Consider the following 56,955-nt stretch of genomic DNA (forward strand, 5'->3'; position numbering starts at 1 on the left):
GAACGCTTCGAACAACCCCGCCGTGAACGCCTCCAGGTCCTCCCGGACCTCGGCCATCTCCCCAGGTGTCACACACCAACAACGCGCCACCTACTCCCCAGGACACGCCACCACGGCACCGACCTGACCAAGCCCTACTAGAGCACGACGGGCAGCGCCTCCAGCCCGTGGACGAGCCGCGAGTGTCGCCACCGCAGGTGATCGGCCGGCTCGGCGAGGCGCAGGCCGGGGAAGCGGGCCAACAGCACGCGCAGCGCGGTCGCCACCTCGGCCTGCGCGAGGGGCGCGCCGAGGCAGCGGTGGATGCCGTGGCCGAAGGCCAGGTGCGCGCGGGCGTCCGGCCGGTCCAGGTCGAGCCGGTCCGCGTCCGCGAAGCGGGCCGGGTCGCGGTTGGCGGCGCCCGGACTGACGAACACCGGGCTGCCCGCCGGGACTTCGGTGCCCCCGATCCGGACCGGCTCGGGGGCCCAGCGCCAGGTGGCGACGGTGACCGCCGAGTCGTAGCGCAGGAGTTCGTCGACGGCGCCCTCGATCCGGCCCGGGTCCGCGCGCAGCAGCTCCAGCTGGTCGGGGTGCCTGAGCAGGGCCAGGACGGCGTTGCCGATCGCGGCGGTGGTCGTCTCGTGCCCGGCGACCAGGAGCAGCACCGCCAGCGAGACCAACTCCTGTTCGGTCAGCCGGTCGCCGTCACCATCGCCGTCCTCGCCACGGTCGCCGTCACGGGCGGCGACCAGCGCGGAGAGCAGGGCGTCGTCCGGGGAGCGGCGCTTGGCCGCGACGAGCCCGGTCATGTAGTCGGCGAGCGCGTGGGACGCGGCGTCGGTGCGCTCGTGGTCGCCGGCGGCGAACAGGTCCGTCGACCACGCGTGGACGGCGTCCCGGTCGTCGGCCGGGACACCGAGGAGCTGGCAGATCACCGTGACGGGCAACGGGATCGCGAGGCCCGCGACGAGGTCCACCGTCTCCCCGGGCCGCCACGGGTCGAGCAGGGCGTCGGCGACGCCGCGGACGTACGGGCGCAGCCGGGCGACGGCGCCGGGGGTGAACGCCTTCGTGACCAGCCGCCGCAAGCGGGTGTGGTCCGGTGGGTCCGTGGCCAGCATGTTCCGCGAGACGGCGGGGTGGACGTCGCGCCCGGTCGCCTTGCCGGCGAAGAAGCGCGCGGTGTCCTTCGACAGCCCGGGATCGGCCAGTGCCTGCCGCGCCTCGGCGTACCCCGTCACCACGTAACCGCCTCTGGGCCCGGCGCCCGGGAGCTTCTGTACGGCCGCTCCGCCGCGCAGCGCCGCGTACGTCGCGTACGGGTCCCGGAAGAACGAGGGGTCCTGGAGGGGTGTGCTCATGGTCGTCCGTTCGCGGTCTCGGGAACCAAGGGACGCTGTCGGGCCGGGTCGGGACGTCGCAGCGTGGGACCGAGCGTAGCCACCCGGGCCTCCGGTCGCTCACCGCGCCCGCGGGCCACGGCGCTTGACCCCGTGTGGACGCCGGGCGGGCGGACACCCCCCCCAGGCGGCGCCGGCGCGCGGACCGGCAGCGGACGGGGTTGTCGCAGCACTGCCGCATCATGTGGACGCGCTGCCCCGGGCCGGGCCGGCGGGACAGCCCTCCGGCCGCCGAACCCGCCGTCGGGACGGCGGCGATGAAGACGATCACCCCGGCGAGCAGCCCGATCAGCGCCGAATCGCGGACGGAGGCCGGGATGATCCGGGGGTGTCCTTGCCCGTGCGCCGGTACGTCGTCGTTCCGGGGCCGGTTTGCGGCGCGTGCGGACGCTCCTTCCGTTGCATCTCCCGACCGGGTCATGCCGAGCGTATCGACCGGCACGCGGAGGGACCGCGGGGAGGGCCCGAGCGTTCGCCTCGGTGCGGTCGGCGTCGCCAGGACCTTCAGGGGGAACTCACCGGGGGGAGCCGACAGCCGTACCGGCGACGAACCGGACGATGCCGCATCCTGACCGAACCCGGCCACGCCCGGCCGCACCACCGAGTCGAGAGGGAGACGCCGTTGCGCATCACCGATGCCCGCACGGGCCGCCACAGCGAGATCCGCCCCCGCCGGACCGGACTCCTGCGCGTGACCGTCGACGTGGGGGAGCCGGGCCGGCCGTTCCGCCTCGGCGACCTCCGCGCCCTGTTGGCCGGTGACGTCCTGGCGCGCACCTGCGAGACGCACGGCCTCCAGGTGCTCACCGAACTGGCCGTCCCGGACGCTCCCGATGCCCCCGACGGCCCGGACGAGCAACTGCGGGCGCTCCGCACCGCGGCCGACCGACTCGGCATCCACCCGCCCGCGCACCTGCACACGCACGCGGACACGCAGGACCGCCCGGTGGCCGACCTGACCGTCACCAGCCGCCCCGACGCCCACCCCGAACCGTCGGCCCCCGTGCTCCTGCGCACCGGCCCGGTGGCCGACGACCTTCCCGCCCCGGCCCTCGCCCCCGAGGACGACCCCCTCGCGCTGCGCCTCGCCCTCCTCGAACACGCCGTCACCGCCCCGGTCCGACTCACCACCGGCACCCTCGCGGACGCCGCCGAGAAGCTGACCCGCTGGCGCGCGCTCGTCGCCGACCTCGCCTCCATGCCGTCCGGCGCGCCGGAGGCCGACCTGGTCCAGGCGAGCTTCGACGGCCTCGACGAGGACCTCGACGCCCGGGTCGCGCTGCGCGCGCTCGACGCCCTGGAGGCCCGCACCGACCTGTCGCCCGGCACGCGCTTCGAGACGTTCGTGCGCCTGGACCAGATCCTCGCCCTCGAACTCGGCCGCGACATCGGCCGGGGGCCGCGCTGAGTCGGCCGTCCGGACTGAGTTTGTCGGGTCATAGGAGGGTCTGGCTCAACTTCTGTGGAGCCGTCACCGAGTGTTGCAAACCGGTGGGGTGAACGCCGTGTGGCTCAGGCCGGCTGGGGGAAGCCCGTGCCCGCCGTCCGGTGCTGATCGTCAGCTCTGCAGAAGGCTCGCGGCTGGGCGAGATCAGCGCCGAGGATTGGGGCACGGGCCCGTGTTGGGAGGATGGGGGCCATGGACGTGTTCGATGACCTGGACGACGCTGCACTCGCTGACCAGTGCGCTGCCATGACGCCTGTCCAACGCCGCCACGCCGCCACGCTGGCGCTCTGGCGGCTTCATGCTCCGCTGCTGATGCTCGCGATCGACCCCGATTGGGGGCTTCACCGCACGGTACTGGAGCGGGTGTTCCGCGCGATGGTCCCTGCCCCGGGTGAAGAGGAGCCCTACCACGCATACCCGGAAGCCGTTGCCGAGATGCTCAGCGCCCCGTTCTTCGCCGATCCGCAGGAAGGGGAGCCGGACGGCGGCGTCGCCACGGTCCAGGTTCACCTCCTGGTGGAGCTGATGGAGTGGAAGCCTTGGGAGGAGTTGGACGCGGAAAAGACGGAACGAATCATCCACCTCCCCCGCGAGGTATCCAGTTGGCTGGACAGCGGCACACAGTCAATGCTGTGGGACCATCCGGCTCGCCGCGCCCACGAGGCGTTCCTGGCGGCGTGGCCTGATCAGGGGCGTGGACCCGAACTCGGTTACCACAGCGTCCGCAACCTCACCGTCGAGGGAGCCTGCCACGAGATCGTGCTGGCACTGCCCCCGTCGGCGGACCTCTGGGACACTGCGGCTGGCCGCGAGGCGCTCGCGCTGTGCGAGGCCTTCAGCGTCGAGCTGGTCTCGACCCTTGCCTGGCAGCACAACTTGGGCCATTAGCTGGGTGATTTTGTCGGGTCATATGAGGGTCTGGCCCCGATTACGGGGATTCACGGAGCGTCAGGCCAAAAGAACTCGCTTGCGTAGGAGCGGGAAGCTGGCGCGTCCGAACATTTGTCGTTTCAGCATCTTGATCCTGTTCACGGCGCCCTCGACGTGGCCGGAGTTCCAGTGCGTGGTCAGTCCGGCGTGGACGGCGGCGTAGTCGCTGTTCAGGCCGTTCGCGAAGGTGCTGATCCCGGGCAGGCCCGCTGCTTTGGCTTCGGTGATCCACTCGGGCAGGCGGTCCCCGTCGAGGAGGGTGAGCATCTCGGCGAACGTGGTGACCAGGTGGGCGGTGGTGTCCAGTTCGGGGCAGTGGGCCAGGAGGGCCTTGCGCCGGAGGGCATCGTCGGCGGTGAGGCCGTCGGGATGGCGGGTGAGCCAGTCGGTGGCCTCGCGGACCGTGGGCGGGCGCGGTGGCGGCGGGCCGTCCGGGAGCAATTCGCGCTGCTTCCACTCGGCGAGCTGGGTGTATCCGCCGCGGTAACCCCGGGCGGTGATCTCGCCGAGCAGCGCCATGCCGCTGATTCTGCCGCTGGTTTCCTCCCAGCGCCGCAGCATGTAGGGCTTGTAGGGGTCGAGCTTGACGGTGCGCGGGGCCTGCGGGCCCTTCATCATGTCCTGCCACCGCACGGCCTGCGCGTAGCGGCGCACGGTGTTGCGGCTCCAGCCCAGGTGCTTCGCGACGGCGCGTTGACTCATGCCGCCCGCCAGGAGCCCATGGGCGAGGGCGTAGTTGGCACGCCGACGTTCGGCGACGCGTCCGGCCGGGTCCGCTGCACCCGCGTCGGCGCTCCCGGCCTCCGCCGGCAGCGGGGTCTCCCACTGGGGTTCGGGCTCCGGTTCGGACTCGGGAACGCGCAGGCAGGCGCGGTGATCGGTGACGACGCGCTCCACGGCACGGACCAGATTCGCCCACAGGTGATAGCGGTCTGCCACTTGCCGGGCCTGCGGCGCCGCACGGTCGGCCGCCTCCGCGTAGGCGCTGGCGCGGTCCCGGGCGATCACCTCGATCTGCGGGTGCCCGGCGAGCCACGGGGCGAGCGTGGCCGCGTCCCGCTCTGGTAGCAGGTCCAGAACCTCGTGGGTGACCGCATTCGTAATCACCGTCCCGTACGTGTGGCCCTTGCGCAGGGCGAAGTCGTCGACCCCGACCGCCACCGGGGCCCCGACGGCCGGATCGGGCAGCTCCATCACCCGCCGCAGCAGCGTGCTCCGGCTGGCCCGGATACCCAGCAGAGCAGCCATCCGCGCACCGGCCCGCCCGGCCAGCGCCAGACCCAGCCCGGCGACCGACGAACGCTGCCGCTCGGTGACCTGCCCGTGGCGACGCGTCAGCCCGTCGACCTGTTCGACGAACGTTCGCCGCCGGCACACCGGGTCCGGGCAGGCGAAGCGGCGTACACGCAGGGCAACGGTCACGGGCTGCCCGCAGCTGGGCAGATCCGACGGATAGCGCAGGTAGGAGCCGTGGGCCCGCTCCGACCACGCCCCGCAGTCGGGGCAGGACGCCCCCGGAGCAGCCACGCGGGCGGCGATCCGCACCACCGCACCGGACGCTTCGACACCGGCGACCTCCACCTGGGGCAGCGACGGGAACAGCAACTCACCGAACCACGACCACGATTGCGACACAGCCGCCGACTGTCAGCCGCCAGGGTGACCAGACCGGCCAGTTCCGGACGATCTCCAGACCCCACCAACACCCAGGATCCGTCACCCAGCGTCACCAGTCACAGAACCTGAGCCAGACCCGTTGATGAGAGCCACTGTTCCGGGGTGAACCGGAGCCACGTCTAGGCCGTTCGTGGTGGCGACGTACTCGACCGGGGTGGGTGTTCGTCGGCGAGTTCGGGAGCCACTGATCATGTGAGCCGGTGAGCGTGGGTGGAGTGTCCGTAGGGGTCGGGGGCGGGGCGTCGGTAGCTTGTGATCGCGGGCCCGGGTCGCCTCCCTGACAAGCCGCGGCAAGAGCTGGTGGCGGATCGGTACGGGCGCCGGCCGCGTGCTGGTGGGCCCGGACGATGGTGGAGTCGACGGAGACGTCCCAGTCGATGTCCCCGGCCGCGTCCGCCTCCGCCTGGACCCGCTGGAGCAGACGCTCCCAGGTCCCGTCGGCCGACCACAGCCGATGGCGCTCATAGACCGTCTTCCATGGGCCGAACCGCTCGGGCAGGTCACGCCAGTGAACACCGGTCCGCACTCGGTGCAGAATCCCGTCGACCACCTGCCGGTGGTGCCGCCATCGGCCACAACGCCTGTTGCTGACCGGCAGGAACGGCCTCAGCCGTTCCCACTCGGCATACGTGAGATCACCCCGCCCCATGCCCGAAACAACGACCCGGCAGCCCGATAGTCACATGATCGGGCGGGCGGGTCCTTAAGAACTCGCCTCAGCTGGTGGGGTGTTGTGAGCCATGATGAGCTGAGCCATCAGGTGCAACCGATGCCACACATGCGGGCTGTCATCCTCAGTGAGCTCGGGAAGGATCGTCTCAAGCTGGCCGAGGATGAGTCCCACGGTCGCCATTCCCCGCTCGTGGAGGGAACCGCCGTTGGCGACCCACGTGTAGGTACAGCCGCCCAACCTGGTGTCGAGCGACACCAGATCGACGCCCGCCACCTCAAGGTCGTTCCACCCGCGGTCCCACGGCTCGTTCTGATGCTCCTCCCACAGGCGCGCCACCACGGCTACAGGGCCTTCAACACCATCCATGTCCTGCATCATCGCGGGGCCGCCTCGGATGCGAAAGACTGAGGCCGCCGCCCGAATCCGCACCCGCGGCAGAATCCCGCTGATCACCTGCCGAGGCGCTCACGTGATCGGCCGGACCTCCTCGGCGTGATCGCGATGCATGCCCTGAGTCACAGGAGACGGTCCGACAGGCCCAGCGCGGGTCGGTTGCGACTGAAGCTCAATGGCCTCTCTGTAACCACCGAAGGGAAATTTCTCCGATCTGAGTACTCTCCGTCAACTATCCTGGAATACTTGAGAGTTCAAGTATTAGACTAGCTTGCGAACCCTACCCAGATGACGGAGGGTGGAAAGAGAAAGACATCTCGAGGTTGCCCTGGCCGAGGTTGCCCTGGCCAAGGGTCAGGCCGGTATGCGCCAGATGGTTGCATGCATTGTGACGGACCAAGGCCTCGACCTCTCGCCGTCGCCCAGCTTGCCAGGCTTCAGATGCCCCTTGGTGGGTGAGTGTGAATGATTATCGATTTAACATACGATTGGCATGGAGCTCGGCTGCGTTCCATTGGTGGCGTGGGGATCACGTATGGTCGTCTGAGCAGTCGGCCGCGCACATTGGGGCGATGGAACCTCGGTTATGACCGGTTCGGCAACAATCTGACAGACATCGGCGGCTTGGGAATTACCTACTACCGGCTGGGGAACCGGCCACGCACGTTTGGACAGTGGACCCTCGAATACGATCATCTGGGCAGCCGACTCCGCCGAATCGGCCCCTATGAACTGGGCTCCGACTGGCATGGCAACCGCCTGCGCACGCTCGGGCCATTGATTCTCCATTACGGCCGGTTCGGCAACCGCCCCAGCCAAGTGGAAATATCCGACGAGTATGGATCGCTGCCGGATGATCTCCTGCTCGCGTTGTTCCTTGTACTGCACATGGAGGCTGTGGAGAAGGAAAGGGCTGGGCGAAGATCGATCGCAGGTGCTTGACGTTGATCGGCATGCGGCGGTTCAAGGCCGTTCGCCCGCCCGCTGAGTGCAGGCTGCTGCAAGGCCGGAGCGCTGCAGCCGACGGTATGTGCAACAGACAGGGGCCGGGGAGGTCTGCGAAGGAGGCGGCAGCGATGGTTTGTGATCAGGTGCAGCTCAGCGAACAACTTGCAGATCTGGAAAAAGCCTTAGCGCAAGCCAAAGCGGAATATCAGGCTTGCCGTGACGAGGAAAGGCCCGCCGACTGCTACAAGAGTCAGTCAGGGAAAATCGTTCGCCTTCAGGGGAGCATCGCTGAGATCGAGACGCGACTCCGCACATGCTCACAGTTTGATGGGGTGTGGTTGATGTCGGTGACTGACATGAGTAGCGGGATGAGGCTGCCAGCGTACTCGGGGTGGCTTATTTTCTCCTCCTGGGATGGCTACGGTCTTGAGGGGGAGCTGGAGCTCGGCGGGCGAGCGGCGCGTTTGTTTCCGAGAGGTACCTTCAATTCCGGCTCTTCGGCGATAGTGTTGGACACTTCTTTCTGGATCGACCCGGACCCCAATAATGACAAAGTTGACCTGGAGTACCGCGGCTCCGCCAATTTGGCAGCTGGCAAAATTAAGGGCGTTGTCTCGGGTGACCCTCGCGGCCTTCCGTCGATTGGTCCGGAGCAATGGGCGGCTGAAAGGATCGACGCTCTGCCGCCGAGGCCGCCTAATCCCACACGAGAAGACCGTTCGGCTAGTTGAGTCTCTACATGCTGGACGACCGCACTGCTAGCCAAGAGTACGGCGCAAATAAGAAGTCATCTCATTTGGGCGACTGGGTAGGCTTTGCGGATGACAATCGTGGAGCGCCTGGTCCCGGATGAGCTGTGGGAGCTGTTCCAGTTGGTGGTGCCGGCCGCGCCGACACGTCCACAGGGCGGCGGTCGACGACGGCACGGGGATCGTGAGGTGTTGGTGGCGATCGTGTTCGTCGCGACCTCGGGCTGGACGTGGGCCCAGTTGCCACCGTGCTTCGGGCCGTCCGGACCGACGGCTCACCGGCGCTTCACCAAGTGGAGCAAGGCGCGGGTGTGGGCCAAGCTCCACCGGGTCCTCCTGGACGAACTCGGCAGCCGCGGTGAGCTGGACTTGTCCCGCTGTGCGGTCGACGCGACCGATTCAGCTCATCCGTCGGTATGCGCCGGGGGCCAGCCCGTGCGTGCGCTTGAACGCGTTGGCGAAGGCGAACTCGGAGGTGTAACCCACCTGGGCAGCGATGGATCTCAAGGGAGCTTCCGTCGCCTTCAGTAGGCGGGCTGCCGTGGTCATCCGCCACCAGGTCAGGTAGCCGAGGGGCGGTTGACCGATCATCGAGGTGAAGCGCCTCGCGAACGTTGCCCTGGAGAGGCCGCTTCTGCGGCGAGCTTCGCCACGGTCCACGGGGCTGCCGGGTCTCGGTGGACGGCGTGGAGGGCTGGGGTGACCGCCGGGTCGTTGAGTGCTGCGGCCCAGCCGGTGGTGCTGCCGTGGGTGGGCTGTTCGGCAAGCCAGATGCGCAGGATGTACATCAGGAGTGTGTCCAGGAGTGCGGGGACGGTCGCGGTGGTGCCTGGGCTTGATCTGCTTTGACGGACACCTGAGATCAGGGGCTTTGGCCCCGGAAGGATGATGTCCATCATGGAGAGCATGGGGAAGAAGAAGCCACGCCCTCGCCGCTCGTTTACGCCGGAGTTCAAGGCCGAGATCGTCGAGCTGTGCCGGCGCGGGGATCGCTCGGTCGGTCAGGTGGCCAAGGACTTCGACCTGACCGAGACCGCGGTGCGCGACTGGATCAAGCAGGCTGAGGTTGACGCCGGGGAGCGGGACGGCCTGACCAGCGGCGAGCGCGAGGAGCTGGCCCGGCTGCGGCGGGAGAACCGCCGCCTGCGGGAGGACGTAGACATCCTCAAGCGTGCTACGGCTTTCTTCGCGACGGAGACCCGGTGACGGTGCATCCGTTCATCGAGGCGGAGAAGCAGGGCGGCCACAACGTCAAACGGGCGTGTGAGCTGCTGAAGGTCTCCCGTGCCGCCTTCTACGCCCGCCGCACCGCCACTCCCGGTCCCCGCGCGGTGCGCGACGCGGAGCTGACCGAGAAGATCACCGAGGTCCACGAGTCCTCGCGCGGCAGCTACGGATCCCCGCGCGTCCATGCCGTGATCCAGCGCGACGGCGAGCGGTGCGGGCGCCGCCGCATCGCGCGGCTGATGCGCCGATCCGGCCTGCAGGGCCGCCATCGCAGACGAGGCCAGCGCACCCCGATCCGCAGGCCGGCACCCGGCCGGACCTGGTCCTGCGGGACTTCCAGCCCGACCAGGCGGCCGTCGACACGCGCTGGTGCGGCGACATCACCTACATACCTACGGACCAGGGCTGGCTCTACCTGGCCACCGTCATCGACATCGCCTCCCGCCGCGTGGTCGGCTGGGCCACCGCCGACCACCTGCGGACCGAACTGGTCGCCGACGCCCTGCGGGCGGCCTGCCACACCCGCCGCCCATCCGGCCCGGTGGTGTTCCACTCGGATCGCGGCTGCCAGTACACGAGTCGCGAATTCGCTCTCCTGGCAAGGGAGTTCGATGTCCGACTGTCGGTCGGCCGCACCGGTCAGTGCTGGGACAACGCGCTCGCTGAGTCGTTCTTCGCCACGCTGAAGCGGGAGTTGCTCGGCAGCAGCCCATGGCCGAGCCGGGCTGCGGCCCGCACCGCGATCTTCGAGTGGATCGAAGCCTGGTACAACATACGAAGGCTGCACAGCAGCCTCGGCTACCGCAGTCCCGCCGAGTACGAGACCGTCCTCGCGGCCTGACCACCACACCGATGGTGTCCGTCAAAGCGGAGCAAGCTCAAAGAAGTCATCTCATTTGGAGAGTCGGCGGTAGCAGATGACGGCTGCGGCGATGCTCGCGAATGCCGCGAAGTGGTCGGCTTTTGGCTCGTAGCGGCGGTGGAGTCGGCGGAAGCCGTTCAGCCACGCGACGGTCCTCTCGATGGCGACGGGAGCGCCGGAGCGGCAGACCCAGGGCGAGCAGCCGTCCGGTTCGCCCGACTCCAGTTCGGCGTCGGCGATGGCGTCGAAGATGTCGACCTGGCGTCCGGACCACTCGTGGGCGGTGACTCGGTCGATGGGTGCCTCGTCGAGCGGGCGGCGGCTGCGGTGCAGTACGCCTGACCGAGCAGCGGCGTGCCCTCGGCTGTCGCTCGGGCGTTGCCCCTGCGGATGGCACGGGCGAAGGCGACGACGTCGTCCCACTCCTCGGGCGAGTTGTCGCGCAGGGCCCGCCACTGGGCGTTGCCGTGGTACGGGCACCCCAGGCAGCTCGACTTCGGGGTGGACCCCAAGCCGCGCGAGCGCAGCAGCCGCAGACAGTCCGAGCGGGAGAACCCCTCCTCGATCAAGGGGAAACGATCATTCATGTAGGCGACGTCGGCGTCTTTCGCCCGGTGGAACTCGTCGGTGCTGATGCCGATCCACTGCTCGACGACCACCCCGGTCGGCACACGCTGCGGGTGGGGGTGGCCGAGCAGTTCGCCGACCTTCTCCTTGATGGGCCGGATCTTGTACTGACCCGTGCTTCTCTGCACTTCACTCGATGGGGCTATGCGGCGGGCCGGTCCTGCGACGGAGGTTGGCTCAACGGTGATCACCTGGGCTCCGACGCAACTCCGTGTCCGTCAGGTGCACCCGTGATACGCAGGACGGTCTACCGGATCAGAGTCCGTTGCAGGCGGATTCGCAGAGCTGACCACAATCGAACGTGCCGCGCCAAGGGGTCAAGGTGCTGAGATGGCAGGAGGGTTGTACAGGTCGACCATCGTGCGCACGGGGAGCGGCAACCAATCGCCTGTCGACGGGTCGTTTCGGGAAAGCAGTTCGAGTACTTCGGTGGCAGTCGGACGATGACTGGGATCGTGGTCGAGGCAGCGGGTGATGACGCCGGCAAACCGAGAGGGCAACAAGCTGAGGGCGGATTCCAGGGATTCGCCGACCGGGAGCGGCGCGGCTCCGGCGGCATGGCACAGCACCATGCCGAAGGCGTAGAGATCCGCGGCATGTGTGATCGACGCGCCGGTGAGCTGTTCCGGAGCGAGGAACCCCTGTGTGCCGATGACATAGTTGGTACTGGTGAGTCCGGTGCTGTCGAGGGCGCGAGCGATGCCGAAGTCGATGATGCGGGGTCCTGCGCTGGAGATGATCACGTTGCTTGGCTTGAGGTCGCGGTGGACGATGCCGCGGGCGTGGATGCGTTCGAGTGCTTCGGCGACGCCGACGGCGAGGGTGTGCAGAGTCCTCGGCGGCAGGGCGCCCTGCTGGCTGAGGACCTCGTGCAGTGATGGGCCGGGAATGTACTCGGTGGCCAGCCAGGGCGGGTCACCGAGGGGATCGGCGTCGACCACTGACGCGGTGTGGAACCCACCGACGAGGCTTGCGGCTTCGATCTCGCGGGCGAAACGCTTCCGGAAGGTCGAGTCCTCGGCGAGCTCCGACCGGATGACCTTGAGCGCGACCATGCGCTGCCCAGGCGACTGGCCGAGGTAGACCGTGCCCATCCCGCCCTGCCCCAGCACCGCCGTCAGGCGGTAGCGGCCGATACGGCGAGGATCGTCCTGCCGCAGCGGACGGTGCCCGGGGACCATTCCTGACCGCACGAGCGGTTGCGGTGAACCAGTCGCTGCTCCGTTCCCATGTGCCGGGGCGACGGGAACCCTGAAGTGGTCGGCGCGAACCTGCTTCGGCGTCGAATCCTGGATGTAGGTAGGCAACGCGTCTACCTTGCACTCGACTCGGTGGACCCGGATACCCCAGCGGGCGGTGTCCCGATCAAGCGCAGCGCGCAGGTCTGCGGTGATCTGCTCTCGGGAGGTCAGGGCCCGTTCGATGTCCATGCCGTCGATGGTGCGACGCATCGTCGCGATGGTGAGCTGCTCGATTGCCTGGACGTAGCTGGTCACGCCATAGGTGGCGGCCCTTGCATCCGACACCTGGTAGAAGACAGCGATGTCGATGTCGATATGTCGGTTGTCCTGCGTGACCACCTGCTGCTGCGGAACGGCCATGACCTGTTCACGCAGGTCGACCCGGAAGCGAAGGCGGTCGATCAATGGGATGACGAAGTTCAGACCGGGGTTGAGCGTGCGGGTGTAGCGCCCAAAGCGCTCCACGATGGCGGCGTTAGCCTCCCGAATGATGTAAACCGTTTTGAACAACGTCGTCATGACGAGTGGCAGCACCACCACGATCAGAACGATGAGGACCGGCTCCACAGCGGCTCTCCCCCTCCTCCGGCTTCCCTGCCCTGACGCAAGTTCGCGCCGGGCAGCAGTCTTCCAGATCCACCCCGCGATGGGACTGGCTTCACGAAGCTGAACTGGCTAGTGAGTACTGGAGTTTGCGGAAGACTTGGCTATGTCGATGCTCAACCTGTCTTCGGTGTGGACTGGGTGGTTCGTGGTGTGGGAATGCCCAGGTCGATGACGGGTCTGCGGGTGATTCGCTCTGTTTCGTCTCTCTTCGAGCACAGGAGCGCGAGGGTGAGGTCGAGACCTTCGATCTCCCCGAACCAGCCTTCGGCCTCGGCGCGTTCGCGGCGGGCGAGGAGGTCGGTTTCGAGTTCGTTGAGCCTGCTGAGCATCTTGGGGTTGACCTTGAGCATGGGGCAGCGGATGCGGGCTTCTCTGAACTACCGACTTCGGCTCGTCAGGGTGACGTCGGGGTGTCGAGGGTCAGGCCGGTGCCGGCTATGAAGCCGTCGAGGGTTTCGGGACGGTACTGCAGACGCTTGAGCCGGTTGCGGACCAGGGATTCGAGCCGGTCGAGAGCGACCACCGCGAGGTTGGCCAGGCTGCGCTTGACATGTGCCCACACCCATTCGACCGAGTTGAGGTCGGGCGAGTAGGCGGGAAGCAGGAAGACCGTCAGCCAGGTGCGCTGGGCGCTCAACTCGCGCATGGCGTGGGAGACGTGCGTGTTCAGCCGGTCCCAGAGCAGCGCGCGCACAGCCTTGTACGCGACGATCGCGGGTGCCGGCGAACGCGCAGCCCGTGGAGCTGGCCCGGCTCGCGCCTATCCCGTTTCCTCCAAGGTTGTTGCCGTCTCCGGCGAAGAGCCGAAGACGTGGTCGATCAACCAGGAGTTCAGCCACCTCGGTGGTCCCGTGACCGTCCCCAGCACGCAGCGACGCAACGATCTCCTCGGCTCGTGGAACGCGAACCCGTTCTGGTCGCTCACCTACACCTCGCCCGACAACGGCCCGTTGTACGACCAGGGAAACAATCAGATCGTCGGAACGACCGTGACCATGTCGATGAACGTCACGTCGCCCAGCGCACCCGCGAGGGCGTGGCAGGACGCGGACGCCGCGAACTCCGACGTCCGCTTCGACTACGCCGGCCCTGTCGCAGGCAAGTACAAGGGCACCGTCTTCACCGGCGCCAGGGTCGAGCTCGTCATGAAGCTCTCCGACCCTGCAGTCCGGGAGAGCGCGCAACATATATCGGACGCGCAGAACAACCCCGAACGCACCTTCCCCTCCTTCAACGCCAAGAGCATCCCAGGGGCGACGCAGCCCCTGCACCGCCTCATCGACCGAGAAGAACAGAAGAAGAACCGTGCCGTCGCCATCAAGACCTGCGAGGACGTGTGGGGCGACTACACCAAGTCCGGTCTGGAGTGCGACGAATACCCCTTCGCTTCCACCTACGAAGGCGCGAACAGGAAAGACAGCACAGGAAAGGCCGTGAACCGATACTCCGCACGCCTCATCGACGGAACCGACAACGGCAAGGGCGGCAACATGCTCGGGGAGGTCTACTCCGTCAACCGGCTCTTGGACAACGACCCCTTCTACGTAAAGATCATCCCGTAGTCGAACACTGGTCAGAGCAGCAAGGAGAAAATGGTGCCCGTCCTCTTCGAGTTCCGCACCGAAACCTGGCCGGACAACGGCAAGATCGTGGTGTACGACTCCGATGCCACCGTCCCGAACGACGAAGCCCTCGTCGAGAGCCTACGAGACGTGGTCGCCGGGACAGGCACCCAGATCTACATCCACAGTCTCCAGGGCACTGCCCCCGCCGAGATCCTGGTTCGCGTCTGGGACGGCCCGGTACCCGCCGATAACGACTGGGGAGCCGAGGGTGAACGCGAGGTGGAACTCGACACGCCGACGGGATTCGTCGTCATCCGCGCGTTCTCGCCCGAGATCGCGGGTGACTTCCAGCTGCCGCGCCCGGGAGTCTACGAAGGACGCGTTTCTTGGAAGGGACGCCAGGCGGCTGAGGATCAGCAGAGCAACCTGCGCGCCCAACTGGCCACGCCGGAAGGTCAACTCGACTCGGACGCCGTCTTCGCGGCCCACGGCGAGACTCTGGAAACCTATCGGATCGACCTGTGGTGGACCGCCGAGTCCGAGGACGATGAGGACGACGACCAGTGACCTGAGCCGGAAGTTCGCTTCAGAGGTCGGCTGAAGATCTTGCGCGGTTGGGGCTGTCCCGGTCAGGGACAGCCCCAACCGCGTTACGGCGCTCGCGATTGCTCCCATCGCTGCCAGATCGGTGGCCTTGGGGTTCACCTGCTGGCGGCAGTCCGCCCTCGTGCGGGCACCGTTTCCACCCCGAGTACTCGCCCCTGGGCGTCGTCTGGAGCACGATTACCGCCTTCGTGGTGATCGTCCTGGTTGCAGAACCAAGGTTCGCACCGGTGCCGCGTTGGTGGTGGAGTGGCGAATCAGCGGTGGCGCGGGCCGGGGACGGCCGGCGGTGTGGCCGGGGCGGGGTGGCGCTTGTACTCGGCGCGCAGCTGGGCGAGCCGCTCCTCGGCGCCGGGGAACAACGTAGGCCCGCGGGCGCTCGCGGGTGTCGGTGCCCCGGGCGCGGACGGCGGCGGCCGAGCGCGGGCTGGACGGCGACGGTGTACCGGCCGCGCTGGAGACGGGCGGTGGTGTGGGCGACGGCGTCGAGGCCGTTGTCGGGCGCGCGGTAGATGCCGAGGTCCGGCAGGTACTGCCAGCCGGCCTGGGAGAGGAACCCGGACGGGTGGACGGGCAGGTGGTCGGTGACGGCGGCGACGATGCCCAGCTCCGGGTGCTCGCCCACCGCGACGTCCGGCTCGCCGTCGGCGCGCCGAGCCTTGCCCGGTGTGTCGAACTCGCGATCGGTGTCGATCCGGTGGCCCATCGTGCGAAGAGCGAGAACGGCGGCGGTCGTACGGTCGCGGCCGTCGTGCTGGGGGTCGGTGACGCGGAACAAGCCGGGCATGTCCGGGTCGGGCTCGAAGCCGAGCGCCGGCATGACCGCTTGAGCGACCGAGGCGCGCATGCGGCCGGGCGAGGCGTAGACGTCTGGCGCTGGTGGTGGCGGAAGATCGTCACGTCGATGGCGTGGTCGTCGGGCGTGGTGGGAACGGACACGGGGCTTCTCCTAATTGTGGATGGGTGGGGTGGTCAGCGGGCGCGGGCGAAGGCGATGCGAGGGTCGACACCGGTCGGCGCCGGGCTGGTGGGCACGACGGGCGCATGGGCAGCGGTGGGCCAGGGCGCCCTCCTCGACGCGGAACTTGTGCGTGGTGAATGCCCGGCGTACCGGCGCGCGACGGGCGGCGACGTTCTCGTCGAGCTGGGGCCGGACGGCCACGCGCAGGTCGCCCGCCCGGTGCATCGCTGTCGTCGCGGCGGCCAGGCGCTCCGGCGACTCGCCGCGGTCGACGGCGGCGGGAAGGGTGTAGACGTCGAGGACGTGGTTGAACTGCCAGCCGTGGGCTTCGAGGATCTCCCCGCCCCACTCGACCGCGTTGACCGCGTCAGCGGTGGCGGCGACGATGCCGAGCCGGGGATGCTCGGCGAAGGCGACTTCAGTGCGGCCTTGACCGGCTGCTCGAGGTCGGGGACGGGAGAGCCGATCCTCGGTGTGACATGCGCGGCCAGCGCGGGCAGCGGCCTCCTGCGGCCCATACGACGACGTGCCACGCCCCCTGGTTGCGACACCGTGGGCCGCCATGTTGTGCCCGACCGCGAGCACTGCTCAGGTCGAGCCGAACGTCGTCAGCGCGGTCAGCTCCTCAACGCTGGTCACCATGCCGACCACGGGCACGAGGCTGCGGTGTCCGATCCGGTGCATAGGCTGTCGCGACGGGACGGAGATCTTGGAGCTGGAGGCGACATGTCCTTGACACGGCTGGAGGCGGAGGTCGGCCCGTTCATCGTGGTTCCACGCGACGCTGTCTCGCACTGGTCGGGAACGGAGGGCGAGGAAGCTGTCGCTGACATCGTCCTGACCGGGCTTCCATCGCCGACTGGGAGCGCCGTTCTCGATCTCGGCGCTCCTGGCCCGCTTCCGGCGGGCGATGGCAGGGCGTCGTCCCACACCAGCATCCGCCGTGCAGATGTGAAGCCGTCATTCTCGTCCAAGAGACGAGAAGTGTTATCGTCTATCTGACGCTAACGCACGCGGCTGCTTGCCCGAGGAGGATGCCGTGGACGAACAACGGCTCTGCAACACCGTTTTCACGCCGGGCTGCGAGCGGATGCTCCAGGGCCCCGGGTGGTACCACCCGGACGAGTGGATCGAGGACTACGGTCGGCGGACCGGGCCGCACCTGCGGGAGGACCTGCCGGAGGCCCTCCTGCGTACGCTCGCCGACAGCCCGGCCTCCGACGTTCGCGTCGCGGTGCTCGGCCACCCCGACGTGCCGTCCGACCTGGTGGACCGGATGGTCGGCGATCCGCACTGGGACGTGCGGCGCAGCGCCGTCGCCCGGACCGGGGACGAGGCGGCGCTCCGGGCGGCGGCCCGCGACGAGTGGACCGTCCGCGTCGCCGTGGCCTCCAACCCCCGGACCCCCGCCGATCTCCTGGAGGGGCTCGCCCGGGACCGGGACCAGCAGGTGCGCGTCTCCGTCGTCTGCAACCCGTCGGCGCCCCCCGAGCTGGTCACTGCCGCTGCGCGCAGGGGGTTCGACCACGTCGTCCGCCGCTGGGCCCTGTGGGCGACGACCGGTCAGCGGCTGATGCGGGCCGCGGCGACGTCCGCCGACGCGGAGAACCGTCGTTGGCTGGCCGGCAACCGGAACCTCCCGGCCGACGTGCTCGCACTCCTCGCCGAGGACCCGTCACGCGACGTCCGCTACGCGGTGGCCACCAACCCGGCCTGCCCGCCGGACCTCCGGCAGCGGCTCGAGGCCACGCTCGGCACCTGGGCGGGCGGCCACTGAGCCGTCAGCGGGTCGTACCGGCGTTCAGGGAACACAAAGCAGCGTGGGAAGTCGGCCACGCCGACTTCCCACGCTCACTCGAGGCTCCCCGGCCTCAGCCCGTGATCGGCTTCAGGGCGTTGGTCATCGTCGCCGCCATCCCCGAGCCGCCGTTGTAGGAGCCGACGGTGGCGTCGTCCAGGGCGTTGACGATGTCGTCCCCGGCGACCTGGTTGCCGTTGCCGACGATCACGGTGTCCCAGTTGCCGCCCGCGGCCTGGGCGGCGTCCATGGCGCCGCCGCCGACGCCGGAGCCGTTGTGGGAGCCGACGGTGGCGTCGTGGCCGGCGTTGATGATGTCGTAGCCGGCGACCTGGTTGCCGTTGCCGACCACCACCGTTCCGTGGTTGCCGCCGGAGACGACCTCCGCGTCCGCGGCGGTCGGCACGGCGGCGACGCCGGCGGCGGCGAGGAGGGACATGGCCCAGGTGGTGCGACGCTGCATGACGATTCTCCTATCTGTCCGTAAATATCCCTTTTGGGGGTGAGGGTGACAGTAGGCGCAGGCCCTGCCGTGGTGGGCGATGGTCCGCCGGTCGTGGTGTGTCGGATCGGCCGGTCGGGGACGGTCGGTCGATCGCGCGGTGGGCGCCCCCGCGCGAGGGGGCTACGATCGGGCTCCCTTCGACCGGCGATCAGGAGCTCACCGATGCGCGTGGACCGACTTCGCGAGCCGGCCCGGCTGTCCCGGGCATCCGTGGCCGCCGCATCGGTCGTGGCCCTGGCCGTCACCGCGGCCGCCTGCGGGCCGAACGACGACGCCTACGTGGCTCTGCAGAACGTGATGAAGTCCCACATCACCACCCAGGACCACCGGCCGGTCGGCTCGGTCGCCTGCACGCCGCACGTCCACGGCACCATGCGCGGGGAGACGGTTCACCTGCGCTGCGCGGTCGACTTCACCGACGGGACGTCGTACACCGCCGACGCGGCCATTCACGACCAGAACTCCGGCGGCACCCACAACCGGCCCGACACCTACTCCTGGGACAGTCCGCCGCCACCGAAGTGATCCCGGCCGCCGCTCCCGGTCACGCGCGCGCCGCGCGCCACGGCGAGCTACATCGCGGCGCTGGCGATCGTCCCCGAGGCGCCGTGCGCCAGTTGGACGTGCCGTCCGTGACGCCGAGCTGGTCGAGCACGCGCGTGGCGGTTTCGACCGCGGCGGGGAGCGCCGCGGCGGCCGCGAAGCCGAGCGGGCGCGGGACCGGTGCGTAGCAGGAGAGCACCGCGAGCTCGGCCTGGGCCGCAGGACGGGCAGGGCGTTCGCATTGCTCACGCCGGGCAGTCCGGCAGGGCGGCCACCTCCTGATCACGTGAGTTTCCGCCGCGCCGCCGCGGGCTCGACCAGGCGGCCGTCGGTGAGGAGGGTGCCGGCCTGCTTGACGTGCCTCAGGACGGGGGAGACCTCCATGCTCTCCAGGCCGGCGAGGGAGCCGATGCGGTCGGAGGTGAACTCGAACAGCTCGTCCAGGTCGCGGCAGTGGGCGACGGCGTGGAGGTTCCAGGGGCCGGAGACGGCCGCGGCGAAGGCGATCTCGGGCTCCGCGGCGAGTGCGCGGCCCACCGCTTTCACGGCGGACGGGTGGACGCGGATCCAGAGGTTCGCGCGGGCGTGGTAGCCGAGGGCAGGGGCGGCGATCTCGACGTCGACGTGGACGGCGCGGTGCCGGAGGAGGGTGTCGAGGCGGCGCGAGACGCGGCCGGGGGTGAGGCCGGCGGCGGTGGCGAGGTCGACGAGGCCGGCGCGGCCGTCGGCGGCCAGGGCGGCGAGGAGCTTCTCGTCCTCGGGGGTGAGCCGCAGCGGCTCGCGGGCGACGACCGGGGCCTCGGTGAACGGGGACCCCCCGCTCCCGAGAGCGGCTTCCTCGGCGGAGGTCAGCGTGCCCTGGAGGGCGGTCCAGTAGTGGCCGCGGCCCCCGAGGAACTGGCGGAGCATGGCGGAGGCGTTGATGTCGAGCACCGCCGCCGTCCGGGGGAGCCGTCGGCCCAGGAGGTCCTCGTGCTGTTCCCGCGTCCGGGACTGCGTCGCACACGTGACCTCGCAGCCGGCCGCGCCGAGGGCCACCCAGTTGACGTCGTCGCGCCGGGCGAGCGCGTCCGCGATCGCCGGCCCGCTGCCGGGGCGGCAGCGCAGCCGCACCAGCCACCTGCTCTGGCCCAGGGCGCCCGGGTTGACCACGCCGGCCACGCGGATGACGCCCTCGGCGCGCAGGCGGCGGTAGCGGCGGTTGACGGTGGCCTCGGTCAGTCCGAGGGCGGCGGCGATCGAGGCGAAGGAGGCGCGCGGGGCGATCTGCAGGGCGCGGATGATTCGCACGTCTTCGGGGTCCGGATTCGAGGATTCGGACGTGAGGGCGCTGGCCATGATGGCGATCCTACAAAAACGGGCCTGTGGCTCGCGTCCGCCACGGTGCGGGCGGGAGGCTTGCAGCGGACCCCCTGACGACGCTCGAAGTAGAAACGGGGATGACGCCGCACATGTCATCGACTGGCACCGAAGAACGACCCCCCACCGCGCTCCTGATCGGCGCCTCACGAGGACTCGGCCTCGCGATGGCGACGGAGCTCGTGGACCGTGGCTGGCACGTCGTCGGCACCGTCCGCGACACCACCGCCCGGACGCCGCTGCACGAGCTCGCCGACCGCGCCGCCGGGCGGGTGACCGTCGAGCACCTCGACATCAACGAACCCGCCCACCTGCCACCGCTGCGCGAACGGCTCGCCCGCTACCGGTTCGACGTGCTCTTCGTCAACGCCGGTACGACCAACGACGCGCGGACACCGGCCGGTTCGGTGTCGACGGCCGACTTCGTCGACGTCATGGTGACCAACGCGCTGAGTCCCGTGCGCGTCATCGAAGCCCTGGAGGACCTGGTGTCCCCGGAGGGGCTGATCGGCGCGATGTCCTCCGGGCAGGGCAGCATCACGAACAACACGACCGGGGGACGGGAGGTCTACCGGGCGAGCAAGGCGGCGCTGAACATGTTCCTGCGGAGCTTCGCGGCCCGGCAGGGCGGGACGCGGCGCGCCGTCGTGCTCATGGCGCCCGGCTGGATCCGCACCGCCCTGGGCGGCCCGGACGCGCCGTTCACGATCGAGGAGACCGTCCCGCTGGTCGTCGACGTCCTGCTCTCCCGGCTGGGCACGCCCGGCCTGGCGTACCTGGACCGCTTCGGCCGGACCGTCCCCTGGTAGAGGCGCAACGGTGCCCTACTGCGTCGGCTCCACCGCCATGTCGCTGAACACCACCTGGGCGTCCTCCGTATAGGCGCCGACGCTGCCGCTCAGGTACGGGCGTTCCTCGTCCTCGAAGGAGACCAGGGCCTTGCCGCCGACGCTCACCTCCACACGGGCGCCGCGCTGGACCACTTTGACGCCGGACCAGCCGCCGACGGGGAACCCCTCGGCGGCCGTCGCCAGGAAGCGCTGGCCGCCGGGGTAGGCGGGGTCGCGCTTGCCGAGCTCCCAGCCGTTGGGCTTGAGGATGAGGTAGTAGAAGTGGTCCGGGTCGGTGTACCCCCACACCAGCCACGGCACCTCCCAGGGGTTGGGGGTGGGCGTGCGCAGCTGGGCGACGGTGCGCATGCGGGCCCGGAAGGTCATGTCCCGGTACTGCCGGGTGGAGACGATCAGTCCGGCGTGGGTCTCGTCCGGCTGCCGCGCCGGCTTGGGGGAGAGGGCCAGGCCGTCGCTGAAGCCCGTGTTCTCCCCGTGGCCGTCGAAGACCGACCGCCAGGGGCCGTGGACCGAGCCGTCGGTCCACGGCCGCACCGGCTCCCCGTACTCGTCCCCCCAGATGGTGCTCACCGCGAGGGAAAGCCCCGCCACCGCGGCGGCGGAGAGGAGGACGACGGTGAGGAGCCGGTGAACTCGCGTCATGCCGTCGAGTATGACTCCGGGCCCTCGGGTTGGGGGACGGCGAGGGGGGTCGCCGCGGGCACCGGGTCGGCGTCGACGCCGAAGTCCTCGGCGAGTTGGGCCAGGATCCGCGCGGTGGCGTGCCCGTCGCCGAAGGGGTTGCCGGCCTTCGCCATGCGCCGGTAGGCGTCGTCGTCGTCCAGGAGACGCATGGCGGCGTCCAGGATGACGTGCGGTTCCGTGCCCACGAGCCGGGCCGCGCCGGCCTCCACGGCCTCGGGCCGCTCGGTGGTGGTGCGCAGCACGAGGGTGGGCTTGCCGAGGGTGGGGGCCTCCTCCTGGATGCCGCCGGAGTCGGTCAGGACGAGGTCGCAGCCGGCCAGGGTGGCGGAGAAGTCGACGTAGTCGAGCGGTTCGACGATGCGGACGGCGCAGTGGCCGGACAGTTCGGGCAGGAGGGCCTCGCGGACGGCGGGGCTCTTGTGGAGCGGCAGCACGAGCTCGACGTCGCCGCGGTCGGCGAGCCGGCGCAGGGCCTTGCCCATGGCGCGCATCTTGTCGCCCTGGTTCTCGCGGCGGTGCAGGGTGACGAGGACGCGGCGCCGGCCCGTGCTCTCGAAGTGGTCGTGGCCGGCGCCTTGTTCGAGCACCCACAGCAGGTTGTCGATGACGGTGTTGCCGGTGACGAACACCTCCGCGTCCGGGACGCCCTCGGCGGTGAGGTGTCCGGCGGCGCGGGGGGTGGGCGCGAAGTGCCAGCGGGCGACGCGGCCGATGAGGCGGCGGTTGAGCTCCTCGGGGAACGGGTTGTCCAGCACCCCGGTGCGCAGTCCGGCCTCGACGTGGGCGACGGGGACGTGCTCGTAGAAGGCGGCGAGGGCGCCGGTGAGTGCGGAGGTGGTGTCGCCCTGGACGACGACGAGGTCCGGGCGTTCGGCGTGGACGACCTCGCCCAGCCCCTCGACCAGACGGGCCGTCAGCTTGGACAGCTCCTGCCGCTCTCTCATCACGTCGAGCTCGAACTTGGCCTCGACCTGTAGGAGTTCGAGCATCTGCCGGAGCATCTCGCGGTGCTGGCCGGTGGAGACGACCATGGGCTCGAAGTGCGGGGAGGCGGCCATGGCGCGCACGACCGGCGCGAGTTTGATCGCCTCCGGACGGGTGCCGAGGACGAGCATGGCGCGGACGGGTGTGGTGTTCGCGTTCGGGGACATGAGTCTCCAAAGAGGGTGCCTGCCGAGCGGCAGGGAGGGTTTTCCGCACAGGTTCGTTCCGCACGTGCGTGGAGGGTCGTGCGTGCGCACGTGCGTGGACGGTGCCGAAGGGGACGAGCGGGTGCGCGTCAGGTGCGCGCGGTCTTGAGCCAGGTCCGCTTGCCGGTGAGCATGCGCCACAGGCCCCACCATCCGGCGGCGAACCAGATGTAGCCGTAGATGACGAACACGTGGGAGAGCAGGACCGCCCGGACGAGCCCGAGCCCGCGCTCGCGCCGGAAGTAGACCCAGCCGTAGGCGTACGCCGCCGTGAACGACAGGACGTACGGGCCGATGATCCACATCGGCGACACCAGCGGGTGCCCGGCCTCGACGGAACCGAGGAGGACACCGCCGGTGGCGATGACGAAGGAGAGCGGGAGCAGGGAGGTGAGCAGGATCAGCACGGGGCTGGAGAGGTGGTACAGCAGGTCGATCGCGGGCTTCGTGGGCACCTCGCGCAGGATCAGCGGCACCAGCCGGGCCGACTGCAGGTGGCCCTGGAACCAGCGGGAGCGTTGCCGCACCAGCCGCCGCACGTCGAGCACGGCCTGCTGGGAGACGGCGGCGGTGGTGCAGTGGTGGTTGGTCCAGCCGCCCGCGATGAGGCGCACCCCGAGGTCGAGGTCCTCGGTCAGGGAGTCGCTCCAGGGCCCCGAGCCGTCCGCGCCGCAGAGGGTGTCGAGCGCGGAGAGCCGCATGAACTGCCCGTTGCCGCCCATGCCGACGCTGCCGAAGTAGCGGCGGGCGGACTGGAAGATGTCGCCGTAGATGACGAACTCCATGTCCTGGAGGCGGGCGAGCAGGCCCTGCTGACGGTTGTACATGCGCACGCCGATCTGGGTGGCACCGGTGCGCGGGTCGTCGAAGTAGGGATCGACGGCCTGGACGACGTGCGGGTCGAGGCGGCCGTCGGCGTCGACGACGCAGACGATCACCTCGCCCGGGTCGCGGCCGTCCAGGATGCCGGACTCCCGCAGGTGGCGGATGCCGGCGTTGAGGGCGGCGCCCTTGCCCTTGCGGGCGTTCGGCAGGTGCCGCCGCAGCAGCTTGACCCGGTCGGGGTCGGCGGCGCGGGCGATCTCCGCGGTGCGGTCGTCGGACGCGTCGTCGATGACCAGCGCGATGAAGTCGGCCGCCGGCAGCGAGGTGATCCGGGCCAGGCTCTCGGCGAGGACCTTCTCCTCGTTCAGGCAGGCGAGGAGGAAGACGTAGAGACGCTCGGCCCGCGGACCGTGGTCGTCGCGGACCCGGCGCCTGGACAGGACGAAGAGGGTGGCGTTGTAGCAGCCCGCCATGGCGATGATGGCGACGCTCGACCAGAGAAGGACCTCCGTGATCACGGGCGATCACCGGAGTTTCGGAGCGCGAACCAGAATTTGGCGAGAAGGAGAATGGTGGCAATCGAACAGTAGAGCAGGAACCCGGCACCGGCCGCTTCCTGTAGTCCCCTGGCGAAGGGTATGCCCGGCAGAACTTCTGGGGCCGCCATCAGGCCTGCCAAGGGCAGGACTATCCCCAGAACGGGTTTTCCGTACATGAGATCCCCCCGGATTTCAGCCCGCCGGTCGGTCCGCGGCGTGCGGTCGGAGGCTATCAGATGACAAGCAGGCTTAAACACTTGATCACGAAAGGCCGCGAATCGGAATATTAAATTCCGTGGAACGGCGGTGAACCGTCCCGATCGGGCGTTCGGTAGGCCGGTGATCGTTTGATTGCCGCAGGCCGAGGGTCGATGATTGGCCGAATGTGGTGCCATCGGAGCGTGTGCGTTCCGCGTCGTACTCGCCGGGCTCCTCCGTGCGAAGTCGACCATCGAAAAGTGCACGGCCCGTGCCCCTAAATGCTGTTGACACCCCTGGGGCCCGGCGTGAGAATCGGCGAAATGCCGGGGCTTCACCGCCGTGCCTTGCCATGTCTTCACCAGATTCACCGGGGGGTGCCTGGGGTGAGGGGCCGGCGAAACCCATGAATCAGGGGGGACAGCAATGAGCAATGCGAGAGGGAGAATTCCGGTTGCCCGGGTCCCGCTCATTCTGACCGTGATCACCGCCCTGCTGGGCGGCGTCGGGCTTTCCACCGGTGCCGAGGCGGCGGGCGGTGCCGGGAATCCGAGCGTTCCGTCCGGCGGGCTCCTGGGCACCGTCGCCGCGTCCGGCCCGGCCACCGGGGCCGGCTCCGTGGACCTGACGGCCTGGAGCGCCGTGCAGAAGGCCAACGACACCAGGCGCCGGGCGCACCGCCTCACCGTCGTCCCGGCGGCGGCCCCCGCGGCCGCGGCCGAGCGCCCGTCCGTCCAGGCCACGACCGCGCCGGCCGGTGCCTCCGCTCTCGTCCTCTACGACACCACCGGCCCGTACGGCTACCTCGGCGAGCTCTACGCCATGGCGACGGCCAACCTCGCCGGCCACTTCGGCACCGTCACCGCCAAGCCGGTCTCGGCGTACGCCCCCGGCATGGTGGAGCAGTATTCCGCCACCTTCTACATCGGCTCGACGTACTACGGCGGTGCCATTCCGGACGCCGTCCCGGCGGCGTTCTACCAGGACGTGATGACGACGGCCAAGCCGGTGGACTGGATCGGCGACAACGTCTGGAACATGGCCAACGCCGTCGGCATCGAGAACTTCAAGAAGAAGTACGGCTGGGACCCGACCAACTCCTACTTCTCGACCAACGGCGGCGTCGGGAACATCAACCAGGTCACGTACAAGGGACAGACGCTGACCCGGAAGATCCCCGCGGGCGCGGACGGCGGCGTGCTGCACCCCGCCCTCTCCGGCGCCGGGTACCCGCAGGTCACCCAGCTCGCGCTCGCCACCGACGCCACCACCGGGGCCGTCACCCCGTGGGCGGTCCGCTCCTCCAACCTCACCTACGTCGGCGAGATCCCCTTCGCCTACGTGTCCGAGTCGGACCGCGTGGTCGCCTTCGAGGACCTCCTCTTCGACGCCCTCGCCCCGGCGACCACCGAGCGCCACCGCGCGTTCGTGCGCCTGGAGGACATCAGCCCGGGGTCGGACCCGACCGAACTGCGCACCATGGCCGACTACCTGGCCTCGCAGAAGATCCCCTACGGGATCAACGTCATCCCCGTCTACACCGACCCCCGGGGCGTGTACGACAACGGGACGCCCCAGACCATCACCCTGGCCCAGGCCCCGGACGTCGTCGCCGCGCTCCAGTACATGCTCGCGCACGGAGCCGTCCTCATGAACCACGGCTACACGCACCAGTACGGCAACGTCAACAACCCGTACACGGGCGTCACGGCCGACGACTTCGAGTTCTTCCGCTCGCACGTCGACGCCGCCGACAACGTCATCTACGACGGGCCGCCCGCCGAGGACTCCACCGCCTGGGCCCAGTCCCGGGTGACCGCGGCCCTCGCCGGCTTCGCCGCGGCCGGACTGCCCAGGCCCGCGATCTGGACCACCCCGCACTACGCCGCCTCGGCCGGCGACTACCGCATCTTCGGCCAGAACTACACCGCCCGGCTGGAGCGTCCGCTGTACTTCGCCGGAACGCTGAGCGGCGCGCCCGTGAACCCGGGCCGCTACATCGGGCAGTTCTTCCCCTACGCCGTCAGGGACGTCTACGGTACGACCGTGCTCCCCGAGGACATCGGCAACTACGAGCCGGTGCCGGTCAACAACCATCCGGCGCGGCTCCCGGCCGACCTGATCAACTCGGCCAGGGCCAACCTGGCCGTCCGCGACGGTGTGGCCAGCTTCTTCTACCACCCGTACTACCCCGTGGCGCCGCTCCAGCAGACGATCGACGGCATCAGGGCCCTCGGCTACACCTTCGTGGGCCCGATGGACCTCGCCGACTGAGCGACCCGAACAGGTGAGGAGCTCTCAGCAGTGAACCCGGTGAGGAGGACGGCCGCCGCACTGGCGGCGCTGGCCGTCCTCTTCGTCGCCGCCGGATGCTCCGCGGAGTCCGGCGACGACGAGGACAAGCCCAAGCCCACTCCCTCCTCGGCCGGCGCACCACCGACCGGCCGACCCGACGACGGGAAGACGAGCGAGATGCGCGGCATGACGCTCCCCTCGTGGAACACCGACGACTACGACAGCCCGCAGGCCGCGACCTACATCCAGCAGATCGCCGCCACCGGCACCCGGTGGGTGACCTTCACCCCGACCTGGTACCAGGACCGCGTCACCGACTCGGCCATGCGCACCACCGACGAGACCGCGGGCGACGACAGCCTGCGCACCATCATCCGCCTCGCCCACGACGCGGGTCTCAAGACGATGATCAAGCCCCACGTGGACCTGACCAAGGGCGGCGACCGCGCGGAGATCAGGCCGTCCGACCCGGACGCCTGGTTCACCGCCTACCAGGGCCTCATCACCCACTACGCCCAACTCGCCACCGACAACGGCGTCGACCAGCTCGCCGTCGGCACCGAACTCGCCGGCACCTCCCAGGACGGCGCGCACTGGAGCAGGGTCATCGCCGCCGTCCGCGACCGCTTCAAGGGCCCGCTGACGTACGCCGCCAACTACGACGAGTACAAGAAGATCCCCTTCTGGAAGGACCTCGACGTCATCGGCATCGACGCCTACTGGCCGCTGACCGACAAGGCGACGACCGACACGGCCCAGCTGCGCCAGGCCTGGCAGCCCATCGCCGACGAGCTCGCCGCCTACTCGCAGAGCCAGCAGCGGAAGATCCTCTTCACCGAAGCCGGTTACGTCAGCCAGCGCGGCACCACCACCGCCCCCTACTCCTGGACGGTCAGCAAGCGCGACGGCGACGCCGAACAGGCCGCCGCCTACGAGGCGTTGCTCGCCACCTTCGACGGAAAGCCCTGGTGGGCCGGCGTCTGCTGGTGGATGTGGGACGACTGGCCGGACAGCGGCGAGACGAAGAAGAAGCTCGCGTACACGCCCCACGGGAAGCCGGCGGAGGACGTCCTGAAGAAGTGGTGGGCCGGCGGCACCTGACGGTGCCCCGCGGGCGAGGTGCTCGGCCGCGGCCGGAGCGCCGCCGGGGCGGGTGCGGCGCCGGGCGGCAGAGTGGTCGCATGCGGGAGCGGGATGACGGCCAGGAGTCGTCGCAGGAGCAGCGGGCCGGCTGGTTCGAGCTGTTCTTCGACCTGGTGTTCGTGGTCGTGGTCAGCGTGCTCGCCCAGGGCCTGCGCGGCGATCCCGGGGCGAAGGAGTTCGGCACGTTCCTCGTGCTGTTCTTCCCGGCCTGGTGGGCCTGGGCGAACCTCACGGTGACGATCAACGTGGTCGGCTCGGACCGGCCCCGCGGCCAGGCGCTGCTCCTCGGGACGATGCCCGCGCTCGGGCTGATGGCCGCGGCGGCGCCGGACGGGCTCGGCTCGCGGGCCTGGGCGTACGCGCTGGGCGCGGCCTGGGTCCGGCTGGGGTTCTTCGCGATCTGGCTCGACCGGGCGCGGCGGCCCGGGAGCCCGCTGCCCGTCTGGCGGCCCGTCCTCTACTGCCTCCTGCCCGCCGCGCTCTGGGCCGTGTCCGCCGCCGTGCCGGGGCCGGGGAGGTTCGTCCTCTGGGGCGCGGCGACGGTCCTGGAGGTGGTGCTGCTCTCGGTGCGCGCCGGGATCAGCGCCGAGTTCTACGCCCGCCTGTCGGTCGAGCACCTCGTCGAGCGGATCGGCCTGTTCGTCGTCATCGTGCTCGGCGAGAGCGTCTACACCATCGGCGTCACCCTGTCCGCCCACTTCACCCGGGCGTCGGGGGCGACGGCGCTGCTCGCGTTCGCCGTGGTCGCCGAACTCGCGCTGGTCTTCTTCGTCTGGGGCACGACGGAGGCGGCGCGCGGGCTCGCCCACGTCCAGGCCGAACGCTCCGACCGGGCCATCCGCGACACGGTGATGTACCTCCCCTTCGTCCTGGTCTCCGGTGTGACCGTCATCGCCGCCGCCCTCGGCACCGCCGTGGCCGCGCCCACGCACCACCTCCCGCCGGGCGCCCGCTGGGCTCTGTGCGGCGGCATCCTCGCCTTCTACACAGCCAACGCCGCCATCTCGCTGCGCTACGGCGACGCGCCGCGCACCGTCCTCGCCTGGTACCTGCCCGCCCTGCTGCTCACCCTGGCCGGCCTGGTGCCCGCCTCGGTGTTCCTCCCCGCCCGGGCCGCGGTGGCCTGCGCGGCCCTGGTGGTCTTCGCCCTGGCCAAGCTCGCCCGCCACCGCAGCGCCGCCCGCCGGGGTTGACCGGTCGGCGTCCTCGTGGTTCCGCGCACAGGCGGTCCCATGCCCGCCCGCTACTCGCCCCGTGCACTGACCCATGGGGACATGACGGTCGGGCCGCGCCACATGTGACGACCCGGGTTCCGTTTATGGGGATGCGGGGGCGGTGTGGAACGTCGATTCGTCGCGTTCCGTTCAAGCGCCGCTTACCCCATCATGGAACGGTGTCCGCGCGCCTACGCGCGTAGCACCGCCCCCTGTACCCCCACTGCACGGAGGACTTGACCCATGCTCAGACGCCTTGACGCCGTCCGCCCCCTCGCCCTGGGTGCGGTCGTCCTGACCGTCCTCGCCGGATCGAGCGCCGTCCCCCACCGGGCCGCCGCGGCGACGACCACGACGAACGCCACGACCGTGACGACCGCGACCCCCGCCGCCGCGACCGCACAGCACCGCGTCCTGTTCGACAACAGCAAGGCCGAGACCGCCGGCAACGCGGACTGGATCATCAGCAGCAGCCAGCCGGACCCGCTCGCCCAGAACGCCGCCCCGCAGTCGGAGACGGACTGGACCGGCGCCATCTCCGCCTGGGGCGTGGCCCTCCAGAAGACCGGCCAGTACAGCCTCAAGACGCTGCCGAGCGGCTCCACCATCACCTACGGCACCGGCGGCGCGCTGGACCTCGCCAACTTCGACGAGTTCGTCCTGCCCGAGCCGAACATCCGGCTCAGCGACTCCGAGAAGACCGCCGTCATGACGTTCGTCCAGAACGGCGGCGGCCTCTTCCTCGTCTCGGACCACACCGCCAGCGACCGCAACAACGACGGCTGGGACTCCCCGGCCATCCTGAACGACCTGATGACCACCAACTCGGTCAACAGCAACGACCCGTTCGGCTTCTCCGTCGACCTGCTCAACATCCAGACCGACAACCCGAGGGCGATCAGCGACACCGCCGACCCCGTCCTGAACGGCCCGTTCGGCACCGTCACCGGAAGCATCATCCGCAACGGCACCACCTTCACCCTCAAGCCCGCCGACAACCCCTCCGTCAAGGGCATCGTCTACCGCACCGGCTCCTCCGGCACCACCGGCGCGTTCTTCGTCACCAGCAGCTTCGGCAAGGGCCGCGTCGCCATCTGGGGCGACAGCTCCGCCATCGACGACGGCACCGGCGAGCCCGGCAAGACCGTCTACAACGGCTGGAACGACCCGGCCGGCACCGACGCCGCGCTCGGCCTGAACGCCACCGCCTGGCTCGCCGGCGGCGGCAGCGGCACCACTACCGGCAGCGTCACCCTCACCAACCCCGGTGCCCGCACGGCCACCGCCGGGACGGCCACCAGCGTTCAGCTGTCCGCCACCGACACGGCCGGCGGCACCCTGACCTACGCCGCCTCCGGCCTGCCCGCAGGCCTGGCCGTCAACGCCACGACCGGCCTGATCAGCGGCACCCCCACCACCGCGGGCAGCTACTCCGTGACGGCCACCGCGACCGACTCCACCGGTCCGTCCTCCTCCGTCACGTTCACCTGGACCGTCCAGCCCGCCGGCGGCGGCACCGGCTGCACCCCCGCCCAGCTGCTCGCCAACCCGGGCTTCGAGGCCGGTACGACGGCCGGCTGGACCGAGACCAACACCAGCGGCACCAGCAGCATCAACAGCGGCTCCAGCGAGCCGCCGCACTCCGGCACGTACGACGCCTGGCTCGACGGGTACGGCAGCACCAACACCGACACCCTCGCCCAGACCGTGAACCTCCCGGCCGGCTGCAGCACCTACAACCTCAGCTTCTGGCTGCACATCGACACCGCCGCCAGCAGCACCACCGCCTTCGACAAGCTGACCGTGACCGCGAACGGCACCACCCTGGCGACCTACTCCAACGTCAACGCGGCCGCCGGCTACCAGCAGCACACCATCAACCTGTCCGCGTACGCCGGGCAGAGCGTGACCCTCAAGTTCACCGGCTCGGAGGACTACACCAAGCAGACCTCCTTCGTCCTGGACGACACCGCCGTCAACGTGGCGTGACGCGCGGCCGGTCGGCCTCCCTCCGGGCGGGGGAGGCCGACCGGCGTGATGGATCGTCAGGCCGGGCCGGCGTTCGCGGCATTGACGGCGGCCCCACACCGTCGCTGCTAGCCTCGGCCCATGTCTGCGGAGCGATTCCTGACGCTGGACCCGGCCTCGGCCGACTTCGTCGTCGACGTCTCCAACGTCGTCCGCGACGACGCCCTCCTGAGCGCCCGCAAGGCCGACCTGGAGCGGCTCACCGCGCTCTGCCGCGCGCTGGCCGCGCACGTGGGCGACCACACCCTGCAGATCTACGCCGTCGTGGACGAGTCGCTGCTCGCCGACGCCTACCTCACCCGTGCCGAGCGCGCGCAGCTGCACGACTGGGTCGAGGCCGGTCTGATGGAGCCGCGCACGGTCGCGGACGACCGGCTGATAGAGATCGCCGACCTCTCCGGCGTCTCGGTCGTGAGCGACGACGGGTTCGTCGAGCTCCACCGCCGCTACCCGTGGATCTCCGGCAACCGCGACCGCTTCGTGAAGCCCGTCCCCCTGCCCGGCGGCCGGGTCGGGATCGTCCGGCGGGTCATGCCCGTGCCGGCCGACTGGCAGATCACGCGCAAGGAGGAGGAACGCCTGCTGCTCTCCGCCGGGATGCTCGACCGCCGTACCGGCAGCGGCCCGCGCCGGGAGTTCCTCGAACGCCTCTGGCGCTGCCCCGAGCGCGGCTGCCGGCTCTTCGAGGGCGGGCGCCGCACGGGCGCGGGGCAGGCGCTGCCACGGCACGACCGGGGCCGGGCGGTGTGCCCGGCGCACCGGCTGCCGCTGATCGACCGCGGGCCGCGCCCGAGCCAGGTCGAGGTCAAGATCCACGTGAACGACGAGGTGCAGACGCGCGTCGTGGTCGTGGCCGGGCGCGACGTCGTCGTCGGACGCGACCCGGTGGCCCGCAAGGGGCAGCGGCCCGTCCTCATCGGCCCCTGGCTCACCGGCGCGGCCACCCACCTCGTCAGCCGCTCGCACGTCCGACTGGCCTGCCACGACGGCGTCCTGGAGGCGCACGACACGAGCACCAACGGCTGCCGGGTCCGCTCGGCCGACGGAACCGAGCGCGAGCTCCGGCCCGGTCGGTCGTGGCAGCTGCGGCGCGGGCAGCGGCTGCTGCTGCACGAGTCCGTGTGGGTCGAGATCAGCGGCCGGACCTTCGTCTTCGAGGACGAGACGCCGCTCCCGCAGGCGCCCGTGCGCAGCGAACCGTCGGGGCCGACGATGCTCGGACGGATCCTTCCGAAGCAGGACCACCGCAAGGGCAGGCGTCCGACGCACTGACGGCGCCCGGTGTCGGGGCCGTCACGCCCGGTGCTCGTGGGCGGGCGGGGCGTTCCGGCGGGATCATGGGATGGTGATCCGCAGCGGGATGCGCCGATGAACGTGATCACCGACTGGCTGCGCGGGCTGTCCGGACCAGTGGTGTACGCGGTCGTCGCGGCGCTCGTCTTCGCCGAGGACGCGATCTTCGTGGGCTTCATCGGCTTCGTCGTCCCCGGCGAGACCTCGGCCATCCTCGGTGGCTTGCTCGCGCACCAGGGCAAGGTCTCGCTCGCGTGGATCACGGTCGCCGTCGTCGGTGCCGCCATCCTGGGCGACTCGGTCGGCTACGAGATCGGCCGCCGCTTCGGCCCCTCGCTCATGCAAACGCGCGCGCTGCGCCGGCACGAGGAACGGATCGACAGGGCGCGGGAGTTCATGAGCCGACGGGGCTCGGCGGCGGTCTTCTTCGGCCGGTTCATCGCCTTCCTCCGCACCATGGTGCCCGCGCTGGCGGGCACCTCCCGCATGCCCTACCGCCGCTTCCTCTTCTACAACGCCGTCGGCGGCATCGCCTGGGGCGTCGGCTGCACCCTCCTCGGCTACTTCGCCGGCGCCGCCTACCACCGGATCGAGGGCCTCGCGGGCCGCGTCGCCGCCATCGCGCTGGCGGCGCTCGTCGTGATCGCGGTGGTCGTGTGGCACGTCCGCAGGCGCCGTGCCCGGGGACGCGACGAGAAGTCCTGAGGGGGTCTCGCGCGCGTCCCGGCCCTGGCCCCGGTGCCTCGGCCTCGGGCGACCGGGGGCCAGTCGTCGGTGAGCACGGTTCTGATGGTGTGGGTCACGCCCGGATCCTCGCGTCCGTCCGGGTGTGGGTCGTCATTCCCCGGAGGCGCGGTCCGTCGTCCCGCCGTCGTCGGGATCCGGCCGGGGGGCGTCGGCCTCGAAGTCCACGTCGACCTGCTGTTCGGGGCGGCGCTCCTCCTGGCGGGCGATCGCGCTCAGCACCTGTTCGTCGGCGTCGGTGAGCGGCGGCTGGAGCAGGCTGCGAGGCCACAGGCGGCGCGCCAGGACGACGTTGGTTTCGGCGATGTACACGGTGATCTGCGCGGCCAGGTAGAGCCAGAACAGCAGGCCGATGACGGTGGCGAAGAATCCGTAGACCTGGCCGGCGTGGCGCAGCTCGTGCACGACGAGCAGGGAGCCGAACGCCTGGAGGGCGGTGAACAGGGGGCCCGCGACCGCGCAGCCCGGCCAGAGCGCGCGCGTCGGGACCTCGCGGGGGGTGAGCACGCGGAAGCAGGCCAGGCACAGGGCGGCGTTCAGGAGTGCGGAGACGATCAGTCCGCCGATGCGGGCGGCCGGCCCGCCGAGCGAGGACGCGACGACCGACGCGGCCCCGGTGCCGAGCACCAGGCCGGTGCCGAGCACGACCAGCAGCAGGAGGCTGCGGCCCAGGCGCGGCCAGTAGCCCGGTCGGCGCACGCCCGGGACGTTCCAGATCTCGGCCATGGCGTGCTGGAGCACCTGTGCGATGCCGAGCGAGCCGTAGAGCATGAACAGCATGCCGACGACCAGGGCGAACCCGCTGCCCTGGAGGGAATGGACGTTCTGGCGGAGCTGGTCACCGATGATCGGGAAGTCCGCGAGGGCGGAGTTGAGGACGGACTTCTGCGCACCGGGGTTGCCGTGCAGGACGAAGCCCAGGACGGTGCTCAGCAGGAGGAGCAGCGGGATCAGGGCGAGGAAGCCGTAGTAGGTGATGAGCGCGGCGAGCAGGCCGCCGCGGTCGTCGCCGTACTTCTTGATCACGCCGAAGACCACGGCGGTGGGGCGGTGGCGCTGCTGGTAGCCGTCCACCGAGCGCAGGGCGCGTTCGACCGGGTTCATGCCGTCCTCCTCCGCACGTCGGGCGCGCGGACCCGCCACGGACCGGGCCGCGCGGATGCGTCTGCCCACTGCGCCGGTCCGTACGCCACGCGGGCTCCATGCGAACCTCTGGTGGCTCGGTCGGTCACCCGGCCGGGCCGGGTGTCAGCCCTCCGTCTCGCGCTCGCCCAGCGGGCGGCGCCAGGGCTTCGAGAAGCGGTGCAGCGCCTTGGCGAACGGGTGCTCGGCCTCGATCCGGGCGGACTGCTCGGCCGCGCCGGGGTGGCCGCGTTCGCCGGCCCAGCCGTACCAGTCGATGGCCGCCCGGTACGAGCCGTTGCGCTCGAGGGCGCGGGCGCCGTCCAGGATGGCCCCCAGGTTTCCTGCCTCGCCCGCGCGTCGGAGCCAGCCGAGCGCGATCCGCTGGTCGTGGGCGGTGCCCGATTCGAGGTGGAGGCGGGCCAGCTTGCGCATCGCGCCGACGTCGTTCGCCGTGGCCGCGTGCTCCAGCCAGTGCCGGGCGCGGGCGGGGTCGAGGTCGACCATGGTCAGCGCGGCCGCGCGGTCGCCGGCCTCGGCCAGCGCGCGGTAGCGCTTGACGGCCGCCTTCCTGAGCCGCTTGCGCTCCTGGCTCGTGGCGGCGGTCTCGTGCAGCGCCAGCGAGAGGCGGGCGACCTCGCGGGGCGCGGTGGGATCACCCTGCTGCTCGGCCGCCAGGAAGCAGGTGAGGGCGTGGGTGGGATGGCCGTTGCGCTCGTGGAACTGCCCCTGCTCCCTGGCGGTGAGCGAGGTGGAGGGGATGTGCACCTTCGCGGCGGGCGCCGATTTCGTGGGGGCCTTGGTGAGAGCCTTGGCGGGTGCTTTAGCCGGAGTGGACGCCTTGGTGGTGGCGGCCTTCTTCGCGGGCTTCTTCGCCGGCGCCTGCGCTGGTGCCTGCGCCGTCGCCTGCGCCGTTGCCTTGGCGGGCGCCTTCGCGGGTGCGGCTGCCTTCGCCGGTGCGGCCGCCTTGGCCGGTGCGGTGGTCGCTGCCGCACCCGACGACCCGGGGGCGCGCTCCAGCGCCTTGCGCAGGCGCTCCACTTCCTTGCCCGCCGTAGGGTGGCGCTTCTCGGCGGCGCGCCGGTACCAGGTGAGCGCCTGCTCGGCCCGGCCGGTCCGTTCGAGGATCTCCGCCGCCAGCAGCATGGCGTGCGCATGGCCGGCCTGGGCCGCCTTCAGGTACCAGTGCAGCGCCTCGGGGACGCGCGTCTCCTTGTGGTACCAGCTCGCGAGGTCGAACGCCGTGGCACCCTCGTTGCCCGGCGGAGCGTCCTGGTACGCGGTCAGGAGCGCGCGTTCGCGCCAGGAGAGGCCGACGTCGGGCCGGGCGGCCTTGAGCCGCGCGACGGCGTCGGTGGCCTGCTGGTTGGAGCCCCGGGCCGCGGCCCGCTCGAACCAGAGCAGCGCCTCCGCCCGCCCGGCGCCGTCCGGCTCGGCCTCCGCCAGCGCGCCGAGGCGCATCATGGACTCGGACTCGCCGACCCGCGCGGCCGACCGGTACAGCACCACGGCCTCCGACCCGCGGTGCGGGAAGAACCGGTCGATCAGCTGCGCCGCCTCGCGGGCGGCGGTCGTGTTGCCGGCTCCGGCGGCGAGCAGCAGCCAGTAGAGGGCGGCCTGTAGGTCGCCGGCCGCCCGGACGGCCAGCCCTACCTGTCGCATCGCGTTGGAGTTCCCGGCCTCGGCGTCGGCCCGCCACTTGGCCCCGGGCGCGCCGGCGTACGGCTTGGCGGGCTTCTGCTTGGGCGCGGCGGCTTGCTTCGGCGCGGCTTGCTCGGCCGGGGGTTGCTTGGCGGGGGCTTGCTTGGCCGTGGCCTGCGTCGCCGAGGGCTGCGTCGTGGCCGGCTGTTTCGCCGCCGTCGCCGCCTGGGTCGTCCCCTGCCGCTTGCCGCCGGACGTCGTCGGCGCGGCGAGGTCGCGGTTCTCGCGGTACCAGGCGTCGGCGGTGGCCGAGGTGCCGCCGGTCTGCGACACGGTCAGCGACTGCCGCGGGCCCGCGGGCGCCGCTCGGCGGCGCAGCGGCTCGCGCAGCTCGTTCGCGGCCTGCCAGCGGCCGACGATGGCGGCCAGGACGGCGGAGGGCAGCCAGCCGGTGACGTCCGGCTCGGTGCTCGGCAGGAGGGCGGCGAGCTGGGCGGTGGTCGGCCGGTTCCGCGGGAGGGGCTCCAGGCAGGGGCGGACCACCTTGGCCACCGCCGCGGGCAGGCCGTCCAACCGGGGCCGGCCGGCGAGGATGCCGGACGTGATCTCGGGTTCGGACGCCGAGCCGGTGCCGAACGGGTGGCGGTCGAGCGCCGCGTAGCCGAGGACGAGACCGAGGGAGAACACGTCCCCCGACCGTTCCACCTTCCGGTTCCTGAGCTGCTCGGGCGAGGAGAAGGTGCGGGTGCCGGGGTTGCCCGCCGCGGTGAGGGTGGTTCCGTCGGTGCGCGTGAGGTCCCGGGCGATGCCGAAGTCGATGACGCAGGGGCCGGGGCCGTCCAGCAGGATGTTCGAGAGGTTGAGGTCCCGGTGGACCAGGCCCACGGCGTGGATCCGGGTCAGCGCGTCGATCAGTCCCGCCGCGAGGACCTGCCAGGTGCGTCCCCGCAGCGGCCCGCCGCAGGTGCGCAGCGCCGAGCGGAGGTCGATGCCGCGCATGTAGCGGGTGGCGAACCAGGGTTCGTCGGCGGTGACGTCGTCGGCGACGACCTTCGCCGTGTGCCGGCCGCCGACCGCGCGGGCGGCCCGCACCTCCCGGACGAACCGTTCGAGGTAGGTGCGCCGGTCGTCGGTCGCCAGGCGGTCCGGCCGGATCACCTTGAGCGCGACCTCGCGCCCCGCCCAGTCGCCCGCCTCGATCCGGCGGGCGTAGTAGACCGTGCCGTACCCGCCCTCACCGAGTCTGCCGTACAGCCGGTAGGGGCCGATCCGCTCCGGATCGGTGTTCCAGAGGTGTTCCAACTCGTCTTCCTCGTCGCCTGTTTGACCGTTCCGCCGACCGGGACCGGGACGGGTTCCTCAGCCCGGCAGGGTGGCTTCGTCCGCCCTCGGGGAGCGCCGGGGCGCCTTCGCCGGGACGGCCGCCGGGCGTTCCCCTGGCCACTGCTGGCCGCTTCGGCACAGGACGACGCCGGGGGCGATCAGGATCTCGTCGTCCGGCCCGAAAGGACGGAACAGGGACTCCCGCGGGCGCTGCGGCGACTCCCGCAGGCGCGGAAGGTCCGTCCAGGCGGTGGGCCGCCCGCCGGGCCGGGCTTCGCGGATCGCGCAGCCCGCCAGACTGGTGTCCAGCACCTGGAGGGCACCCCGGCGGGAGGTGAGGACCAGGTGCTCGCGGCTGATCGGCTTCCGGCGCTCCTCCGCGAGGTGGCACAGCTCGATCCGGTCGAGGTTGGCCCGGCCGAGGACGAACTCCTCGCGCTCGTCCTGCACCAGGTTGTGCCAGGCCCGGCACTGCCCGTCCACCATGACCTTCAGCTGGACGCGGGGCCGGCGCGGACCGGTGTCGGTGAGCAGCGTCCCGTGCGCGCGGCAGACCACCCGCCGGCGGCGGAAGGCCGGGGCGGGGTGGCAGCCCACGAGGGGGCACCGCCAGGACCGCTCCAGCACCTTGCGCCGCGGCCGGCCCTGGAAGAGCATCCCGTCGCCCCGCAGCCGGTCCTTCTCGGCCTCGCGGGAGATGTCCCGGTCGGAGTAGACGCGCATGTCCCGCAGGACGAGCCGCACCGGACCGCCGCGCGGGCGCACCGGCTTGAGGAAGCGGTCGCGGTTGCCCTGGATCCACGGGTGCTCCGCCCGGTGCCCGACGAAGTTGTCACCGCTGACGACCCTGATGCGGTACTCGTCGGCCTGTTCGAGCAGATCGAGGTCGGCGGTGCCGACGGAGGCGATCAGCCCCCGGTCCCGCCACTCGCGCAGCAGGCGGGGTTCGTCCGGGTGCCCGTGCTCCCCGTCGAACTCGGGCCGCATCAGGCTGTCGTCGGCGATCGCGTGGACGGTGACCCGGTCGTCACCGGTGAACTCGCGCAGGGCGCGCAGGACCAGGCGCAGCCGCCCGAGCTCCCGGGCCTTCTCCCCGCCCAGCGCGGTCTCCCGCACGACGTTCGACAGGTCGATCAGGTAGTCGACGTCCTCGGCGCCGCCCCGCAGATGACGCTCCATCCGCCGGAACGCGGCCTGATCACTCGCCACTTCCACTCCCGCACGCTCCCGGGCCCCGACCAGTGGTACGAATCTAGCCGGATCGCGCCTGTCGCAAGGGGTAGTTGGCCCATCCCGCGGTTCGGCGGACCCACGGGAAGCCGGGCCCCGGCTCCTGCGCCGCCGGGACGCCGGGGACGAGCGGCGGCCCCGGGTCGAAACCGAGGGCGGACGTCCTGGGGGTGACTACCGGGGACGACGACAGCGCGCGAAGGTCATGCCCCGATGGTGGCGACACCGTTCCGGCAGGTCAATGGACACCCGTAACAACCGGATGGCAGTCCTGCGAACAGCTGCGCGGCCGTCGGGGCCGGCCGGACAGTGATACTCGGTCACGGGCGCCGGGGCGCCGGGCACGAGGAGGCGGGGGCGCCGACGGAGTGACGGCCGGCCGGGGCGGCCGCTGGGTCTCGCGTGGTGAGGCGTGAGAGGCTCGCGTCATGGAACAGCGCGTACTCGGCCGCACCGGCCGTCCCGTCTCGATCGTCGGACTCGGTACCTGGCAGCTCGGCGCGGACTGGGGGGACGTCCGCGAGGAGGACGCCCTGGCCGTCCTGGACGCCGCCGTGGAGGCCGGCGTCACCCTCTTCGACACCGCCGACGTCTACGGCGACGGCCGCAGCGAGCAGTTGATCGGCCGCTACCTGAAGGGCCGCCCGGACGCCGGGGTGTTCGTCGCCACCAAGTTCGGCCGTCGGGTCGAGCAGCGGCCCGAGCACTACCACCTCGCCAACTTCCGCGCCTGGGCCGACCGTTCACGGGCCAATCTGGGCGTGGAGCGGCTCGACCTGGTGCAGTTGCACTGCCCGCCGACGCCCGTCTACTCCTCGGACGAGGTGTTCGACGCCCTGGACACCCTAGTGGCGGAGGAGCGGATCGCCGCCTACGGGGTCAGCGTGGAGACCTGCGCCGAGGCGCTGACCGCGATCGCCCGCCCCGGCGTCGCGAGCGTGCAGATCATCCTGAACGCCTTCCGGCTCAAGCCGCTGGAGCGGGTCCTGCCCGCCGCCGAGGCCGCCGGGGTGGGGATCCTGGCCCGGGTGCCGCTGGCCTCCGGCCTGCTCTCCGGCCGCTACACCCGGCAGACCGTGTTCGCCGCCGACGACCACCGCACCTACAACCGGCACGGCGAGGCCTTCGACCAGGGGGAGACCTTCTCCGGCGTGGACTTCGCGACCGGCGTGGAGGCGGCGGCCGAGTTCGCCGCGCTCGCGCCCGAGGGTGCCACGGCGGCGCAGACGGCGCTGCGCTGGATCACTCAGCAGCCGGGGGTGACGACGGTGATCCCGGGCGCCCGCACCGTGACGCAGGCGCGGGCCAACGCGGCCGCCGCGGACCTGGCGCCGCTGCCGGAGGCCACCCTGGACGCCGTGCGGGAGCTCTACGACCGCCGGATCCGGCCGCAGGTGCACGACCGCTGGTGAGGTCGGCAGGCCGTGGGGCCACAGTGGCAGAAGGCGCGTGCGGCAACGGTGCCCGTGGGTGATGACGGCTCCGAGGGCCTCCCGCGCGACACCGCCGCGCTCGCCGCTGGCCGGTGTGGTGATCACGCTGGAGCTCACCCACGCCCTCGCCGGGCACGACCTGACGGAGGAGCACCACCGCGAGCGTCTTGTGCCGCGCCCGGATGCCGCACCGCAGGTCGTCGGGGCAGGTCAGGGGCGCTGACGGCGCCGCGGAGGGTGCCTGTCGGCGGGCCCGGCGGGGCCCGATCCGGCGGCACAGTAGCGTTACGTTGATATGGCATGTACGCTGCGTGTCGCTGGTTGAACACCATGCGGGCCTGGTCGCCACTCCGTGGGGGGAGTCACGTCCAGGCCCGGTCGCCGGCCAGGCCTCGGTTGGGCTCGTGGGGGAGTTCCAGCCGAGGCCATCGGTGGCTGTCGTCGTTATGCCCGCGCTGACGGTGTTTCAGTCATGACAAGCCGTGCAGCTTTCGGCGGAGGGGAACTTTTTTGCGAGTACCGCCGCCGGGGGCGCCTCGGCCGCCGGGCCTCAGGGCTCCAGGCGGATCCGGACGCGGCGGTTCTGGCGGCCCTTGTTCTCCACCTTGACGACGCTGATGCGGCCGATCTGGCCGGTGGAGGCGACGTGGGTGCCGCCGTCGGCCTGGGCGTCGAGGCCGACGATGTCGACCACGCGGACCTCGGGCATGTCCGGCGGCGCCTTGAACTGGGTGCGGACGAGGTCCGGGATGGCCTCGGCCTCCTCCTTGGGCAGCGTGCGGACCACGATCTTGCGGTCGGCCGCGATCTCCGCGTTGACGGCGTCCTCCAGGGCCTGCTTGAAGCCCGGCGGGACCTCCGGCAGGTTGAAGTCCATCCGGGCCTCGCCCGGCTCCATGTTGTTGCCCGTCACCAGGGCGCCGAAGTCCCGGAAGACGGTGCCGCACAGGACGTGCAGCCCCGAGTGGGTGCGCATCAGCGAGCTGCGCCGCTGGTCGTCGAGGGCGCCGGTGACGGTGGTGCCCGCGGGCGGGACGGGGTCGCCCGGGGCGGGCAGCAGGTAGAGGTCGTCGCCCTTGCGGGTGCCGATGATCGAGGTCTGCACGCCCTGCCAGATCAGCACGCCGTGGTCCGGCGGCTGACCGCCGCCGCCGGGGTAGAAGGCCGAGCGGTCCAGGACGATCCCGGCCTCGGGATCGCCCGGATCGGACCACAGGACCGTGCAGTCCCATTCCCTCAGCGTGACGTCTTCCCAGTCCAGCCGGTGCGTGCGGCCGTGGTGGTCGATTCCCATGGGCAGTCGGAGCCGCGGTCGCCCGACCGGGCGCGCAGGCTCCTTCTCCTTTCCGGTGACACTGCGGTGCTTCTGCGGTACTCGTGCGGTGGGTGAGCGGAACCCGAGCGGAATCCCAGCGGGGCCCGAGTGGTGGGCGTGGCGATCTCCGCGCGAGGACCTGCCCGAACCCGCCCGGACGGCCCCGCGTCGCCAGCCGCTCCGAGCATACGCGGTCCGTCGTGGGACACGTGACGCTACGTCAACTCACCAATCGCAGCAGCGCGGCGGTCGCGGCGCCGAGCGCCACCACCAGGAGGAAGGGCGCCCGCAGGACCGCGGCCACCACCGCGACGCCGAAGCCCGCCGCGCGGGCGTCCAGGACGAGGTCGTGGCCGCGGCTGAAGGTCTGCACGGCGACCAACGCCGCCAGCAGGGCGACGGGCAGCAGCGCCGAGATCTCCTGGACCCGCCGCCGCTTGAGCACCGACTCCGGCACGCACAGGCCGGCCAGCTTGAGCAGGTAGACGCCGAGGCTGCCGAGGAGGATCGCGGTCCACATCAGCGGCTCTCCTTCCGCAGCGCGAGGGCGGCCGCGCCGGCGACCAGACCGGCGAGCAGCACCGGCACGCCGACGGGCAGCAACGGCACCCCGGCGATCGCGACGGCGGCGGCCGCCACGGCCACCGCCCAGAACCGCCGTTCGCGCAGCCGGGGCATCAGCAGCGCGACGAACGCCGCGGGCGACGCGACGTCCAGGCCGAGCGCCTCGGGGTCGGGCAGGACCTTGGCGCCGAGCGCGCCGGCGAGCGTGGCGATGTTCCAGCACACGAAGACGGCCGCGCCGGTGGCGTAGAACGCCAGCCGGGCCTCCCGCTCGGTGGCGCGGCCCATGGACATCGCCGAACTCTCGTCGAGCACCAGCTGCGCGGTGGCCGCCCGCCGCAGTCCGCCGACCCGGAGGAGGGCGGACAGGTTCAGCCCGTAGAGGCTGTTGCGCACGCCGAGCAGGGTGGCGGTCGCCGCGCCGGTGAGGGCCGCGCCGCCGGCCCCGAGGACGCCGATCACGGCGAACTGCGAGGCCCCGGAGAACATCAGGAGCGAGAGCACGCAGCTCTGCGGCACCGAGAAGCCGGCGACGACGGCCAGGGCGCCGAAGGACAGGCCCAGGGCGCCGACCGCGAGCCCGACGCCCACCGCGTCCCGCAGCACGGCGGCTCTCCGCCGCGGCCAGCCGTCGGCGGTGGGTACCGGACTCGCGGTGGATTGCGCTTTGGTCATGTGTCCCGCTCTCGCAGCACGATCGTCAGTTCGTCGTGCGCCTTGGCGCACAACTGGGCGGCCGCGTCCGGGGATTCGCCCTCGGCGATGACGTAGCCGAGCCGATGGTATGCGTTCCGGGCGGGCTCCACGCGCTGTTCCGGGCGAGCCGTGACGGTGACATGACGGACACCTTCGAGAGCCTGGGCCGCCCCGGTCCCGGAGACGTGCGAGAAGGTGCCCGCACGGTCGGGGAGGAGGAAGCGGATGGCGGCGGCCTTGGTGGGGGTGCGGTTCAGCCGGGGCGGGCGGCCGAGGGCGGCGCGGAGCTGTTCCTGGAGCAGGTGGATCCCGGTGGAGAGCCGGACGAGTTCGGGGATCATCCCGCCCGCGAGGCGGCCGTTGACCTCGATGACGGCCGCGCCCTCCGGGGTGAGCCGGACCTCGGTGTGGGCGGCGCCGCTGGTCAGTCCGACCGCCCGGACGGCGCGCCGGGCGGCCCCGCTCAGCTCGTTCGCGACGTGCGGCGGTACCGCGGCGGGGAAGACGTGGCCGTGCTCGACGAAGTGCGGCGGGCCGGCCAGGTGCTTCTGGGTGACCCCGACGCAGTGCACCTCGCCCGCCCAGCTGAACGTCTCGACGCTGAACTCCGGACCGTCCAGGTACTCCTCGACGAGTACCGTGCCGGCCGTGGCCTGCCCGCGGACGTTGACCCTCTCGGCGAGGATCACCCGGCTCTGCGCGACCGCCTGTTCGGCCGTCGAGCAGAGCAGCACGTGGTTGGACCCGCTGTCGTCGGCCGGCTTGACCACGCAGGGCAGGCCGACCCGGGCCACCGCCTCCGGCGCCTGCGCCGGGTCGGTGAGGATCGCGAAGCGCGGCTGGCGGACGCCGGCCTCCGCCAGGCGGGCCCTGGTGACCGCCTTGTTGCGGCACGCGGTCATGCTCTCCACGGAGTTCCCCGGCAGGCCCAGGAGCGTGGCGAGTTCGGCCACCGCGGGGAGGTAGAAGTCGCTCGTGGTGGCGACCCCGGCGATCTCCTCGCGGCGCCAGCCGGCGCGGACGGCCTGGCGCAGCGCCGCGGCCGAGTTGGTGTCGCAGGTGACCACCTCGCAGCCGGTCCCGGCCACGTCCGGGTAGCGCTCGGGGGAGTTGGTGAGCAGGACCGGGGTGAGTCCGAGGTCCCGGGTGAGCCGCAGGGCGAGCATGCCGGTGCCGGTGGTGTTCGACTCGACGAAGAGCAGGCGCTGGCGGTCGGCGGAGCGTTCGATCTCCTCGGCGCGCGACCAGCGCTCGGCGACCTGACCCGGGGTGATCGTGACGGGCGCGGTGGCGGGTACCTGCCGGTCCACCCGGTGCTCGGTCCAGTAGGCGTCGTCGTAGATGGTGCGCGTGTAGCGGTCGCCGCGGTCGGGGAGGATGCCGACGATCTTCGTGCCCGGAGTCGCCCGGGCCGCGAGGTGGCGCAGCAACCGGTAGACGGATCCGGAGGTGTTGCCCGCGAAGATCTGTTGGTCGCGGGCGAGGTCGCGGGTCGCGGTGAAGGCCTCCAGGTCGTTGAGCCAGTGCACTTCGTCGATCAGCCGCCGGTCGAGGTTGCCCGGCATGAGGCTGTTGCCGAGGCCGCTCTGCTTGCGTCCGGGCTGGTCGGGCTGGCCGAAGAGGACGCTGCCGACGGAGTCCACCCCGACGACGCGCAGCGCGGGCAGGGTGGTGCGCAGCTGCCGCGCCGTGCCGCAGAGCGAGCCGCCGCTGCCGACCGAGCCGACCAGGACGTCGAACCCGCCGAGGTCGTCGAGCAGTTCGGCCGCCAGGGCGCGGTAGCCGGCCGGGTTGTCGGGATTGCCGTACTGGTCCGGCCAGAACGCGCCGGGGAGTTCGGCGCGTAGCTGCGCGAGGAGTTCCAGCCGGGCGCCCTGCCAGCCCGTCCCGGTCATGGCCTCGACGATGTGGACCTCGCAGCCGAGGGAGCGCAGCTTGGCGAGGGTGATCTCGTCGATGCGCGGGTCGGTGACGATGTGGACGGGGTGGCCGAGCGCGCGGCCGACGAGGGCGACGCCGAGGGCCATCGTCCCCGACGAGCTCTCGACGATCGCCGCGCCGTCGGGCAGGGCGCCGGTCCGCTTGGCGGTCAGGATGATGTTGCGGGCGACCCGGTCCTTCATCCCGAAGAGGTTCTGGCACTCCAGCTTGGCAAAGACCTCCACGCCGGCGGGTGCGTCAAGGCGCAGCCGGACGAGTGGGGTGTGGCCTATCGCGTCGACAACACTGTCAAAGAGCACAGTCTCCTCCGATGGAGCCGGCGTGGTGGACAGAGGGGGGCGGGGTGTCGTAATCGGCCTTGCCGAGCGTGCGGTGGACCTCGACCGTGCCCGGGAGGCGGGCGCAGCGGGCGAGGACCCGTTCGAGCCGCTGCGGGTCGGTGCCGTGTTCGCCGAGGAGGATGCCGAGGACGGTGCCGCTGTGGGCGACGACCAGGCCGAGGCCGTCGTGGTCGCGGCAGATCCGGTGCAGCTCCTCGAAGTCGGGGCGGGGGAGGCGGCGGGTGTGCAGTTCGGCACTGCGGGTGGCGACCTCGCCGACGGCGGCGAGGTCGCCGGAGCTCACGGCGGTGCTCAGGGTGTCGAGGAGGTCGCGGTACTCGCGGCGTTCGCGCATGGTCGGCGCGGTGACCGTCTGGTTGAAGTCGACGGTGTCGACGGTGCCGCCGGGGTCGTGGGCCACGACGGTGAGCGGGGGCAGGAAGCCGAGCCGCTCGCGCAGGCGCACCTCGCGGTGGTAGTAGCTGACGACGCCCGCGTACATGACGCCGTCGGAGGGTTCGATCCCGCGCAGGAAGTACTCGATCTCGGGTTCGGTGAGGGTGATCCCCAGGGCGTCGGCCACGGCGCGGGCGGTGGCGACGAGGTCGGCCGAGGAGCTGGCGAGGCCCTTGCCCTCGGGGATCGCCGTGTCGAGCGCCAGGGTGCCGCCGCCGACGTAGCCGTGGGCGCGCAGGATCCGGGTGGCCAGCTGTCGGGACTTGCGCTTCCAGGTGGGTGTCACCGTGATCTCGTCGGTGGTCGTGGTGGCCCGGAAGACCGCCGTCGACCAGGCGTCGATGGGCAGGGTGACCAGGAACCGGCGCTGGCGTTCGAGGAGCATCCCCTGCAGCAGCTCGCCGAAGGTGCCGTTGGCGGTCCCGATGCCCGCTTCCTTCCGTATGAACATGGTGGTTTCCTCGTTGACCGTCATTGGACCGTCATGGGCCGTCATGGACCGTCACGGACGGGTGGTGGCCGTCGCCGGGCGTCGGTGGGTGTCCGTGATCGTGGGGTGCCGTGCCCCCCGGCGGTTCGGGTGGCGGTTCGGGCGGGCTGCTCCGGCGGGCAGCTCAGGCGGACGTGAGGCCCAGCAGGCGGTCGGTCTCCGCGCAGGCCTCGCGGATCCGGCGGCGCCGGGCCGCCCAGGCGGCCTCGTTCGCGTCGTAGCGGCCGCTCTGGTCGGCGAGCATCGCGCGGACCTCTTCCGGCCGGGTCGACCCTGCGGAGACCTTGCGCCGGATGCCCGCGCCGGCGTCGAACGCGGTCGCCAGCAGGCGCTGCGGCTCGGCGATCTCGAGGCCGTGCTCCTGCGCGACCTGCCGCAGCAGGTCGGGCCGGACGTCCTGCGGGGACGCGCCCTGCCCGATGGCCGCCAGGACGTAGCCGCCGGCGACCACCTGGGCCGTCCGCCATGGCACGCCCTGTTCGAGGGTGAGCAGGTTGGCGAGCGTGAACCCGCCGAGGTACTCGCGCTCGCAGGCCTCGCGCATGCGGTCGGCGCGGAACTCCAGGTTGTCCAGGACGGCGGTGGCGAGCGTGAGGGCGCTCCGGGCGGTGCGGAACGCCGTCAGGACGTTGGCCCCGGCCTCCTTGGAGACCTCGACCGAGTTGGAGTACGGGGTGTTCCGCTGGCCCGTCAGGGTGTCCACGTGGAAGGCGGCGAGGTGGGCCGTCTTGCCGCGGATCCGTTCCAGGAGCGGGAAGTTCTTCTTCTGCGGCATCGCCGAGGAGATCCCGGCGTAGGCGTCCGGCAGGTCGATGAAGCCGTACTCGCTGCTGCCCCAGGAGATCAGGTCGGTGGTGAAGCGGCTCAGCACGACGCCGAACTGCGAGAGTTCGCCGGTGATGCGCAGCGCCCAGTCCCGGGAGGCGACCGCCACGAGGGCGTGCGGGCGCGGGCCGGCGAAGCCGAGCAGCCGGGCGGCGCGGTCACGGTCCCAGGGGAGTTCCTGGCCGGCCATCGCGCCGGCGCCCAGCGGGCACAGGTCGATCTCGTCGTAGGTGGCGAGGAGCCGGCGGGCTGCCGACAGCACCTCCTCGCCGACGGCGGCGAGGTAGTAGCCGGGCGTGATGACCTGCGCCGCCTGGGCGTGGGTGTAGCCGGGCATGAGCAGCTCGGCGCTCTCCCCGGCCAGGCGGTGGGCGCAGCGGCCGAAGGCGAGCAGGGCGTCGGCGGTGAGCGCCAGCTGGTGCCGGGCGAACATCACCTGGGCGCAGGCCTGCAGGTCGTTGCGGCTGCGGTCGACGTGCCAGGCCGGGACGGGAGCCGGCAGCTGGTGGTCGACGTGCCGCTCCAGGGCGAACGCGATGTCCGACATGTTGCGCTCGGGGTCCGCGGAGACCGTGGTCGCCGTGATGCCGTGCAGCGCCTTGCCGATCAGCTCGGCCTGCCCCGCGTCGATCAGGTCCATCCGGAGGTACTCCAGGGCGAGTACCTTCTCGATCGCCAGGTACCAGGGGAGGAGGTGCTCCACCTCGAACGCGAACTGGGGGGCCAGGACCTCGTCGTGCAGCAGGGTGTGCGGGTTGGCGGTGATCCTTCCGGTCAGTGGTCCTGCCACGGGTCACCGGCCTTTCTTGCGGATGGTGAAGGCGAGGCTCTCGTGCTCGTGGAAGTACGGCCGGTAGCCGGCGTGCGGGGGTTCCATCCAGCGCAGCAGCTCGACCGCGGCGACCTCGTCGGCGAACCCGGCGTCGGCGAGGTAGGCGTCGAGGTCGGGGCGGTCGAAGAAGCGGCAGTAGAAGTCGGCGTGGTCCAGGTACTCCTTGGGCCGGATCTCCTTCATGCCGGGGTCGCCGACCTGACAGTCGTTCATCGTCCACATGTTCGCGACGACGTGCCCGCCGGGGCGGCAGATCCGGTACAGCTCCTGGAGCGCCTTGACGGGCTCGGTGAGGTGGCCGAGGAGGTCCCAGCAGAAGATCCCGTCGACGGAGTCGTCGGGCAGGCCGGTCGCGAAGGCATCGGTCACCTTGAAGACGACGTTGTCGGCGTTGGCCTTGGCCACCACCCGGCGGGCGATCCCCATCGCGTTGCGGGAGGTGTCGCCGCCGAGGACGACGGTGGCCGCCTGGGCGAGCGGGGGCAGGTTGCGGCCGTCGCCGCAGGGCAGGTCCAGGACCACGAAGGCGTCGTGGTCGGCGAACAGCTTGGCCGCGTTCACGACGTAGGGCACCGGCGGGTCGCCCCAGAGGTTGGTGTGGCCGTCGTCCAGCCGGTACGCGTCGTTCCACTGGCCCTTGGCGAGTTCGTCCTGCTCGTTGGCGGCGCCGGGGCGGCCGGTGGTGGTGTCGGTGGTCACGGGGCGTTCCTCTCGTCAGTCGAGGGCGAAGAGCTCGGCGACGCAGCGGTGGGCGTCGACGAAGGCGCGCGAGTAGCCGGGGGTGGGGACGAGGTGGTTGTAGAAGGTGGCGCCCTCGCACAGGGGCCCGATCAGCCACAGCCGCGGGTCGCTCACGCCGGCGGCGTCGACCGGGTGCAGCGAGGCGTCGACGTCGGCGCCCCGGACGGCGGTGCTGTCGGGGAGGAGGCGGCGGATCCGGCCGTCCTCGTGGAGGGAGCGGATCAGCGGGCTGGCGGAGGCGTCGGCGGCGGGCCAGGGCGAGTTGCCCGCGCAGAGCCAGTCGACGTCCTCGCGGTGCGGGGTGGCCAGGCGGGTCGAGGCGATCGTCCACCGGCCGTCGGCGTCGTTCCAGTGCAGCGACGGAGCCGCGCCGAACGGCGTGCGCACGACGCCCGCCTCGATGAGGGCGAGGAGTTCGGCGTGCCGCTCCTTCTGGGGGCCCACCACGGCGCGGTTGAACAGCGGCACGGTGGTGCGCAGGAACCGGTCGAGGGAGGCGTCGCTCAGGCCGCCGAAGTTGACGGCGTCGCGCAGGACGTCGCGGACCTCGCGGACGGCCTCCAGCGCCGCCTTCAGCGGGCTGTGGTCCAGTCCGCGTTCGGCCTCGACGAGATCGTGGTGAATCGTTTCCGCCAGCCACTGCTGATAGCCGCCGCTGTCGCGCAGTTCCATCGCGGCGGAGTCGTCCCAGGCCTTCAACGGGTCGAAGGAGCCGTGCAGTTGGTCGAGCAGGTCGAGCGTCGCGGGGAGCTTGTCGGTGTCGGCCGCCGCGGTGAGCTCGGCGGCGAGCGCCGCCTCGGCGTCGGCACCGCCCTCGACCAGGGCGCGGCACCGGTGGTAGGCGATCCGCATCTCGGTCAGCAGCAGCGGGAACAGGCAGTCGTCGAAGTCGAGCGGCCCGGCCTCGCGGAACTCGGCCACCGCCGCCCGGGTGAGGACCAGCGGCTGAAAGCGGCTGTTCATTCGCATGCGGTGCGGGCGGGCCCGGAACGGAACTCCGGAGCGGGAATAGAGGAGCAATTGCGGTTCGCCGCCGCCGCGCCGATAGCGCAGCCGCCCGCCGTCCCGGGAGAATCGGCCGCCGCGGCCGACCGTCAATGCGGCGATGACGTCCATGGCCGACAGGCCGAATCCGGCGACCGCCACCGAGTCCTCCGGCGCGATGACCGCGAGTTTGCCGGGGAGCGGGTACGGGTCGCCGATGTGACGGGCGGCGGCCGACGGGAATTCGGCCGCGACCGGCAGGGAATTCTCCCGGTTGGGGACGTGGCCGACGGTCAGGAAGGCGTAATCGGTGGCGACGGTGGAACCGTCGGCGAGGCCGATCCGGACGCCCGGGCCGGGAGCCGAGGACAGCGAGGTCGCCAGGGAGCGGTGCACGTTCACGCTCATCCAGGAGGGGGCCCGTTCCCGCAGGCGGGCGAAGAACCACTGCAGGTACTCGCCCAGCACCCGCCTGGGCAGGAAGTCGTTGGGGCGGATGGGCCGGCCGGTGCGGCCCACCGTGTACCCGTCCCCGGCGATCATCAGACCGCGTTCGGTCACCCACTCGTACAGGCTCGGGCCGTCCTCGCCTGCGTACGCCCCGACCGCGTCCCGGTCGGGGAACATCGATATCTCGCCGCACAAGGTATTCAGCAGTAAGTAGTCGGGCTGTGAGACGGAATGGAGTCCCTCGCCCCCGGATAAGGGGTCGATGACCTCCACGCGTAACCGGCCGGGTGGTGCACCGTTCTTTCCGGTCCTGGGTGCCAGGGTGACGATCCGTTCAAGGATGCTGCAACCGCGAGAACCCATGCCGACGATGGCGATTGAATACTCCGATGACAAGTGAGACCCCCGGAGACATAGAAGTCGATGAGATCGACGGCGGCCACGCTACGCGACCGACATCCCAAAGTCCATACTCCGATTATCCGGTGGCGCAGCAGGAGAGTCTGTGTTCGATCGGTGTGGCGCGAGGGAATTCGATCAATTCGTGGGCTTCGTGGTGTCCGTGGGGATCCTGAGACGATTTCCGGACCGGGCGTGAACTCGCGTTCAGTCCGGTTTCCGCCAGCGCGTCGGACCACCGGGACGTTCGCGTCCGGTGGGTATCCTGCCGGGGACCGCCCGACACCGGAACGCGCCTGGAGCACGTGATGGCAGCGCTGGAGACCGGCACCCTGGACGTCCCCGGGGCGCGCCTGCACTTCGAGGTCAGGGGCACCGGACCGCTGCTCCTGCTGGTGCCCGGCGGCGCCTCGGACGCGGCGGTCTTCGAGCCGCTGGCCGAGCAACTCTGCGCCCGCTACCGGGTGCTGAGCTACGACCCGCGCGGGATCTCCCGCAGCCCGCTGACCGGGCCGCCGGTCGACCAGCGGGTCGACGTCCAGGCGCAGGACGCGCTCCGGCTGCTCGACCGGCACGCCTCGGGCGACGGGCCCGTCCTCGCCTTCGGCAGCTGCGCAGGTGCGCTCGTCGCCCTCGAACTGCTCCTGACGAAGCCCGACCGCGTGGCCGCGGTGGTCGCCCACGAGCCCCCGGCGATGCGGCTGTTGCCGGACGGGGAGGCGCAGGTGGCGTTCTTCGAGGAGGTGCACGAGACCTACCGGCGCGACGGGGTCGCGGCGGCGATGCTGAGCCTCGCGGGTGCCTTCGGCGGACGGCCGGCGCCCGCGCTGCCCGAAGTGCGCGACAACACCGCGTTCTTCCTGGCCCACGTCATGCGGCCGACGACCGCGTTTCCCGTGGACGTCGCCGCGTTGGCGCGGCTGGCCGCCCGGATCACGCCGGTCGGCGGCCTGGAGTCGCGCGGTTACCTGATCCACCGTCCGGTCGCCGAGCTCGCCGCCCTCCTCGGCCGCGATCTGGTGCTGTTCCCGGGCGGGCACGCCGGGTACGCCAAGCACCCGGAGGAGTTCGCCCGGCAGCTGGACGTGCTCCTGGCGCCGGAGGAGCCGGAGGCGACGCCGTGCGGCTCGTGATGGGGGCGCAGAACTGCGGTTTCGGGCCGGCCGCCGAACTCGTGGCGGTCGCACGGGCGTTGAGCGGTCATGAGCGGATCTTCGTCGGGGACGGCGTGGCCGCCGAGTTCGCCCACTGCAATCCGGACGCCTTCGACGAGATCCGCTCCCCGGCGCCGCGCTGCGCCGGGCTGCGCCGGCTGCTGGACGGCTGCGACGGCGTGGTGTCCGTGATGGACGCCGACCTCGTGCTGCACGGCGTGCTCGCGGAGCGGCCGGTGATCCTGCTGGACAGCCTGTTCTCGTTCTGGCGCCGGGAGCGGCCGCTGGCGGAGATCCTGCGGCTGTGTGAGACGCTTCCGCGGACCGGCTTCGGGGCGGCGGACCGGCACCTCGGTGAACTCTCCCCGCACGAGCGGGTGCTGGCCGCCCATCTGCTCGCCACCCACGGGTTGGTGCAGAACTTCCCGGGCGTCCGGCAGCGCATCGCGGAGTTCGCCGCCCTCGGCGTCGGGCGGGTGCCCCGGACGACCGGCGCGCTGGTCGACCACAACGGGCTGCGGGCGGCGGCGGGCGGGGGGACGTCCGCGCCGTCCGCGCCGGCGTACGACCTGCTGGTGAACCTCGGCGGGTTCCGCAACTTCCTGCTCGACTTCGACGAGCACAACGACTACCTGCTGCTGATCGAGCGCTGGCTGCCCGATCTCCTGCGCGACTGGCCCCGCTTCCGCCGGGTGCTGGTCTGCGGCGGGCCGTTCGGTGGCCGGCGGGCGCGCACCGTCGCGGTGGACGGACGGCTGGCGGACTGCCGGCTGGTGCCGCAGCGCGAGCTGCTCCGGCACGTCGCCACCACCCCGCACTACCTGCTGACTCCCGGCCTGACCGCCCTCCACGAGGCGCTGGCCCTCGGCCGCCTCCCGCTCGCGCTGCCCGAGCAGCACTACGCGCACCTGTTCACCGTCCGCCGACTGGAGCGGACCCTGTTCGCCAAGACCGCCGTCGGTCTGGCCGCCCTGGTGCCCGGTCACCCGGTCCCCGAGGACGACGTCGCGGGGACGGCGGCGCTGGTCGAGCTGGCCGGGCGGATCCGCCGCGACGACACGCACTACGATCGGTTCCGCCGCTGCCTGAACGAGCGGATCGAGCAGTACCTGACGCTCGGAGCGGCGGAACGGCGGGCGGGCGTCGAGGAGTTGCGCGCGGCGATGGACGGACCGCCGCTGAGGGAGATGCTCGCCGAGGTGCTGGCCTGAGGCGGGCCGACTCGAAGGGAACCGGCAGTCGCGCTCCATCTGATACAACTGTATCAACGGGGGATGGGCATCGAGGGGGCGCGGGATGCGCAGTACGCGGATGGCACTTGTCCGGGGCGCGATAGCCGCCCAGGTCCTTCTCACCGCCGTGTGGTGGGTCGGCGGGCTGACGGAGGGGCGGGGCTACCGGATCTCCGCGCACGGGATCAGCGACCTGGGGGCGCGGACGGCGGATCACGCGGGGCTCGTGCTGGCGGCGCAGGGTGTCGCGGGGGTTGTGACCATCGTGTTCGCCCTCTTCGCGCTGGGCCCGGCACTCGCCGCTCCCGACGGGCGGCTGCCTGCGGAAGCCTGGCTGGTCGCCGCGTCCCCGCTGGGGCTGGACAACGTGTGGGACGTCCTCTTCCGCCTCGACTGCCGGGCGGCCGACCCCGGTTGTGTGCAGAGCCTCGGGACGGGCTCGTGGCGGGCGGCGGGACACCTGGCGATCTCGTTCGTCGGCTTCCCGGTGCTGGTGATCACCCCGTCCGTCCTGGCCGCCCGCTTCCGCGCGAACCCGGCGTGGCAGGTCTGGTCCGGGCGCGCCCTCGCCTTCAGTCCGGTGATGTTCGTCGGCGTGATCGCCTTCGTCGGGCTGCACGGCCACGACGGCGCCGGCTACGCGGAACGCGCCCTCGCCCTGGCCGCGTCGACCGGCGTGGTCCTGCTGGCCCTCGGGACGCGCCGGGCCCTGGCCGCGCCCCCGGGGCCGGCGATCAGATGACGTCGGCCAGCTCCCGCAGCAGCCGGGCCTTCGCCCGTGCGCCGATGATGCTGCGCACGGGCTCGCCGTCGCGGAAGAGCACCATCGTCGGCATGGAGAGGATCGAGTAGGCCGCCTGGGACTCGGGGTTGGTGTCCACGTCCACCTGGACGACCTTGAGTTCTCCCGCCTTCTCCCGGGCGATCTCCGCGAGCACCGGTGCGACCGTCCGGCACGGCGGGCACCAGTCGGCGGTGAACGTCACCAGGACCGGTACGTCGGCCGCGAGCACCTCGGCGGCGAAGCTCGCGTCCGTCACGGTCGGAATCTCCGTTCCCGTCATCTCAACTCTCCTCATGTCGCGCGGGGGCGGTGGACAGCTCGCAGTGCGGCTCGGGACCGCCCGGGTGGTCGGCCCCGGCCCGGAGCTCGGCGCGGGCCAGCTGGGCGGCGACCCGGTCGCGGACCTCGGCCAGCCGGGCCAGGCACGCGTCGAGCTCGGCGAGTCGGCTGCGGTAGACGTCCAGCGAGGCGGGGCAGGAGTCGCCCTCCGGGTGCCCGGCCTGGAGGCACTCGACGAACGGGCGGGTCTGCTCCAGGTCGAACCCGAAGTCCTGGAGCGTCCTGATCTGCCGCAGGAGCCGAAGGTCCGCCTCGTCGTACGCCCGGTAGCCGTTGCCGTTGCGCCGGGCGGGCAGCAGCCCGCGCGACTCGTAGTACCGAAGGGTGCGGGTGCTCGTCCCCGCCTGTGCCGCCAGCTCGCCGATCCGCATGGGAAGAACGCTAGACGTTGACGCCGACGTCAAGGCCAGCGGTGTCGTTCAGAGGTGGCCGGTACGGGTGTGCCCGGAGAGCGGCGCGCGCTACGCTGCCCCGGCACTCTGCACGGGGGAGAGGCGACGATGACGCAGACGTACGAAGAACCCTGGTACGCCACCGGGTTGAGGGCGGGCCTGGAGCTGGTCGGGTGGATCGGGCTGCCGATCGCGCTGTGGCCGCTCTCGGTGCTGCTCGCGATCGGGGTGGACGTCGTGCTGGTCGGCGTGCCGGCCGTGCTGCAGACGCCCGGGGACAAGCGGGCGACGGTCGTCGCGGTGCCCGGGTGGGTCACGGTCCTGATGGTGCTCGCCGAGCTCGCCGGGGCCGTCGCCGCCGGCTGGCTGCTGTTCCCGGTGTGGGCGGCGGCGCTCGTGTCCGTCCTCGCGCTCGCCTGCTGCGGCACCGAACTACCGCGCTGGCGGTGGCTGGTGACGCTCAGCGCGGCCGGCGGGCGCGTTCGGTGACGTTGCGGGCCATGCGGCCGAAGACCACCGAGTGGAACGGCGCCACCGACCACCAGTAGGCGTGTCCGGCCAGGCCGTGCGGGTGGAACAGCGCGCGCTGCCGGTAGCGGGTGCCGTGCCCCCCGTCCGGGGCGACGGAGAGCTCCAGCCAGGCCAGGCCGGGCAGCCGCATCTCGGCGCGCAGCCGCAGCAGGCGCCCCGGTTCGATCTCCTCGACCCGCCAGAAGTCGAGCGAGTCCCCGACCCGGAGGCGGGCCGGATCGCGCCGGCCCCGGCGCAGGCCCACGCCGCCGGCCAGACGGTCGAGCAGGCCGCGCAGGGCCCAGGCGAGCGGGAAGGAGTACCAGCCGTTGGCGCCGCCGATGCCCTCGATCACACGCCAGACGTCGGCCGGCGCGGCGGCGACGGTGCGTTCCCTGAGGTCCTGGTAGAGGCTGCCGCCGGCCCAGTCGGGGTCGGTGGGCAGCGGGTCGCTGGGGGCGCCGGGCAGGGACGCGGAGGACCAGCGGGTGGCGACGTCCGCGTCCTTGATGCGGCGCAGCGCGAGCGCCACGGCGCGGTCGAAGCCGATCAGGCCCTCAGGCGGGTCGGGCACCCACCGGGCGATGTCGTGCTCGCCGCACACGACCTCGTGGCGCAGCGACTCGACGAGGGGCCGGGCGATGGAGCCCGGTACCGGGGTGACCAGGCCGACCCAGTGGCTGGAGAGCCCGGGGGTGAGCACGGGGACGGGGATGATGACGCGCCGGTGCAGCCCGGCGGCCCGGGCGTAGCGCCGCATCATCTCGCGGTAGGTGAGCACGTCGGGGCCGCCGATGTCGAAGGTCCGGTTGACGGTGGGCGGCAGGAGCGCGGCGCCGGCCAGGTAGCGCAGGACGTCGCGGACGGCGATCGGCTGGATGCGGGTGGCGACCCAGCGCGGGGTGACCATCGCGGGCAGGCGTTCGGTGAGGTGGCGCAGCATCTCGAAGGAGGCGCTGCCGGAGCCGATGATGACGGCGGCGCGCAGTTCGGCCGTCGGGACGCCGCTGTCGCGCAGGGCGCGGCCGACCTCGGCGCGGGAGCGCAGGTGCGGGGAGAGCTCGGCCTCGTCGACCCCGTCGGGGACGAGCCCGCCGAGGTAGACGATCCGGGAGACGCCCGCCGCGGCCGCGGCGGCTCCGAAGGCGCGGGCGGCCTCCCGGTCGGTGGTCTCGAACGTGGGGCCGGTGCCGAGGGAGTGGACGAGGTAGTAGGCGACGTCCATGCCGTCGAAGGCCCCCGCGAGGGTGGCGGGCCGGGTGACGTCGCCGACGGCGGTCTCGACCCGCTCCCGCCAGGGCAGGTCCCGTAGCCGTCCGGGGTCGCGCACCAGGCAGCGCACGGGGCGGCCGCGGGCGAGCAGCTCGGGGACGAGGCGGCCGCCGATGTAGCCGGTCGCGCCGGTGACCAGGCAGCGGGGCGGGGTGGGGGGCGGGTTGTTCATGGCGGGTTCCTCGGGCCGGGGACCGTGGCTGTCGGGCTGTCGGGCTGTCGGGCTGTGTCGGCTTGGGTCGCCGACAGCTTCGGGGACTTCGGAGCGGGCGGCCCGGACGGATCGGCGCGCTCCTTGTCAGTTCAGGCCCCGGGCGTGCCGCAGCCGCGCACTGAGGGTGTCGGGGTCGACGATCGGGGCCGGGTAGTCGGGGGCGAGGAGCCAGGGGCGGTGGATGGCGGCCCCCGGGAGGTGGGCGAGTTCGGGGACCCACCGGCGGACGTACCTCCCCTCAGGATCGTAGCGGTCGGCCTGGCGCAGCGGGTTGAGGACCCGGTTGGGGCGGGTGTCGGTGCCGGTGCCCGCGACCCACTGCCAGTTGAGCTGGTTGTTGGCCACGTCGCCGTCGACGAGCAGCGAGAGGAAGTGGGCGGCCCCGATGCGCCAGTCGAGGTAGAGGCTCTTCGTGAGGAAGCTCGCCGTCAGCAGCCGGCCGCGGTTGTGCATCCAGCCCTCGTGGGCGAGCTGGCGCATGGCGGCGTCGATGATCGGGTAGCCGGTGCGGCCCCGGCGCCAGGCCTCGGCCTCGCGGTCGTCGTGGTGCCAGTGATCGCCTTTGGTGCGGTAGTCGTCGTGGGCGGCCTCGGGTCGGGCGGCGAGGACCTGGTGGTGGAAGTCGCGCCATGCGAGCTGCCGGACGAAGGCCTGGGCTCCGTCGCCGCCGTGCTGCTGGGCTCGGACGGCGAGTTCGGTGGGGGACAGGCAGCCGAAGTGCAGGTAGGGGGAGAGGCGGGAGGTGGCGTCGGCGGCGAGGTCGTCGTGGAGGTCGGCGTACGCGTCGATGTCCCAGCCGCGTCGGAGGTCACGGCCGGCCTTCTCGCCTCCGCGCGGCAGGGCGGGCGAGGCCGGGCGGGCGGTGGGGAGGTCCTCGCCGCCGATGCCGTCCGGCGTGTCGAGCTTCCGGGGCGCGCCCAGGACCGTCCGCCAGGGGGCTTCCTGCCAGACGCGGTGGTACGGGGTGAAGATCGCGTAGTGGTCGCGGTTCGCCGGGGTGAGCCGGCCCGCCCCGACGACCGTCAGCGAGGCGTCGTGGACGTGCAGGCGGTCGCCGAAGTGCTTGCGCAGCGCGGCCTCGCGCCGCCGGGCGTACGAGCTGACCCCGGCGGCGACGTGGACGGTGGAGGCGTCGGCCTCGGTGGCGACGCGGGCCACCTGCTCGGCGGTGTCGCCGCGGCGCAGCACCAGCCGGG

50 protein-coding genes and 6 pseudogenes (1 of these 56 only partly in view) are annotated in these 56,955 nt (G+C 71.6%); 26 read left to right on the forward strand and 30 right to left on the reverse strand.

Annotation, left to right across the window (positions count from 1 at the left end; translation table 11 throughout):
• Positions 1–137: 137 nt before the first annotated feature.
• Positions 138–1,343, reverse strand: a complete 1,206-nt coding sequence (locus PUR71_RS05515) for a cytochrome P450 family protein (protein ID WP_329925189.1) — start codon at positions 1,341–1,343, stop codon at positions 138–140.
• 661 nt (positions 1,344–2,004) lie between these two features.
• Here PUR71_RS05515 and PUR71_RS05520 point away from each other — a divergent pair.
• Both PUR71_RS05520 and PUR71_RS05525 read left to right on the forward strand, forming a co-directional pair.
• Positions 2,005–2,790 carry a hypothetical protein gene (locus tag PUR71_RS05520; RefSeq protein WP_329925190.1) on the forward strand — a complete coding sequence of 262 codons (786 nt, stop codon included), beginning with the start codon at positions 2,005–2,007 and terminating at the stop codon, positions 2,788–2,790.
• 231 nt (positions 2,791–3,021) lie between these two features.
• Positions 3,022–3,717 carry a hypothetical protein gene (locus tag PUR71_RS05525; protein WP_329925191.1) on the forward strand — a complete coding sequence of 232 codons (696 nt, stop codon included), beginning with the start codon at positions 3,022–3,024 and terminating at the stop codon, positions 3,715–3,717.
• A 60-nt stretch (positions 3,718–3,777) separates the two neighbouring features.
• On the opposite strand, the gene PUR71_RS05530 is transcribed toward PUR71_RS05525, so the two are convergent.
• The 3 genes and pseudogenes from PUR71_RS05530 to PUR71_RS05540 all read right to left on the reverse strand — a co-directional run bounded on the left by PUR71_RS05530 (position 3,778) and on the right by PUR71_RS05540 (position 6,487).
• Positions 3,778–5,394, reverse strand: a complete 1,617-nt coding sequence (locus tag PUR71_RS05530; protein ID WP_329925192.1) for an ISL3 family transposase — start codon at positions 5,392–5,394, stop codon at positions 3,778–3,780.
• 343 nt (positions 5,395–5,737) lie between these two features.
• Positions 5,738–6,085 (reverse strand): annotated as a pseudogene (locus PUR71_RS05535) (IS5 family transposase); the annotation flags it as partial.
• Positions 6,086–6,139: 54 nt separating this feature from the next.
• On the reverse strand, positions 6,140–6,487 hold the full coding sequence (locus PUR71_RS05540; RefSeq protein WP_329925193.1) for a hypothetical protein: 348 nt from the start codon (positions 6,485–6,487) through the stop codon (positions 6,140–6,142).
• Positions 6,488–7,024: 537 nt separating this feature from the next.
• Here PUR71_RS05540 and PUR71_RS05545 point away from each other — a divergent pair.
• The 3 genes and pseudogenes from PUR71_RS05545 to PUR71_RS05555 form a co-directional block, all read left to right on the forward strand.
• Complete coding sequence (locus PUR71_RS05545) at positions 7,025–7,444, forward strand: hypothetical protein (protein ID WP_329925194.1); 420 nt, start codon at positions 7,025–7,027, stop codon at positions 7,442–7,444.
• A gap of 134 nt (positions 7,445–7,578) precedes the next feature.
• Complete coding sequence (locus tag PUR71_RS05550) at positions 7,579–8,181, forward strand: hypothetical protein (protein ID WP_329925195.1); 603 nt, start codon at positions 7,579–7,581, stop codon at positions 8,179–8,181.
• 90 nt (positions 8,182–8,271) lie between these two features.
• Positions 8,272–8,592: pseudogene (locus PUR71_RS05555) on the forward strand (transposase); the annotation flags it as partial.
• 6 nt (positions 8,593–8,598) lie between these two features.
• Here PUR71_RS05555 and PUR71_RS05560 read toward each other — a convergent pair.
• Positions 8,599–9,029, reverse strand: a pseudogene (locus PUR71_RS05560) (helix-turn-helix transcriptional regulator); the annotation flags it as partial.
• Between the two features lie 76 nt (positions 9,030–9,105).
• On the opposite strand from PUR71_RS05560, the gene PUR71_RS05565 reads away from it, so the two are divergent.
• The 3 genes and pseudogenes from PUR71_RS05565 (at position 9,106) to PUR71_RS05570 (ending at position 10,267) form a co-directional block, all read left to right on the forward strand.
• Entirely contained in the window at positions 9,106–9,405 is a 300-nt protein-coding gene (locus PUR71_RS05565) for a transposase (RefSeq protein ID WP_443077371.1), read from the forward strand.
• Between the two features lie 125 nt (positions 9,406–9,530).
• Positions 9,531–9,644 (forward strand): annotated as a pseudogene (locus PUR71_RS41095) (transposase); the annotation flags it as partial.
• Positions 9,638–10,267, forward strand: coding sequence for an IS3 family transposase (locus PUR71_RS05570; RefSeq protein ID WP_329925196.1), 630 nt, complete (start codon positions 9,638–9,640; stop codon positions 10,265–10,267). The pseudogene PUR71_RS41095 and the gene PUR71_RS05570, both read left to right, overlap by 7 nt.
• A 51-nt stretch (positions 10,268–10,318) precedes the next feature.
• Here the strand turns inward: PUR71_RS05570 and PUR71_RS41100 are convergent, their stop codons facing one another.
• From PUR71_RS41100 to PUR71_RS05590, 4 genes and pseudogenes are all read right to left on the reverse strand, one after another.
• A complete protein-coding gene (locus tag PUR71_RS41100) occupies positions 10,319–10,711 on the reverse strand; it encodes a hypothetical protein (RefSeq protein ID WP_443077372.1) in 393 nt (130 codons plus the stop codon).
• Between the two features lie 521 nt (positions 10,712–11,232).
• Positions 11,233–12,723, reverse strand: a complete 1,491-nt coding sequence (locus tag PUR71_RS05580; RefSeq protein WP_329925197.1) for a protein kinase domain-containing protein — start codon at positions 12,721–12,723, stop codon at positions 11,233–11,235.
• Positions 12,724–12,875: 152 nt separating this feature from the next.
• Positions 12,876–13,112 (reverse strand): recombinase, encoded by a 237-nt coding sequence (locus PUR71_RS05585; RefSeq protein WP_329925198.1) that lies wholly within the window; start codon positions 13,110–13,112, stop codon positions 12,876–12,878.
• Between the two features lie 44 nt (positions 13,113–13,156).
• Positions 13,157–13,447: pseudogene (locus PUR71_RS05590) on the reverse strand (transposase); the annotation flags it as partial.
• A 13-nt stretch (positions 13,448–13,460) separates the two neighbouring features.
• Here PUR71_RS05590 and PUR71_RS05595 point away from each other — a divergent pair.
• From PUR71_RS05595 to PUR71_RS05610, 4 genes are all read left to right on the forward strand, one after another.
• Positions 13,461–14,324, forward strand: a complete 864-nt coding sequence (locus PUR71_RS05595) for a NucA/NucB deoxyribonuclease domain-containing protein (protein ID WP_329925199.1) — start codon at positions 13,461–13,463, stop codon at positions 14,322–14,324.
• Positions 14,325–14,357: 33 nt separating this feature from the next.
• Positions 14,358–14,894, forward strand: coding sequence for a hypothetical protein (locus tag PUR71_RS05600; protein ID WP_329925200.1), 537 nt, complete (start codon positions 14,358–14,360; stop codon positions 14,892–14,894).
• A 421-nt stretch (positions 14,895–15,315) separates the two neighbouring features.
• Positions 15,316–16,893, forward strand: a complete 1,578-nt coding sequence (locus PUR71_RS05605) for a hypothetical protein (protein ID WP_329925201.1) — start codon at positions 15,316–15,318, stop codon at positions 16,891–16,893.
• 37 nt (positions 16,894–16,930) lie between these two features.
• On the forward strand, positions 16,931–17,668 hold the full coding sequence (locus PUR71_RS05610; protein WP_329925202.1) for a hypothetical protein: 738 nt from the start codon (positions 16,931–16,933) through the stop codon (positions 17,666–17,668).
• A gap of 94 nt (positions 17,669–17,762) precedes the next feature.
• Here PUR71_RS05610 and PUR71_RS05615 read toward each other — a convergent pair whose 3' ends face one another.
• Positions 17,763–18,152, reverse strand: a complete 390-nt coding sequence (locus PUR71_RS05615; protein ID WP_329925203.1) for a hypothetical protein — start codon at positions 18,150–18,152, stop codon at positions 17,763–17,765.
• A gap of 204 nt (positions 18,153–18,356) precedes the next feature.
• Here PUR71_RS05615 and PUR71_RS05620 point away from each other — a divergent pair, with 204 nt between their 5' ends.
• On the forward strand, positions 18,357–18,719 hold the full coding sequence (locus PUR71_RS05620) for a hypothetical protein (RefSeq protein WP_329925204.1): 363 nt from the start codon (positions 18,357–18,359) through the stop codon (positions 18,717–18,719).
• A gap of 50 nt (positions 18,720–18,769) precedes the next feature.
• Here PUR71_RS05620 and PUR71_RS41105 read toward each other — a convergent pair.
• A pseudogene (locus PUR71_RS41105) lies at positions 18,770–18,957 on the reverse strand (NADP-dependent oxidoreductase); the annotation flags it as partial.
• 62 nt (positions 18,958–19,019) lie between these two features.
• Positions 19,020–20,075: an Lrp/AsnC family transcriptional regulator gene (locus tag PUR71_RS05625; RefSeq protein ID WP_329925205.1), complete on the reverse strand. Its 1,056-nt coding sequence runs from the start codon at positions 20,073–20,075 to the stop codon at positions 19,020–19,022.
• Positions 20,076–20,188: 113 nt separating this feature from the next.
• On the opposite strand from PUR71_RS05625, the gene PUR71_RS05630 reads away from it, so the two are divergent.
• Positions 20,189–20,905 (forward strand): SDR family NAD(P)-dependent oxidoreductase, encoded by a 717-nt coding sequence (locus tag PUR71_RS05630; RefSeq protein ID WP_329925206.1) that lies wholly within the window; start codon positions 20,189–20,191, stop codon positions 20,903–20,905.
• 15 nt (positions 20,906–20,920) lie between these two features.
• Here the strand turns inward: PUR71_RS05630 and PUR71_RS05635 are convergent, their stop codons facing one another.
• From PUR71_RS05635 to PUR71_RS05645, 3 genes are all read right to left on the reverse strand, one after another.
• Positions 20,921–21,589: a calcium-binding protein gene (locus tag PUR71_RS05635; protein WP_329925207.1), complete on the reverse strand. Its 669-nt coding sequence runs from the start codon at positions 21,587–21,589 to the stop codon at positions 20,921–20,923.
• Complete coding sequence (gene wecB, locus PUR71_RS05640) at positions 21,586–22,782, reverse strand: non-hydrolyzing UDP-N-acetylglucosamine 2-epimerase (RefSeq protein ID WP_329925208.1); 1,197 nt, start codon at positions 22,780–22,782, stop codon at positions 21,586–21,588. The genes PUR71_RS05635 and wecB overlap by 4 nt, the downstream gene beginning before the upstream one ends.
• Positions 22,783–22,910: 128 nt before the next feature.
• Positions 22,911–24,164 (reverse strand): glycosyltransferase, encoded by a 1,254-nt coding sequence (locus PUR71_RS05645; protein ID WP_329925209.1) that lies wholly within the window; start codon positions 24,162–24,164, stop codon positions 22,911–22,913.
• Positions 24,165–24,863: 699 nt separating this feature from the next.
• Between PUR71_RS05645 and PUR71_RS05650 the strand changes: the two genes are divergently transcribed.
• From PUR71_RS05650 to PUR71_RS05675, 6 genes are all read left to right on the forward strand, one after another.
• Entirely contained in the window at positions 24,864–26,657 is a 1,794-nt protein-coding gene (locus PUR71_RS05650) for a polysaccharide deacetylase family protein (protein WP_329925210.1), read from the forward strand.
• A 30-nt stretch (positions 26,658–26,687) separates the two neighbouring features.
• Complete coding sequence (locus tag PUR71_RS05655; RefSeq protein ID WP_329925211.1) at positions 26,688–27,779, forward strand: glycoside hydrolase family 113; 1,092 nt, start codon at positions 26,688–26,690, stop codon at positions 27,777–27,779.
• An 80-nt stretch (positions 27,780–27,859) separates the two neighbouring features.
• Positions 27,860–29,014, forward strand: coding sequence for a low temperature requirement protein A (locus tag PUR71_RS05660; protein WP_329925212.1), 1,155 nt, complete (start codon positions 27,860–27,862; stop codon positions 29,012–29,014).
• A gap of 264 nt (positions 29,015–29,278) precedes the next feature.
• The gene (locus PUR71_RS05665; protein ID WP_329925213.1) at positions 29,279–31,024 is read left to right on the forward strand and encodes an Ig domain-containing protein; all 1,746 of its coding nucleotides are present in this window, start codon (positions 29,279–29,281) and stop codon (positions 31,022–31,024) included.
• Between the two features lie 120 nt (positions 31,025–31,144).
• On the forward strand, positions 31,145–32,335 hold the full coding sequence (locus PUR71_RS05670; protein WP_329925214.1) for a hypothetical protein: 1,191 nt from the start codon (positions 31,145–31,147) through the stop codon (positions 32,333–32,335).
• Between the two features lie 96 nt (positions 32,336–32,431).
• Positions 32,432–33,061 (forward strand): DedA family protein, encoded by a 630-nt coding sequence (locus PUR71_RS05675; RefSeq protein WP_329925215.1) that lies wholly within the window; start codon positions 32,432–32,434, stop codon positions 33,059–33,061.
• A 132-nt stretch (positions 33,062–33,193) separates the two neighbouring features.
• On the opposite strand, the gene PUR71_RS05680 is transcribed toward PUR71_RS05675, so the two are convergent.
• From PUR71_RS05680 to PUR71_RS05690, 3 genes are all read right to left on the reverse strand, one after another.
• Positions 33,194–34,204 carry a YihY/virulence factor BrkB family protein gene (locus PUR71_RS05680; RefSeq protein WP_329925216.1) on the reverse strand — a complete coding sequence of 337 codons (1,011 nt, stop codon included), beginning with the start codon at positions 34,202–34,204 and terminating at the stop codon, positions 33,194–33,196.
• A 144-nt stretch (positions 34,205–34,348) separates the two neighbouring features.
• Positions 34,349–37,165, reverse strand: a complete 2,817-nt coding sequence (locus tag PUR71_RS05685) for a protein kinase domain-containing protein (protein WP_329925217.1) — start codon at positions 37,163–37,165, stop codon at positions 34,349–34,351.
• A 57-nt stretch (positions 37,166–37,222) separates the two neighbouring features.
• Positions 37,223–38,395, reverse strand: a complete 1,173-nt coding sequence (locus PUR71_RS05690; RefSeq protein WP_329925218.1) for an FHA domain-containing protein — start codon at positions 38,393–38,395, stop codon at positions 37,223–37,225.
• Positions 38,396–38,844: 449 nt separating this feature from the next.
• Between PUR71_RS05690 and PUR71_RS05695 the strand changes: the two genes are divergently transcribed.
• Positions 38,845–39,828: an aldo/keto reductase gene (locus PUR71_RS05695; protein ID WP_329925219.1), complete on the forward strand. Its 984-nt coding sequence runs from the start codon at positions 38,845–38,847 to the stop codon at positions 39,826–39,828.
• Between the two features lie 61 nt (positions 39,829–39,889).
• Positions 39,890–40,072, forward strand: a complete 183-nt coding sequence (locus PUR71_RS05700) for a hypothetical protein (RefSeq protein WP_329925220.1) — start codon at positions 39,890–39,892, stop codon at positions 40,070–40,072.
• Between the two features lie 327 nt (positions 40,073–40,399).
• Here PUR71_RS05700 and PUR71_RS05705 read toward each other — a convergent pair whose 3' ends face one another.
• From PUR71_RS05705 to PUR71_RS05740, 8 genes are all read right to left on the reverse strand, one after another.
• Positions 40,400–41,143 carry an alanyl-tRNA editing protein gene (locus PUR71_RS05705; protein WP_329925221.1) on the reverse strand — a complete coding sequence of 248 codons (744 nt, stop codon included), beginning with the start codon at positions 41,141–41,143 and terminating at the stop codon, positions 40,400–40,402.
• Positions 41,144–41,384: 241 nt separating this feature from the next.
• Positions 41,385–41,684 (reverse strand): AzlD domain-containing protein, encoded by a 300-nt coding sequence (locus PUR71_RS05710; RefSeq protein ID WP_329925222.1) that lies wholly within the window; start codon positions 41,682–41,684, stop codon positions 41,385–41,387.
• Complete coding sequence (locus PUR71_RS05715; RefSeq protein ID WP_329925223.1) at positions 41,684–42,403, reverse strand: AzlC family ABC transporter permease; 720 nt, start codon at positions 42,401–42,403, stop codon at positions 41,684–41,686. The genes PUR71_RS05710 and PUR71_RS05715 overlap by 1 nt, the downstream gene beginning before the upstream one ends.
• Positions 42,400–44,664, reverse strand: coding sequence for a pyridoxal-phosphate dependent enzyme (locus PUR71_RS05720; RefSeq protein ID WP_329925224.1), 2,265 nt, complete (start codon positions 44,662–44,664; stop codon positions 42,400–42,402). Before PUR71_RS05720 ends, PUR71_RS05715 begins: the two co-directional genes overlap by 4 nt.
• Positions 44,654–45,592: a GHMP family kinase ATP-binding protein gene (locus PUR71_RS05725; protein WP_329925225.1), complete on the reverse strand. Its 939-nt coding sequence runs from the start codon at positions 45,590–45,592 to the stop codon at positions 44,654–44,656. The genes PUR71_RS05720 and PUR71_RS05725 overlap by 11 nt, the downstream gene beginning before the upstream one ends.
• A 163-nt stretch (positions 45,593–45,755) precedes the next feature.
• The gene (locus tag PUR71_RS05730) at positions 45,756–47,246 is read right to left on the reverse strand and encodes an argininosuccinate lyase (protein ID WP_329925226.1); all 1,491 of its coding nucleotides are present in this window, start codon (positions 47,244–47,246) and stop codon (positions 45,756–45,758) included.
• 3 nt (positions 47,247–47,249) lie between these two features.
• Positions 47,250–47,987, reverse strand: coding sequence for a class I SAM-dependent methyltransferase (locus PUR71_RS05735; protein WP_329925227.1), 738 nt, complete (start codon positions 47,985–47,987; stop codon positions 47,250–47,252).
• Positions 47,988–48,002: 15 nt separating this feature from the next.
• The gene (locus PUR71_RS05740; RefSeq protein WP_329925228.1) at positions 48,003–49,826 is read right to left on the reverse strand and encodes an FAD/NAD(P)-binding protein; all 1,824 of its coding nucleotides are present in this window, start codon (positions 49,824–49,826) and stop codon (positions 48,003–48,005) included.
• Positions 49,827–50,170: 344 nt separating this feature from the next.
• Here PUR71_RS05740 and PUR71_RS05745 point away from each other — a divergent pair, with 344 nt between their 5' ends.
• The 3 genes from PUR71_RS05745 to PUR71_RS05755 all read left to right on the forward strand — a co-directional run bounded on the left by PUR71_RS05745 (position 50,171) and on the right by PUR71_RS05755 (position 52,990).
• Entirely contained in the window at positions 50,171–50,995 is an 825-nt protein-coding gene (locus PUR71_RS05745) for an alpha/beta fold hydrolase (protein WP_329925229.1), read from the forward strand.
• The gene (locus PUR71_RS05750; RefSeq protein ID WP_329925230.1) at positions 50,983–52,227 is read left to right on the forward strand and encodes a hypothetical protein; all 1,245 of its coding nucleotides are present in this window, start codon (positions 50,983–50,985) and stop codon (positions 52,225–52,227) included. The genes PUR71_RS05745 and PUR71_RS05750 overlap by 13 nt, the downstream gene beginning before the upstream one ends.
• A 100-nt stretch (positions 52,228–52,327) precedes the next feature.
• A complete protein-coding gene (locus PUR71_RS05755) occupies positions 52,328–52,990 on the forward strand; it encodes a DUF998 domain-containing protein (RefSeq protein WP_329925231.1) in 663 nt (220 codons plus the stop codon).
• On the opposite strand, the gene trxA is transcribed toward PUR71_RS05755, so the two are convergent.
• Positions 52,983–53,312: a thioredoxin gene (gene trxA / locus PUR71_RS05760; RefSeq protein WP_329925232.1), complete on the reverse strand. Its 330-nt coding sequence runs from the start codon at positions 53,310–53,312 to the stop codon at positions 52,983–52,985. The genes PUR71_RS05755 and trxA overlap by 8 nt on opposite strands.
• Position 53,313: 1 nt before the next feature.
• Positions 53,314–53,742, reverse strand: a complete 429-nt coding sequence (locus PUR71_RS05765) for a MerR family transcriptional regulator (RefSeq protein ID WP_329925233.1) — start codon at positions 53,740–53,742, stop codon at positions 53,314–53,316.
• 129 nt (positions 53,743–53,871) lie between these two features.
• Here PUR71_RS05765 and PUR71_RS05770 point away from each other — a divergent pair, with 129 nt between their 5' ends.
• Complete coding sequence (locus PUR71_RS05770) at positions 53,872–54,252, forward strand: hypothetical protein (RefSeq protein WP_329925234.1); 381 nt, start codon at positions 53,872–53,874, stop codon at positions 54,250–54,252.
• Here PUR71_RS05770 and PUR71_RS05775 read toward each other — a convergent pair.
• On the reverse strand, positions 54,224–55,717 hold the full coding sequence (locus PUR71_RS05775; RefSeq protein ID WP_329925235.1) for an SDR family oxidoreductase: 1,494 nt from the start codon (positions 55,715–55,717) through the stop codon (positions 54,224–54,226). The two genes, PUR71_RS05770 and PUR71_RS05775, sit on opposite strands and share 29 nt — an antisense overlap.
• Positions 55,718–55,843: 126 nt before the next feature.
• Positions 55,844–56,955 carry the 3' portion of a cryptochrome/photolyase family protein gene (locus PUR71_RS05780; RefSeq protein ID WP_329925236.1) on the reverse strand. It continues 208 nt past the right edge of the window, so the window shows 1,112 of its 1,320 coding nt (coding positions 209–1,320); the start codon falls outside the window, past its right edge — the gene reads right to left on this strand; the stop codon is at positions 55,844–55,846.

It is taken from the genome of Streptomyces sp. SP17BM10 (assembly GCF_036322405.1).
GTDB lineage: Bacteria > Actinomycetota > Actinomycetes > Streptomycetales > Streptomycetaceae > Kitasatospora.

Bases quoted from the DNA above. Each gene is read 5' to 3' on its own strand.
- PUR71_RS05515 (WP_329925189.1), bottom strand. From the start codon at position 1,343: ATGAGCACACCCCTCCAGGACCCCTCGTTCTTCCGGGACCCGTACGCG.
- PUR71_RS05525 (WP_329925191.1), top strand. From the start codon at position 3,022: ATGGACGTGTTCGATGACCTGGACGACGCTGCACTCGCTGACCAGTGC.
- PUR71_RS05540 (WP_329925193.1), bottom strand. From the start codon at position 6,487: ATGATGCAGGACATGGATGGTGTTGAAGGCCCTGTAGCCGTGGTGGCG.
- PUR71_RS05550 (WP_329925195.1), top strand. From the start codon at position 7,579: ATGGTTTGTGATCAGGTGCAGCTCAGCGAACAACTTGCAGATCTGGAA.
- PUR71_RS05565 (WP_443077371.1), top strand. From the start codon at position 9,106: ATGGGGAAGAAGAAGCCACGCCCTCGCCGCTCGTTTACGCCGGAGTTC.
- PUR71_RS05585 (WP_329925198.1), bottom strand. From the start codon at position 13,112: ATGCTCAAGGTCAACCCCAAGATGCTCAGCAGGCTCAACGAACTCGAA.
- PUR71_RS05615 (WP_329925203.1), bottom strand. From the start codon at position 18,152: ATGCAGCGTCGCACCACCTGGGCCATGTCCCTCCTCGCCGCCGCCGGC.
- PUR71_RS05620 (WP_329925204.1), top strand. From the start codon at position 18,357: ATGCGCGTGGACCGACTTCGCGAGCCGGCCCGGCTGTCCCGGGCATCC.
- PUR71_RS05625 (WP_329925205.1), bottom strand. From the start codon at position 20,075: ATGGCCAGCGCCCTCACGTCCGAATCCTCGAATCCGGACCCCGAAGAC.
- PUR71_RS05630 (WP_329925206.1), top strand. From the start codon at position 20,189: ATGTCATCGACTGGCACCGAAGAACGACCCCCCACCGCGCTCCTGATC.
- PUR71_RS05635 (WP_329925207.1), bottom strand. From the start codon at position 21,589: ATGACGCGAGTTCACCGGCTCCTCACCGTCGTCCTCCTCTCCGCCGCC.
- wecB (WP_329925208.1), bottom strand. From the start codon at position 22,782: ATGTCCCCGAACGCGAACACCACACCCGTCCGCGCCATGCTCGTCCTC.
- PUR71_RS05660 (WP_329925212.1), top strand. From the start codon at position 27,860: ATGCGGGAGCGGGATGACGGCCAGGAGTCGTCGCAGGAGCAGCGGGCC.
- PUR71_RS05665 (WP_329925213.1), top strand. From the start codon at position 29,279: ATGCTCAGACGCCTTGACGCCGTCCGCCCCCTCGCCCTGGGTGCGGTC.
- PUR71_RS05670 (WP_329925214.1), top strand. From the start codon at position 31,145: ATGTCTGCGGAGCGATTCCTGACGCTGGACCCGGCCTCGGCCGACTTC.
- PUR71_RS05675 (WP_329925215.1), top strand. From the start codon at position 32,432: ATGAACGTGATCACCGACTGGCTGCGCGGGCTGTCCGGACCAGTGGTG.
- PUR71_RS05680 (WP_329925216.1), bottom strand. From the start codon at position 34,204: ATGAACCCGGTCGAACGCGCCCTGCGCTCGGTGGACGGCTACCAGCAG.
- PUR71_RS05695 (WP_329925219.1), top strand. From the start codon at position 38,845: ATGGAACAGCGCGTACTCGGCCGCACCGGCCGTCCCGTCTCGATCGTC.
- PUR71_RS05700 (WP_329925220.1), top strand. From the start codon at position 39,890: ATGACGGCTCCGAGGGCCTCCCGCGCGACACCGCCGCGCTCGCCGCTG.
- PUR71_RS05705 (WP_329925221.1), bottom strand. From the start codon at position 41,143: ATGGGAATCGACCACCACGGCCGCACGCACCGGCTGGACTGGGAAGAC.
- PUR71_RS05710 (WP_329925222.1), bottom strand. From the start codon at position 41,684: ATGTGGACCGCGATCCTCCTCGGCAGCCTCGGCGTCTACCTGCTCAAG.
- PUR71_RS05715 (WP_329925223.1), bottom strand. From the start codon at position 42,403: ATGACCAAAGCGCAATCCACCGCGAGTCCGGTACCCACCGCCGACGGC.
- PUR71_RS05725 (WP_329925225.1), bottom strand. From the start codon at position 45,592: ATGTTCATACGGAAGGAAGCGGGCATCGGGACCGCCAACGGCACCTTC.
- PUR71_RS05740 (WP_329925228.1), bottom strand. From the start codon at position 49,826: ATGGGTTCTCGCGGTTGCAGCATCCTTGAACGGATCGTCACCCTGGCA.
- PUR71_RS05745 (WP_329925229.1), top strand. From the start codon at position 50,171: ATGGCAGCGCTGGAGACCGGCACCCTGGACGTCCCCGGGGCGCGCCTG.
- PUR71_RS05755 (WP_329925231.1), top strand. From the start codon at position 52,328: ATGGCACTTGTCCGGGGCGCGATAGCCGCCCAGGTCCTTCTCACCGCC.
- trxA (WP_329925232.1), bottom strand. From the start codon at position 53,312: ATGACGGGAACGGAGATTCCGACCGTGACGGACGCGAGCTTCGCCGCC.
- PUR71_RS05765 (WP_329925233.1), bottom strand. From the start codon at position 53,742: ATGCGGATCGGCGAGCTGGCGGCACAGGCGGGGACGAGCACCCGCACC.
- PUR71_RS05770 (WP_329925234.1), top strand. From the start codon at position 53,872: ATGACGCAGACGTACGAAGAACCCTGGTACGCCACCGGGTTGAGGGCG.
- PUR71_RS05775 (WP_329925235.1), bottom strand. From the start codon at position 55,717: ATGAACAACCCGCCCCCCACCCCGCCCCGCTGCCTGGTCACCGGCGCG.